This window comes from Amycolatopsis sp. M39, from assembly GCF_001651785.1.
Taxonomy (GTDB): Bacteria; Actinomycetota; Actinomycetes; order Mycobacteriales; family Pseudonocardiaceae; genus Amycolatopsis; species Amycolatopsis rubida.
Window position 1 is genome coordinate 68,050 of the sequence record NZ_LWSF01000009.1, and the last position, 53,747, is coordinate 121,796.

The 53,747-nt window shown below is 67.6% G+C and carries 61 protein-coding genes, 2 tRNA genes and 1 pseudogene (1 of these 64 running past the window's edge); 30 read left to right on the top strand and 34 right to left on the bottom strand.

Annotated features, from left to right (window positions below; all coding sequences use genetic code 11):
• Positions 1-175 precede the first annotated feature (175 nt).
• Positions 176-397, bottom strand: a complete 222-nt coding sequence (locus tag A4R44_RS21835; RefSeq protein WP_037807659.1) for an RNA-binding S4 domain-containing protein — start codon at positions 395-397, stop codon at positions 176-178.
• A gap of 13 nt (positions 398-410) precedes the next feature.
• Positions 411-1,160, bottom strand: coding sequence for a serine protease (locus A4R44_RS21840; protein ID WP_067583698.1), 750 nt, complete (start codon positions 1,158-1,160; stop codon positions 411-413).
• A 66-nt stretch (positions 1,161-1,226) separates the two neighbouring features.
• Between A4R44_RS21840 and A4R44_RS21845 the strand changes: the two genes are divergently transcribed.
• On the top strand, positions 1,227-2,063 hold the full coding sequence (locus tag A4R44_RS21845; RefSeq protein WP_067583701.1) for an SDR family oxidoreductase: 837 nt from the start codon (positions 1,227-1,229) through the stop codon (positions 2,061-2,063).
• 121 nt (positions 2,064-2,184) lie between these two features.
• On the top strand, positions 2,185-2,841 hold the full coding sequence (locus tag A4R44_RS21850) for a hypothetical protein (protein WP_067583704.1): 657 nt from the start codon (positions 2,185-2,187) through the stop codon (positions 2,839-2,841).
• Between the two features lie 59 nt (positions 2,842-2,900).
• Here the strand turns inward: A4R44_RS21850 and A4R44_RS21855 are convergent, their stop codons facing one another.
• Entirely contained in the window at positions 2,901-3,557 is a 657-nt protein-coding gene (locus tag A4R44_RS21855; RefSeq protein WP_067583707.1) for a response regulator, read from the bottom strand.
• Positions 3,554-5,143: a sensor histidine kinase gene (locus A4R44_RS21860; protein ID WP_067584065.1), complete on the bottom strand. Its 1,590-nt coding sequence runs from the start codon at positions 5,141-5,143 to the stop codon at positions 3,554-3,556. Before A4R44_RS21860 ends, A4R44_RS21855 begins: the two co-directional genes overlap by 4 nt.
• Positions 5,144-5,327: 184 nt before the next feature.
• Here A4R44_RS21860 and A4R44_RS21865 point away from each other — a divergent pair, with 184 nt between their 5' ends.
• From A4R44_RS21865 to A4R44_RS21880, 4 genes are all read left to right on the top strand, one after another.
• Positions 5,328-6,131 carry an ABC transporter ATP-binding protein gene (locus A4R44_RS21865; protein ID WP_067583710.1) on the top strand — a complete coding sequence of 268 codons (804 nt, stop codon included), beginning with the start codon at positions 5,328-5,330 and terminating at the stop codon, positions 6,129-6,131.
• Positions 6,121-6,999 (top strand): ABC transporter permease, encoded by an 879-nt coding sequence (locus A4R44_RS21870; RefSeq protein ID WP_067583713.1) that lies wholly within the window; start codon positions 6,121-6,123, stop codon positions 6,997-6,999. Before A4R44_RS21865 ends, A4R44_RS21870 begins: the two co-directional genes overlap by 11 nt.
• A 1-nt stretch (position 7,000) precedes the next feature.
• Complete coding sequence (locus A4R44_RS21875) at positions 7,001-8,056, top strand: ABC transporter substrate-binding protein (protein ID WP_067583716.1); 1,056 nt, start codon at positions 7,001-7,003, stop codon at positions 8,054-8,056.
• A 199-nt stretch (positions 8,057-8,255) separates the two neighbouring features.
• Complete coding sequence (locus tag A4R44_RS21880) at positions 8,256-8,969, top strand: G1 family glutamic endopeptidase (protein ID WP_067583717.1); 714 nt, start codon at positions 8,256-8,258, stop codon at positions 8,967-8,969.
• A gap of 307 nt (positions 8,970-9,276) precedes the next feature.
• Here A4R44_RS21880 and A4R44_RS21885 read toward each other — a convergent pair whose 3' ends face one another.
• Entirely contained in the window at positions 9,277-9,951 is a 675-nt protein-coding gene (locus A4R44_RS21885; protein WP_093572163.1) for a DUF1345 domain-containing protein, read from the bottom strand.
• 26 nt (positions 9,952-9,977) lie between these two features.
• Positions 9,978-12,755, bottom strand: coding sequence for an AAA family ATPase (locus A4R44_RS21890; RefSeq protein WP_338080499.1), 2,778 nt, complete (start codon positions 12,753-12,755; stop codon positions 9,978-9,980).
• Positions 12,756-13,143: 388 nt separating this feature from the next.
• Here A4R44_RS21890 and A4R44_RS21895 point away from each other — a divergent pair, with 388 nt between their 5' ends.
• Positions 13,144-14,241, top strand: a complete 1,098-nt coding sequence (locus tag A4R44_RS21895) for a S1 family peptidase (RefSeq protein ID WP_067583720.1) — start codon at positions 13,144-13,146, stop codon at positions 14,239-14,241.
• A 54-nt stretch (positions 14,242-14,295) separates the two neighbouring features.
• Here the strand turns inward: A4R44_RS21895 and A4R44_RS21900 are convergent, their stop codons facing one another.
• From A4R44_RS21900 to A4R44_RS21910, 3 genes are all read right to left on the bottom strand, one after another.
• Positions 14,296-14,907 carry a DUF4232 domain-containing protein gene (locus A4R44_RS21900; protein ID WP_067583723.1) on the bottom strand — a complete coding sequence of 204 codons (612 nt, stop codon included), beginning with the start codon at positions 14,905-14,907 and terminating at the stop codon, positions 14,296-14,298.
• Positions 14,908-15,107: 200 nt separating this feature from the next.
• Positions 15,108-15,515 carry an SsgA family sporulation/cell division regulator gene (locus A4R44_RS21905; RefSeq protein ID WP_067583726.1) on the bottom strand — a complete coding sequence of 136 codons (408 nt, stop codon included), beginning with the start codon at positions 15,513-15,515 and terminating at the stop codon, positions 15,108-15,110.
• 165 nt (positions 15,516-15,680) lie between these two features.
• A complete protein-coding gene (locus A4R44_RS21910) occupies positions 15,681-16,151 on the bottom strand; it encodes an Lrp/AsnC family transcriptional regulator (RefSeq protein WP_067583728.1) in 471 nt (156 codons plus the stop codon).
• Positions 16,152-16,355: 204 nt separating this feature from the next.
• On the opposite strand from A4R44_RS21910, the gene A4R44_RS21915 reads away from it, so the two are divergent.
• Positions 16,356-17,354 (top strand): beta-ketoacyl-ACP synthase III, encoded by a 999-nt coding sequence (locus A4R44_RS21915; RefSeq protein WP_067583731.1) that lies wholly within the window; start codon positions 16,356-16,358, stop codon positions 17,352-17,354.
• A gap of 39 nt (positions 17,355-17,393) precedes the next feature.
• Here A4R44_RS21915 and A4R44_RS21920 read toward each other — a convergent pair whose 3' ends face one another.
• The gene (locus tag A4R44_RS21920; RefSeq protein WP_067583734.1) at positions 17,394-18,584 is read right to left on the bottom strand and encodes an FAD-dependent monooxygenase; all 1,191 of its coding nucleotides are present in this window, start codon (positions 18,582-18,584) and stop codon (positions 17,394-17,396) included.
• A 73-nt stretch (positions 18,585-18,657) separates the two neighbouring features.
• On the opposite strand from A4R44_RS21920, the gene A4R44_RS21925 reads away from it, so the two are divergent.
• Positions 18,658-19,116, top strand: a complete 459-nt coding sequence (locus tag A4R44_RS21925; RefSeq protein WP_067583737.1) for a MarR family winged helix-turn-helix transcriptional regulator — start codon at positions 18,658-18,660, stop codon at positions 19,114-19,116.
• A 41-nt stretch (positions 19,117-19,157) separates the two neighbouring features.
• Here A4R44_RS21925 and A4R44_RS21930 read toward each other — a convergent pair whose 3' ends face one another.
• On the bottom strand, positions 19,158-20,639 hold the full coding sequence (locus A4R44_RS21930; RefSeq protein ID WP_067583739.1) for an adenylate/guanylate cyclase domain-containing protein: 1,482 nt from the start codon (positions 20,637-20,639) through the stop codon (positions 19,158-19,160).
• Between the two features lie 79 nt (positions 20,640-20,718).
• On the opposite strand from A4R44_RS21930, the gene A4R44_RS21935 reads away from it, so the two are divergent.
• Positions 20,719-21,207, top strand: coding sequence for an FBP domain-containing protein (locus A4R44_RS21935; protein ID WP_067583741.1), 489 nt, complete (start codon positions 20,719-20,721; stop codon positions 21,205-21,207).
• A gap of 40 nt (positions 21,208-21,247) precedes the next feature.
• Here the strand turns inward: A4R44_RS21935 and A4R44_RS21940 are convergent, their stop codons facing one another.
• A complete protein-coding gene (locus A4R44_RS21940) occupies positions 21,248-22,060 on the bottom strand; it encodes a class I SAM-dependent methyltransferase (protein ID WP_067583744.1) in 813 nt (270 codons plus the stop codon).
• Between the two features lie 63 nt (positions 22,061-22,123).
• Between A4R44_RS21940 and A4R44_RS21945 the strand changes: the two genes are divergently transcribed.
• Together A4R44_RS21945 and A4R44_RS51775 are read left to right on the top strand one after the other, a co-directional pair.
• Positions 22,124-22,429, top strand: a complete 306-nt coding sequence (locus A4R44_RS21945) for a VOC family protein (protein ID WP_255366167.1) — start codon at positions 22,124-22,126, stop codon at positions 22,427-22,429.
• 14 nt (positions 22,430-22,443) lie between these two features.
• Positions 22,444-22,527, top strand: a complete 84-nt coding sequence (locus A4R44_RS51775) for a hypothetical protein (protein ID WP_255366171.1) — start codon at positions 22,444-22,446, stop codon at positions 22,525-22,527.
• Position 22,528: 1 nt separating this feature from the next.
• Here A4R44_RS51775 and A4R44_RS21950 read toward each other — a convergent pair whose 3' ends face one another.
• Positions 22,529-23,227 carry a FadR/GntR family transcriptional regulator gene (locus A4R44_RS21950; protein WP_067583747.1) on the bottom strand — a complete coding sequence of 233 codons (699 nt, stop codon included), beginning with the start codon at positions 23,225-23,227 and terminating at the stop codon, positions 22,529-22,531.
• Between the two features lie 77 nt (positions 23,228-23,304).
• Here A4R44_RS21950 and A4R44_RS21955 point away from each other — a divergent pair, with 77 nt between their 5' ends.
• Complete coding sequence (locus tag A4R44_RS21955) at positions 23,305-23,649, top strand: VOC family protein (protein ID WP_067583750.1); 345 nt, start codon at positions 23,305-23,307, stop codon at positions 23,647-23,649.
• A 488-nt stretch (positions 23,650-24,137) separates the two neighbouring features.
• On the top strand, positions 24,138-24,899 hold the full coding sequence (locus A4R44_RS21960) for a sulfite exporter TauE/SafE family protein (RefSeq protein WP_067583752.1): 762 nt from the start codon (positions 24,138-24,140) through the stop codon (positions 24,897-24,899).
• On the opposite strand, the gene hisC is transcribed toward A4R44_RS21960, so the two are convergent.
• On the bottom strand, positions 24,892-25,950 hold the full coding sequence (gene hisC / locus A4R44_RS21965) for a histidinol-phosphate transaminase (protein ID WP_067583755.1): 1,059 nt from the start codon (positions 25,948-25,950) through the stop codon (positions 24,892-24,894). The genes A4R44_RS21960 and hisC overlap by 8 nt on opposite strands.
• Before the next feature lie 104 nt (positions 25,951-26,054).
• On the opposite strand from hisC, the pseudogene A4R44_RS21970 reads away from it, so the two are divergent.
• The 7 genes and pseudogenes from A4R44_RS21970 to A4R44_RS22000 all read left to right on the top strand — a co-directional run bounded on the left by A4R44_RS21970 (position 26,055) and on the right by A4R44_RS22000 (position 32,294).
• Positions 26,055-26,695: pseudogene (locus tag A4R44_RS21970) on the top strand (dienelactone hydrolase family protein).
• Between the two features lie 84 nt (positions 26,696-26,779).
• Positions 26,780-27,670, top strand: coding sequence for a zinc-binding dehydrogenase (locus A4R44_RS21975; RefSeq protein WP_067583758.1), 891 nt, complete (start codon positions 26,780-26,782; stop codon positions 27,668-27,670).
• Positions 27,671-27,681: 11 nt separating this feature from the next.
• Positions 27,682-28,290 (top strand): TetR/AcrR family transcriptional regulator, encoded by a 609-nt coding sequence (locus A4R44_RS21980; protein WP_067583760.1) that lies wholly within the window; start codon positions 27,682-27,684, stop codon positions 28,288-28,290.
• Positions 28,287-30,266 carry an acetoacetate--CoA ligase gene (locus tag A4R44_RS21985; RefSeq protein ID WP_067583762.1) on the top strand — a complete coding sequence of 660 codons (1,980 nt, stop codon included), beginning with the start codon at positions 28,287-28,289 and terminating at the stop codon, positions 30,264-30,266. Before A4R44_RS21980 ends, A4R44_RS21985 begins: the two co-directional genes overlap by 4 nt.
• 46 nt (positions 30,267-30,312) lie before the next feature.
• Positions 30,313-32,022, top strand: a complete 1,710-nt coding sequence (locus A4R44_RS21990) for a phosphatidylglycerol lysyltransferase domain-containing protein (RefSeq protein WP_067583764.1) — start codon at positions 30,313-30,315, stop codon at positions 32,020-32,022.
• 66 nt (positions 32,023-32,088) lie between these two features.
• A tRNA-Ser gene (locus A4R44_RS21995) sits at positions 32,089-32,178 on the top strand.
• A 42-nt stretch (positions 32,179-32,220) separates the two neighbouring features.
• A tRNA-Arg gene (locus tag A4R44_RS22000) sits at positions 32,221-32,294 on the top strand.
• Between the two features lie 88 nt (positions 32,295-32,382).
• Here the strand turns inward: A4R44_RS22000 and A4R44_RS22005 are convergent.
• From A4R44_RS22005 to A4R44_RS48155, 16 genes are all read right to left on the bottom strand, one after another.
• The gene (locus A4R44_RS22005) at positions 32,383-33,579 is read right to left on the bottom strand and encodes a site-specific integrase (protein WP_067583767.1); all 1,197 of its coding nucleotides are present in this window, start codon (positions 33,577-33,579) and stop codon (positions 32,383-32,385) included.
• Complete coding sequence (locus tag A4R44_RS22010; RefSeq protein ID WP_067583769.1) at positions 33,579-33,755, bottom strand: AlpA family transcriptional regulator; 177 nt, start codon at positions 33,753-33,755, stop codon at positions 33,579-33,581. Before A4R44_RS22010 ends, A4R44_RS22005 begins: the two co-directional genes overlap by 1 nt.
• A complete protein-coding gene (locus tag A4R44_RS22015) occupies positions 33,752-35,101 on the bottom strand; it encodes a replication initiator (protein ID WP_067583772.1) in 1,350 nt (449 codons plus the stop codon). Before A4R44_RS22015 ends, A4R44_RS22010 begins: the two co-directional genes overlap by 4 nt.
• 91 nt (positions 35,102-35,192) lie before the next feature.
• Positions 35,193-36,053, bottom strand: coding sequence for a hypothetical protein (locus A4R44_RS48150; protein ID WP_157904956.1), 861 nt, complete (start codon positions 36,051-36,053; stop codon positions 35,193-35,195).
• Positions 36,054-36,084: 31 nt separating this feature from the next.
• On the bottom strand, positions 36,085-36,294 hold the full coding sequence (locus tag A4R44_RS22025; RefSeq protein ID WP_067583778.1) for a hypothetical protein: 210 nt from the start codon (positions 36,292-36,294) through the stop codon (positions 36,085-36,087).
• 83 nt (positions 36,295-36,377) lie between these two features.
• Positions 36,378-37,031, bottom strand: coding sequence for a DNA methylase (locus A4R44_RS22030; RefSeq protein WP_232791711.1), 654 nt, complete (start codon positions 37,029-37,031; stop codon positions 36,378-36,380).
• 110 nt (positions 37,032-37,141) lie between these two features.
• Positions 37,142-37,354: a hypothetical protein gene (locus A4R44_RS22035; protein ID WP_067583784.1), complete on the bottom strand. Its 213-nt coding sequence runs from the start codon at positions 37,352-37,354 to the stop codon at positions 37,142-37,144.
• Positions 37,354-37,665, bottom strand: a complete 312-nt coding sequence (locus A4R44_RS22040) for a hypothetical protein (protein ID WP_202507981.1) — start codon at positions 37,663-37,665, stop codon at positions 37,354-37,356. The genes A4R44_RS22035 and A4R44_RS22040 overlap by 1 nt, the downstream gene beginning before the upstream one ends.
• A gap of 5 nt (positions 37,666-37,670) precedes the next feature.
• Positions 37,671-37,901: a hypothetical protein gene (locus tag A4R44_RS22045; protein ID WP_067583786.1), complete on the bottom strand. Its 231-nt coding sequence runs from the start codon at positions 37,899-37,901 to the stop codon at positions 37,671-37,673.
• Positions 37,898-38,317, bottom strand: coding sequence for a hypothetical protein (locus A4R44_RS22050; RefSeq protein ID WP_095213511.1), 420 nt, complete (start codon positions 38,315-38,317; stop codon positions 37,898-37,900). Before A4R44_RS22050 ends, A4R44_RS22045 begins: the two co-directional genes overlap by 4 nt.
• Positions 38,318-38,340: 23 nt before the next feature.
• A complete protein-coding gene (locus tag A4R44_RS22055) occupies positions 38,341-39,783 on the bottom strand; it encodes an FtsK/SpoIIIE domain-containing protein (protein ID WP_067583789.1) in 1,443 nt (480 codons plus the stop codon).
• A gap of 128 nt (positions 39,784-39,911) precedes the next feature.
• On the bottom strand, positions 39,912-40,130 hold the full coding sequence (locus tag A4R44_RS22060) for a hypothetical protein (protein ID WP_067583792.1): 219 nt from the start codon (positions 40,128-40,130) through the stop codon (positions 39,912-39,914).
• Positions 40,131-40,149: 19 nt separating this feature from the next.
• A complete protein-coding gene (locus tag A4R44_RS22065) occupies positions 40,150-40,323 on the bottom strand; it encodes a hypothetical protein (protein WP_157904957.1) in 174 nt (57 codons plus the stop codon).
• Positions 40,320-40,592, bottom strand: coding sequence for a hypothetical protein (locus A4R44_RS22070; protein ID WP_232791712.1), 273 nt, complete (start codon positions 40,590-40,592; stop codon positions 40,320-40,322). The genes A4R44_RS22065 and A4R44_RS22070 overlap by 4 nt, the downstream gene beginning before the upstream one ends.
• Positions 40,592-40,993 carry a hypothetical protein gene (locus A4R44_RS22075; RefSeq protein ID WP_067583801.1) on the bottom strand — a complete coding sequence of 134 codons (402 nt, stop codon included), beginning with the start codon at positions 40,991-40,993 and terminating at the stop codon, positions 40,592-40,594. The genes A4R44_RS22070 and A4R44_RS22075 overlap by 1 nt, the downstream gene beginning before the upstream one ends.
• A 5-nt stretch (positions 40,994-40,998) precedes the next feature.
• Positions 40,999-41,160, bottom strand: coding sequence for a hypothetical protein (locus A4R44_RS48155; protein WP_157904958.1), 162 nt, complete (start codon positions 41,158-41,160; stop codon positions 40,999-41,001).
• Positions 41,161-42,095: 935 nt separating this feature from the next.
• On the opposite strand from A4R44_RS48155, the gene A4R44_RS46015 reads away from it, so the two are divergent.
• The 3 genes from A4R44_RS46015 to A4R44_RS52485 are packed head-to-tail and all read left to right on the top strand — an operon-like array spanning position 42,096 to position 44,211.
• On the top strand, positions 42,096-42,956 hold the full coding sequence (locus tag A4R44_RS46015; protein WP_095213512.1) for a GntR family transcriptional regulator: 861 nt from the start codon (positions 42,096-42,098) through the stop codon (positions 42,954-42,956).
• Positions 42,957-43,838 (top strand): glycosyltransferase family 2 protein, encoded by an 882-nt coding sequence (locus A4R44_RS46020; protein WP_232791713.1) that lies wholly within the window; start codon positions 42,957-42,959, stop codon positions 43,836-43,838.
• A gap of 13 nt (positions 43,839-43,851) precedes the next feature.
• Positions 43,852-44,211: a winged helix-turn-helix domain-containing protein gene (locus tag A4R44_RS52485; RefSeq protein ID WP_157904959.1), complete on the top strand. Its 360-nt coding sequence runs from the start codon at positions 43,852-43,854 to the stop codon at positions 44,209-44,211.
• A gap of 26 nt (positions 44,212-44,237) precedes the next feature.
• Here A4R44_RS52485 and A4R44_RS50580 read toward each other — a convergent pair whose 3' ends face one another.
• Together A4R44_RS50580 and A4R44_RS22095 are read right to left on the bottom strand one after the other, a co-directional pair.
• Positions 44,238-44,642 (bottom strand): type II toxin-antitoxin system VapC family toxin, encoded by a 405-nt coding sequence (locus tag A4R44_RS50580; protein WP_067583806.1) that lies wholly within the window; start codon positions 44,640-44,642, stop codon positions 44,238-44,240.
• Positions 44,642-44,842 carry a hypothetical protein gene (locus tag A4R44_RS22095; RefSeq protein WP_067583809.1) on the bottom strand — a complete coding sequence of 67 codons (201 nt, stop codon included), beginning with the start codon at positions 44,840-44,842 and terminating at the stop codon, positions 44,642-44,644. Before A4R44_RS22095 ends, A4R44_RS50580 begins: the two co-directional genes overlap by 1 nt.
• 916 nt (positions 44,843-45,758) lie before the next feature.
• On the opposite strand from A4R44_RS22095, the gene A4R44_RS46030 reads away from it, so the two are divergent.
• The 3 genes from A4R44_RS46030 (at position 45,759) to A4R44_RS22110 (ending at position 49,485) form a co-directional block, all read left to right on the top strand.
• Positions 45,759-46,193, top strand: coding sequence for a type II toxin-antitoxin system VapC family toxin (locus tag A4R44_RS46030; protein WP_095213515.1), 435 nt, complete (start codon positions 45,759-45,761; stop codon positions 46,191-46,193).
• A gap of 449 nt (positions 46,194-46,642) precedes the next feature.
• A complete protein-coding gene (locus A4R44_RS22105) occupies positions 46,643-48,037 on the top strand; it encodes an MFS transporter (RefSeq protein ID WP_067583814.1) in 1,395 nt (464 codons plus the stop codon).
• Entirely contained in the window at positions 48,037-49,485 is a 1,449-nt protein-coding gene (locus A4R44_RS22110; RefSeq protein ID WP_067583816.1) for an amidase, read from the top strand. The genes A4R44_RS22105 and A4R44_RS22110 overlap by 1 nt, the downstream gene beginning before the upstream one ends.
• Here the strand turns inward: A4R44_RS22110 and A4R44_RS22115 are convergent.
• Both A4R44_RS22115 and A4R44_RS22120 read right to left on the bottom strand, forming a co-directional pair.
• Positions 49,444-50,235 (bottom strand): hypothetical protein, encoded by a 792-nt coding sequence (locus tag A4R44_RS22115; protein WP_157904961.1) that lies wholly within the window; start codon positions 50,233-50,235, stop codon positions 49,444-49,446. The two genes, A4R44_RS22110 and A4R44_RS22115, sit on opposite strands and share 42 nt — an antisense overlap.
• Entirely contained in the window at positions 50,232-50,945 is a 714-nt protein-coding gene (locus tag A4R44_RS22120) for a hypothetical protein (protein WP_067583822.1), read from the bottom strand. The genes A4R44_RS22115 and A4R44_RS22120 overlap by 4 nt, the downstream gene beginning before the upstream one ends.
• Positions 50,946-51,109: 164 nt before the next feature.
• On the opposite strand from A4R44_RS22120, the gene A4R44_RS22125 reads away from it, so the two are divergent.
• From A4R44_RS22125 to A4R44_RS22135, 3 genes are all read left to right on the top strand, one after another.
• The gene (locus tag A4R44_RS22125) at positions 51,110-51,715 is read left to right on the top strand and encodes an RNA polymerase sigma factor (RefSeq protein WP_067583825.1); all 606 of its coding nucleotides are present in this window, start codon (positions 51,110-51,112) and stop codon (positions 51,713-51,715) included.
• Positions 51,715-52,467 (top strand): hypothetical protein, encoded by a 753-nt coding sequence (locus A4R44_RS22130; RefSeq protein ID WP_067583827.1) that lies wholly within the window; start codon positions 51,715-51,717, stop codon positions 52,465-52,467. The genes A4R44_RS22125 and A4R44_RS22130 overlap by 1 nt, the downstream gene beginning before the upstream one ends.
• A gap of 112 nt (positions 52,468-52,579) precedes the next feature.
• Positions 52,580-53,747, top strand: the 5' portion of a protein-coding gene (locus A4R44_RS22135; RefSeq protein ID WP_232791714.1) for a hypothetical protein. Its footprint extends 281 nt past the window's final position; 1,168 of the gene's 1,449 nt are visible here — the first part of the coding sequence; it begins with the start codon at positions 52,580-52,582; its stop codon lies beyond the right edge, outside the window.

The window sequence follows — 53,747 nt, forward strand, 5'->3', positions numbered from 1 at the left end:
GGGTGCGGGGGAGGGGCTGGGTGCCTCGATGGTCGGGTGCGTCGGCTGCGGTTTGTGGGTGGGGCTTCTTGCGGGAACCCGCGTTCGTGAAAGGCCCCCTCGCGTTGGGGGCGTGAGGGCTGAGGGAATCAGAGTCAATGAGGGTGGCCCTCACGCACGAGTCAGCCGGGGGGAGTCAGTGTTCCAGGGAGACGCGGGCGTTCTCGGTGCCGACTGTTACTACGTCGCCGTCCGCTAGCTGGCGGCCTCGGCGGGTTTCCACCTCGCCGTTGACCGTGACCTCTTCCGCATCGATCAGGTCTTTCGCGTGCGAGCCGTTGTCCGCGAGGTCGGCCAGTTTCAGGAATTGGCCCAGCCGGATCGGTTCTCCGGTGATCGGGACGTCGCGCGTGCTCATGCGTCGCATCATGTCACGGCATCGTGGTCGCTCGGTTGTACAGATCGGTGACCTGCTCGTCGAAGTAGCTTGAGTACGAGACGTCGTCGGTGTAGCCGCCTCCCTCGTAACCGCCGATTACGCCTACTACTGTGCCCGTCTTCGTGTCGGGAGACGGGTCGGCTACCAGGGGGCTGCCGCTCGTGCCGGTGGCGAAGCCTGGGCAGTCGACCCGTACCTGGTGTTCGTCCTGCTGCTGGGTGTGCGTCTCGCAGGTGGCGACCTCGTCGACGCCGTCTGGGTAGCCGGCGACGGTCACCGGGCGAGCGAAGGGGCCGTTCGTGGCTAGCTGGTTGGCTCCGGTCACCGCTTCCAGGGGTTCGGGGGAACCGTCTTGGCGTGCGGTCGCGAAACCGACATCGAGGTTCGGATCGGACGAGTCGATCCAGTTTTGTGCGACCAGCTCGTTCCCGACCTGCCAGTACCCGTACGGGGCGACGCCGTCGTGGAAGCCCGGCGCGAAGGTGACATTGGCCAGGTAGCCGCCGCCTTCGCCGTCGTGGATGCAGTGTGCGGCGGTGAGCAGTTCGTCCCCTCGCGGGCTGTGCACGACGCTCGCGGTGCAGTAATGCGAGCCGTCGACGAACAGTGCGCCGATGGACGCTTGGATCGGCTTCGCCGGGGGCGGCGGCGTGCCCGCTGGTTCCGCTGCGTGCTCAGCACAAGCCACGATGGTCCCGCTCGCACTCATTAGTGCGAACAGCCCGATCACCGTGCGCCGCATGCCACCTCCTGTACTGGTCCTCGTCACTAGTATCAGAGAACGCGGTGAGACCAGGGTGGGGAGACGATGAAGGACTTCTCGAACAAAGTCGCAGTGATCACCGGAGCGGGCTCGGGCATCGGCCGGGCGCTGGCGCTTGAGCTGGCGTTGCACGGCGCGCTCCTCGAACTGTCCGATGTCGATGCCGAAGGTCTCGACGGCACCGTGCGCGAAGCCCGCGAGCGTGGGGCCGAGGTGCGGGGGCATTCCCTCGACGTGGCCGACCGGACCGCGGTTCTCGCTCACGCCGAAGACGTCGTCCACGAGCACGGCCGGGTCAACCTCGTCGTCAACAACGCCGGGGTGGCGCTCGGCGCGACCGTCGAGGACATGACGTTCGAGGATTTCGACTGGCTGCTCGGCGTCAACCTCGGCGGCGTCGTGAACGGCACGAAGGCATTCCTGCCGCACCTCATCGACTCCGGTGACGGCTACGTCGTGAATATCTCCAGCGTGTTCGGATTCGTCGGAGTGCCTACGCAGAGTGCCTACAACGCGGCGAAGTTCGCCGTTCGCGGATTCACCGAGTCGCTGCGCGAAGAAATGCTCGCGGCGCGGCATCCGGTCGGCGTCAGCTGCGTGCACCCGGGCGGGATCAAGACCAACATCGCTCGCAACGCGCGCGGCGGAACCGGCGGCGACCAAGCCAAAGCAGCGGCCGGGTTCGACAAAATCGCTCTTACCACACCGAAGAGAGCGGCCGAGACGATCCTGCGCGGCGTGCGCAGGCGGTCCGCACGGATCCTCATCGGACCGGACGCCTACGTGATCGACGCGATCCCGCGCGTCCTCGGTTCGGCATACCAGCGTCCGCTCGCGGTTTTGGCGCGCCAGGGACTCAAACGCGTCGAGCGGAACGGATAACGCGGCGCGACTGTCCGCATTCTTGATCACCCGATGGAGTTGCATTTTCGCCGAACCCCTCGGGAATGTCGCAGAATGCTGCCAGTCCACTCGTGTGTCCGCACCCCGGAGGTAGCCCTCGATGCTGCGCCTTGCCGAGCGCCGATTGGCCGCGCCCGCTGACCGCGCCTCCGGGGAACTGGTCGACCGCACCGGCATCATCGCCGCGAGCCTGCCGCGCGGGCCCCGGCTGCCGGGAGAAGCCGGGCCGGAGACGAGCTGCGAATCGACCCAGCAGATCCCGGTGATCGCCGGGTGCGCGCCCGCCGAGGAACGCCCGCGCGCGGTCGCGTCGCGGCGGCGGGCCCGGGCGTGGGTCGGCGCCGGGGTGGCTGTGGTCCTGGTCGGACTCGGCTGGCTCGCCGGAGGGTTCTTCACCGGTGCGCTGCCCGGACAGCCCGCGGACGACGCCCTCGTGCAGGCCGAGCAGCGCGTTCCGATCGCGGAGCAGCAGATCCCCGTCCCGTCGGCGATCACGCCGCCGGTGACGCAGACCGCTCCGCCGGTCACTGTGTACGTCCCGGTGCCCTCGCAGCAGACTCCGGTGCGGCGGCACAATCCGGTCCGCCCGACCACGCCGCGCGCGACGGCGGTTCCGGAGTCCTCGGAGCAGGCCGATCCGCGCGCGGACCTCGAGACGCCGACGCCGAGCAAGACCCCGGAGCGGGCGGGCATCGACCAGTTCCTCGACTGGAAGCCGTGGCTCGACACGGCGCAGCGGATGGCTGGCGGGCGCTGACCGCGGGGGCTCGTGAGTGTTTATGCCGGTTAGAACCGGCGCAAATACTCACGACAGCTTCAGCCGATCCAGCCGTACTCGTGTTCCGGCCGCCCGGTCGCGCCGTAGCGAAGCCGCATCTCCACTGCTCCCGACTCCGCCAGCGCGGTGAGATAACGCTGCGCGGTGGCACGGGCCATGCCGAGTTCTCTGGCCACTTCGGCGGCCGAGAGCGGGGTCGGCGAACCGCGCAGCCGCTCCGACACCAGGCGCGCCGTCGCGCTTGACTGGCCCTTCGGCGTCGCCGCGCGATCTTGGTCGTGGAGGGCGCGGAAGGCTCGGTCCACGTCGTCCTGAGACAGTGGACGTTCGGTCGTGACCAGGCCGCGGTACCGAGTGTAGGACGTGAGCCGTTCCGACAACTGCCGCGTCGTGAACGGTTTGATCAGGTAGTTCAACGCCCCCGCGCGGATCGCGGCGGAGATCGACGCGGCGTCGGTGGCCGCGGACAGCACGATGGTGTCCGTCTTCAGGTCGGGCAGGACGGAAAGACCGGGCTCGTCGGGCAGGTAGACGTCCAGCAGCACCAGGTCCGGGGCCAGTTCGCGCACGCGGGCGCGGGCTTCGGCGGCGGTGTGTGCGACCCCGGCGACGGTGAAGCCCGGTACCTCCGACACGAATCCCGCGTGCACGCCGGCGACGCGGAAGTCGTCGTCCACGATCAGGGTGCGGATCATGCGTCGGTCTCCTCGGGTCGGTCCAGCAGGCCGGGAAGTTTGGCGACGAACAACGCGCCGGTCGTCGCGCCGCCGGGGTCGGCGAGCCACACGTCGCCGTCGCGGGCCCGGGCGGCTTGGCGGGCCAACGCCAGTCCGAGGCCGTGTCCGGGACTGAGCTTTGTGGACACTCCCTCGTCGAAAAGGCTCTCCCGCAACGCCGCGTCGATTCCCGGTCCGCTGTCCACAACGGACACGTGCAAAGCGGAGTCATCGGCGAGCAGGCCGACTTCGACCCACGCGGGGCGGCGCGGGCCCATGCGGGCGGCGTGCAGGGCGTTGTCGACCAGGTTGCCGATTACGGTGCCCGCGGCGATCGGGTCGGTCACCGACGCGGGGACCCAGGCGTCGTCGGCCAGTCGCAGTTCCATGCCTTTCTCTTGCGCCTGCTCGGTTTTCGCGACCAGCAAGGCTTGCAGGTACGGATCGGTGACCCGGTCATCGAGCGGTTCCGCGTGCGAGGCAGTGGTTTCGGTGAGGGTTTGCAGGTATTCCTCGGCTTCGGCGTGATGGCCCAGCTGCAGCAGACCGGACAGCGTGTGCAAGCGGTTCGCGAACTCGTGTCGTTGCGCGCGGAGGCCGTCGGACAGGGAGCGGATGCCGTCGAGTTCGCGGGTGAGGGTGTCGAGGTCGGTGCGGTCGCGGAAGGTCAGGACGGTGCCCAGTGCGCGTTCATCTCGTTGCACGGCGCGGGAATTGATCACCAGGACCCGGTTTCCGGCTACCGCCAGTAGGTTGTCCACGGGACGTCCTTCGGCGACGGCTTTGTGCACTCGCGGGGACAGGTCCAGTTCCTCCAGCGGTGCGCCGACGGGGAGCGGGGTGCCGAGAAGGCGTTCGGCTTCGTCATTGCCGACGGTGACCCGGTGTTCCGCGTCTACGGCCAGGACGCCTTCGCCGATGCCGTGCAGGACGGCTTCGTGCTCGTAGAGCAGTTCGGTCAGTTCGTGCGGTTCCAGGCCGTGGGTTACACGGCGCAATCGGCGGTTGAGCAGGGCGGACGCACCCGCGCCGAGCAGCAGTGCTCCTCCGCCGAAGACCAAAGTCAGGGCGAGGAGATCGTTGAAGGCACCGGTGAGGTCGGTGATGTCGAAACCGACGCTCACTTCCCCGACCACCCGCGATCCCTGCCAGATCGGGGTTTTGCTGCGCACCGATACCCCCAACGTGCCCAGCTGGACAGCGCTGACGACGTCCTTGCCCGCGAGCGCTTCCTCCGCGGACGTGCTTACCCGCTGGCCGATCTCGTGCGGGGTCGGATGCGCGAGCCGGATCGCGTGGTCGTCGGTGATGACCACGAACAACACGTCGGTCGCCTTGGTGACCGCTTGCACGCGTTCCTCCAGCGGCCCACCCCGCTGCCGTGCGGCCGCACCCGCGACCACCACCGGGTCGGCGGCCACCGACTTCGCGATTGCCAGCGCGCGTTCGCCGTATTGTCTCGACAGCGTCGTGCGCAGGAGCGAGCTGACCAGCGCGACGCCGAGGCCCACGACGAGGACCACCACGCCGATCTGCAACAGCAGCACCTGACGGGTGAACCGCATCCGCGGAAAGAGCGCCCACTTCGGCATGTCAGGGAACATACCCCCAGCTCAGCGCTGTGCGCTAAACGAGCAAAACGTGGAGAACGCGCAGAGCGCACGCAGAACGTCGACAAGCTTCTCCGCTGCGAAACCCGCTCTTAACCTGCCTCGAGCGAGTCCCCACCGTGACGAAGGAGTCACCTCGATGGCCCCACTCATCGAACTGATCGGCGCCACCAAAAGGTTCCCGAGCGGATCAGGTTCTGTCCACACCGCTGTCCGCGAGCTGACCATGACCGTCGAACCGGGGGAGTTCGTCGCCGTGGTCGGGCCGACCGGGTGCGGCAAATCCACCACATTGTCCCTGGTCTCCGGGTTGCAGCCGCCGTCGGCGGGCCGGGTCGTCGTGCACGGCTCCGACGTCAAGTCGATCCCGGACGGCGTCGGCTACATGTTCCAGACCGACGCGGTGATGCCGTGGCGTTCGGTGCTGGACAACGTCGCGTCCGGGCCGCGATTCCGCGGTGCGTCCAAAGAGGACGCCCGGAAGAAGGCGGCCGACTGGGTCGGCCGGGTCGGACTGGCCGGGTTCGAGAAGTACTACCCGCACCAGCTTTCCGGCGGGATGCGCAAGCGCGTCGCGTTGGCGCAGACCCTGGTCACCGAGCCGAAAATCCTGCTGATGGACGAGCCGTTCTCCGCGCTCGACGTCCAGACTCGCGCGCTGATGCAGGACGAGTTGCTCCGGCTGTGGTCCGGCACCGGTGCCGCGGTGATCTTCGTGACGCACGACCTCGACGAGGCGATCGCGTTGGCGGACAAGGTGGTCGTGCTGACCACGAGCCCGGCGACGGTCAAGGACGTCTTCGAGATTCCGCTGGAGCGGCCGCGCAAGGTGGAAGACCTGCGGCTGACCGAGGAATTCCGCAAGCTCTACTCCGACATCTGGGAATCGCTGCGCGGCGAGGTCGACAAGGCCCGCCAGAAGGGAGCGACCGGTGTCGCTTGAGACTCAGACCGCGCCGACGCCGGTCTTCGAAACCGAACAGGACATTCTCTCCCGCGCGAAGCGCTCCGCCGGACGGCACAAGCGCAACGTCTGGCTGCTGCGGCTGGCGATTCTCGTTGCCTGGCTTGGGTTGTGGGAGCTCGCGGGCCGGTTCTGGATCGACCCGTTCTTCTACTCGATGCCGTCGAAGATCTGGGAACGGCTCACCGAATGGTTCACCACCGGTACCGACTTCGGGACCATTTGGTACCAGATCCTGGTGACCGTCGAGGAGGCCGTGATCGGGTTCGTGCTCGGTGCGGTCGCGGGCGTGATCTGCGGGGTCATTCTCGGCCGCAGCGCGTATCTCGCCGAGGTGCTGGCTCCGTTCATCAAGGCAGCCAACGCAATGCCGCGGATCGTGCTCGCCGCGCTGTTCGTGATCTGGTTCGGTCTCGGGCTGTCCTCGAAGGTCGCGACGGTGTTCGTGCTCGTGTTCTTCGCGGTTTTCTTCAACGCTTTCACCGGTGCCCGCGAGGTGGATCGCAACCTGATCGACAACGCGCGCATCCTCGGTGCGACGCGGTGGCAGGTGCTGCAGTCGATTGTTCTTCCCAGCGCGACGTCGTGGATTCTGTCGTCGCTGCACGTCGCGTTCGGCTTCGCGCTGATCGGTGCGGTCGTTGGCGAGTACACCGGTGCCAAGGCGGGCATGGGCTTCCTGATCGCCAACGCACAGGGCACGTTCGACACCGCCGGGGTTTACGCCGGGATGCTCGTGATCATGGTCGTGGCGCTGTTCGCGGAATGGCTGATCGGTTCGGCCGAGCGCAAACTGCTGCGCTGGCGTCCGCAGATGTCGGCCGACGACGGACGGCGGGACATCTGACATGCGGCTGAAGAGGACACTCGCGGTCGCGGCGGCCGCGCTGGTGACCGTGGCCGGGGTCAGCGCCTGCCGGGATTCCCGGGAGATCGACCTCGGCAACGGCGGACGGCCGCACATCAAGATCATGGTCGGCGGACTGTCCAAAGTGATCTACCTGCCCGGGCAGCTCGCGAAGCAACTTGGCGAGTACGAGAAGCAGGGGCTGGACGTCGAACTGTTCGACCAGCCGTCCGGGGCCAACGCGGAAACCTCACTGCTGGCCGGTGAAGTGCAGGGCGTGGTCGGGTTCTACGACCACACGATCGACTTGCAGGCCAAGGATCAATGCATCACCAGCGTGGTGCAGTTCGCGAATGTGCCGGGCGAAGCGGAGATGGTCGCGACCCCGAAGGCCGGGCACATCAAGTCCGGCGCGGACTTCCGCGGGAAGAACCTCGGCGTGACGTCGCTGGGGTCGTCGACCGACTTCCTCACCAAGGCGCTCGCCAGCCGCGGCGGCGTCGGCAGCAAGGACTACACGCCGGTGAAGGTCGGGGCCGGCCAGACGTTCATCTCCGCCCTGCAACAAGGTTCGATCGACGCGGGCATGACGACCGACCCGACCATCGCGCAGCTGACCAACACCGGACAGGCCAAGGTGCTCTACGACATGCGCACGCCGGAAGGCACGCGTGCGGCGTTGGGCGGGCTGTATCCGGCGAGCTCGCTGTACATGAGCTGCGAAATCGTGAAGCGCTATCCGGACGTCGTGCAGAAACTCGCCAACGCGTATGTGAATTCGCTGAAGTGGCTTTCCACGCACACTGCGGAGCAGGTGGCCGATCTGATGCCGCCGTCGTTCGCGGGCGGGAACAAGGCGTTGTACATCAAGTCCCTCAAGGACAGTCTGCCGATGTTCACCAAGGACGGCCGGATGGACCCGTCCGGCGCGCAGAACGTGCTGCAGGTGCTGGGCGCGTCTTCCAGCAACGTGAAGCCGAAAAAGGACAAGATCGATTTGTCCAAGACGTACACCACCCAGTTCGTGGACGCCGCGCACGCCCGTACGGCGCGGTAGTCCATTTCGGAAGGAGTCCGTGCCTGCCCGCTGCCTCCCCCGGCGGGCGGGCACGGACTTTCGTGTACACAAAGGAGAATCGGGACATTTGGTGAAGATTTCCCGAGATGTGAATACCCTTCGAAAGTAGCTACCAACTCGGGCGGGCGAAATTCAACACTGGTACGCGCAGGCACTCCCGTGACCAGATTGGATGCCCATGAGTTCACGATCTTTCCGTCGTCCCCTCGGATTGCTGGCGGTCGGCGCGTTCGCGGCCGCGACCCTCGTGGCCGGCGCGGGAGCCGGGCCCGTCACGTTCGGCAAGCACTTCCACGGGAACCACTACTCCGGCGGAAACTGGGGCGGCTACGTCAGTTTCGGCAGCTTCACGACCGCGACCGCGGGCTGGACCGAACCGTCGGCGACCTGCAATTCCAGCAACGACCTGTTCGCGCCGTGGGTGGGCATCGACGGCGACGGATCGTCCTCTGTGGAGCAGACCGGCGTCGCGACCGATTGCTCCAGCGGCAGCCCGCAATACCAGGCGTGGTACGAAATGTACCCGGCCGCACCGGTTTACTACTCGGCGAGCGAGGCACCGGTGAAGGCGGGCGACCACATCACCGCGACGGTCACGCGCAGCAACAACAGCTACAAACTCGACCTGAAGAACGACACTCAAGGCTGGACGAAGACGACCACGCAGTCGCTCAACGCGAAGCACTCGTCGGCTGAGGCGATCATCGAATCGCCGTCGGATTCGTACCCGGCGATCAACGGCGGTGTGAAGTTCGACGGGGTCAAGTTCGACGGCAAGAACCTCGCCGACACCAGCCCCCAGGGCCTCAACGCGGACGACGGCGGCAGCGCGACCTGGACCCCCGGCTCGATCGGCTCGGACGGCCAGAGCTTCACCATGACCCGTCAGTAGAAGGTCGTGAAGGGCACCCTGAAGGAATCTGATTCCCTCAGGGTGCCTCGCACGGAGATTGGTGTGGCATCCGGCGATGGATTCCTCGTCCGGCCAGTACGACGCGGTGATGCCGAGTCCGGATTCGTCGCGGGCGGAGTTCATGCCGAGGTAGCCCGGCTGTGTCGCGGCAAGCTCGCCATACAGGCGGCGTCGCTGCGGTCGCCATCGGTGCGCCGGGATGAGAAGGTCACCGCGTAGCACGGCGGGTCGGGAAGCTCCAATGGCCGGAGATATACCGGGCGGACGCGGGCGAGGCCAGCGGGGTTCAGCCCTGAAGGCCGTTGACCGCCCAGGCGAACACCATCAGCGCGAGCAGCAGCGAGATCCCGGCCTGGACCATCATGGTCATCTTCGCCCAGATCCGCAGCGGCATGACGTCGGTCGGGCTGAACGCGGTGGCGTTGGTGAACGAGGTGTAGAGGTAGTCCAGGTACCGCGGTTCCCATTCGGCCTTGGCCATCGACGGATCGCTCATCTGCGGGAATTGCAGGTCGGGGAAGTCCGCCCGGCCCGCCGCGCGCCGGGCGGGGCCGCCGCGGTCGAACTCCCAGTACCAGAGCGAGAAGACGACGATGTTGGTCCAATAGACGACCACGCCGCTGATCAGCACCTGCACCGCGTGCCCGCGTTGCGCGCCCTGCGCGATTCCGATCACCAGCTGTACCGCGGACGCGCCGTTGAGCACGCTGACGACAGCGAGCGCGGTCAACGCGACCATGCGCTCGACGATGTTGAACTCGGTGAGCCGTCCCGGATTCAGCAACAGCAGTGCGACGATCAGCACCGCGGTCAGCGAGGGCAGCAGCCACCACGGGTGCAGCACCATCTCGTCGGGCAAGGCGAGTTGCAGGGCGAGCGTCCCGATGACGACGGCCGCTGCGGGCCACCTGGTCTCGCCTTTGGTCGCCCGCCGCCAGGCAGGCACTGATTCGTCAGCCACCTGAACACGGTAGGGCTAGGTGGCGATTATTGCGCAGCTTTAGGTGACGGCAGTTTCCTCGCGACGTCCGTGCGGCTTCGCGCGTCTAGCTTGCGAAGCACCTTCGCCACGTGCTGCTCCACTGTGCGTGGGGACAGGAACAGACCGTCGGCAATCTGACGGTTTGTCCGACCTTTCGCGAGCATCTCTGCGACTTCGCGCTCTCGCGGCGACAGTTCGCGACCGTACCCACGACGGCCGCGCTGTGACGGTGCCCAAGCACCGTGTTCGCGAAGCACGTGATGACAGCGCCCAGCGTCGCGCGTGGCACCTAGTTGCGCATACGCAGCTGCAGCCTGGCTGAGGGCAGCTGTCGCAGCGTCTTGGCCTGCATCGAGTCGACAGCGTGCCGCGCGTTCACGCATACCGGCGGCAAGGTACGGCATCGGCAGCTCTGCGTACGCGTCGGCTGCGGTGTCGAAGAGCGTCGCGGCCGCTAGGTGTTTCGCGCGGGCGTTTGTCAGGACGGCGCGGCCAGCGTGCAGGGCTGCGGTGGCGAGAGGCGCGTCGCGGTCTTCGATGCCGCGCGCGAATTCTTCGACGAATGCGTCGGCGTCGTGCCAACGGTCTGCGCGTGTGTACGCCTCCGCGGCGGCTGGGACGAGCGACGCCGCCCAGACCCACACGCCTTTCCGGCGCGCGGCGTCGACAGCTACATCAGCGGCTTCGCAGGCTGCGGCGACGTCGTCAGTCGACAGGTGCACGCCGATCAACACCGAAGCCGCGCACAACACAACGGGGATAGGGCCTTCGCCCGGACGGTGTGCCGAGGCGTTGGCCAAGTGTCTTCGTGCTGCCGCGAACTCGCCGCGTACCGCGGCCAGCCCGCCCAGCACCAGCGACGTTTCCATGACGATCGCGCCCAGCGCCGGGTGCCGGGTACGGACGTCTTCGGTCGCTTCGGTCAGGCCGTCCCATTTGCCGCGGAACCAGGCGAGCCGCACCTCGGTGCCTTCGATCAGGCCTTTCGGGTACAGCGCGCCGGCTTCGGACGCCCGGCGCAGGCCCTCGGCGACCAGCTTTTCGGTTCGGCCGAGGTGGCCGGACCACGACTGCGCGTCGGCGAGATTGCACCACAACCGGGCCAGCTGGACGCGCTCGGCGACGCTCGGCGCGGTGTCCGGCATCGCCTGGAATTCCGCCCACGCCGAACCGTCGCCGATGTGCGCGGCGGTCGCGATCCGGTCGCCGGTGAGCGCGAGCCGCAGTTCGGGGTCGGTCAGTCCGGAGTGGACTTCCCGGGCGCGGCGCATCCACTGTTCGTGCCAGGACAGCGGGGTGAGTCCGTCGAACGGCAGCGCGAGCAGGTTGATCCCGCGCGCGGCCAGTTCCGGCCGATCCGCCAATTCGGCGACGGCGCGTTCCACCGCCGCGCGACCCTGCTCCAGCCGTCCGGCGACGCGGACCAGCAGCATGCCCAGCGCGAGCCGGATCGTCTCGTGCACGGCTGGCGGCAGCGGGCGGTCTTCGAGCAGCTTCTCCAGCGTCAGGTGGACATCCGGGCGGAAGACACGCAGCGAGACATCACTGAGCTTCTTCGTCAACCGGCCGACCGCGTCCTCGTCGGCATTCGCGACGATCGCCTGCAGCAAGTCGATCGCACGTGCGGTATCGCCGTGCGCGATCGCTTCGTCGGCCGCTTCTTCCGCGTAGTACCGCCATTCCTCGACGCGTCCGGCGGCGTGCGCATGCTCGGCGAGCAATGACAGCGATTGGCCAGGAAGGTGCATTGCCTTGGTGTGCAACAATTTTCGCTCGGACGCGCTGAGACCAGCATACACGGCCTTGCGTGCGAACGGATGCCTGAAGCCGTAGCGATTGTCGTCGACCTCGTCCACCAGGCCGTCCGGCAAGACGACCTCGTCTTCGGCCAACCCGGTCAGTTCATTCAGGACAGACAGCTCAGCGGGCAGGTCAAGCACGGCGGCGGCTTTGGCGAACTGGACTGCGGTCTTCGGCAGCGCGGACAGCTGCCTGGACACCGATTCCTGAAGCGCGGCAGGGACTTCCAGGCGATCCAATGCCGACTCGGTCAGTTCAACGCCTCGCAACGCACGGAGAGTTTCCTCAGCGACAAAAGGAATCCCCGCGGTGTACTCGTGCAGCTTCGCGGCGAACTCGGCGGTGATCCGGGGTGCCCCGAGGAGGTCGCAAGCCATCGCGGTGACCGCCGCGGCGTCCAATGGCCCGAGCGTCACCTGCGCGCTGGGTACCTCAGGCGCGATGCGAACGCGCGAGTCGCCAGTGTGGCAGGTGGCGACCATGCCCAGCTCCGGCGGCCAGTCGACGGCGAGAAAACGCAGCAGGTCACCGGTTCCCGGGTCGGCGCGGTGCAGATCGTCGATGAGCAGGACGGTCGGACCGCAGGCGATCAGCAGTTCCCGGAACGCGCGGAACACGCGATGCCGCCCGGCACTGGTGTCCGGCAGCGGTTCCGGCGCGGGCGGCAGGACGTCGGCCAGCTCCGGCAGAAGTGGTTGCAGCGCACCGGCAACCGGGCTCAGCGGTCCGAGCCGGTCCCCGGCGGAGCGCAACGCTTCCAGCATCGGCCCGTAGGGAAAGGGCTCGGCCAGTCGCGGGCACGCGCCGCGCAGCACGCGGATCCGCGAAAACTCCGGGTGCACGGCGAGTTCGGCGAGCAGCCGGGTTTTGCCCATTCCCGGCGCACCCTCGACCAGCACCGCGGCGGGCCGGTGGCCGAGAACTTCAGCGACGGCGGCGAGTTCGCGGTCCCGGCCGGCGAAAGCCGCCGGACGCGGACGCACGGATACCAACGTCGGAACGGCCGGCCACATCACGACCTCCCCAGCGAGCATCTTGTCCGTTTCGCCCGAAGCTTAAGCAGTGTGCGGAGCCGGGTAAACCGAGTCCCGGCGGGAGCGTAAGCACGCTCCTCACACGTCTGCCTCCGCATGGTCACCACATGGCAGAAGAAAACCCGGCGTGCGGTCACAAAGAGTGCGAAACCTCGTGGAGTTCGCCGGTTCAGCGGAACAACCCACGGACGCCCGCTGTCGCGGTCAACGCTCGGTAGTCGGACAAGTCCCTACTTAAGGATTGCTCCGCTACCTATTCTCGCGCCCCCCTATTGCAGTGGATTGGACCACCGCCGCACCCTTCGAGGCCGGGGGGAACCGAACGCGAGGGAGAAGCATGAAAGCCATCAGATTCCTCGGCGCCGCAACCGCTGCCGCGGCGGTGACGGCGATCTTCGCCGGCGTCCCGGCCGCCGGCGCCGCTCCGCTCAACCCCGACCTGGTCCCGGCGATGCAGCGCGACCTAGGCCTCACCCACAGCCAGGCACTCACCCGGCTCGCGAACGAGGAGGCCGCGAACAAGGTCGGCGCGGCATTGGAGAAGTCTCTCGGCGAACGCTTCAGCGGCACGAGCTTCAACGCCTCGACCGGCAAAGCTGTGGTCTCGGTGACCGACGCGGCGCTCGTCGACCAGGTACGTGCGGCTGGCGCCGAGGCCCACGTCGTCCAGTTCAGCGCCCGGCAGCTCGACTCGACCGTGCAGGCGCTCAACGCCCACGAGAAGGCCGCGCCGAAGCCGGTCACCGGCTGGGGCATCGACACCACGAGCAACCGGATCAGCCTGACTGTCCTCAAGGGACAGCGCGGTGCGGCCGAGCAGTTCGTCCGCCAGTCCGGTGTGGACAGTGCGGCGGTGACCGTGACGGAAACCTCGGCGGTGCCCAAGGCGCACTACAACGTGCTCGGCGGGGACGCGTACTACATCGGCAGTTCGTCTCGCTGCTCTGTCGGATTCTCGGTGAACGGCGGCTTCCTGACGGCAGGCCACTGCGCCGCGCTCACCGGCGGCGGCGCGCTGTCTGGCTACAACCGGGTCGCGATGGGTCAGTTCACCACCTACCGCTTCCCCGGCGCGGACTACGCGGCCGCACGGGTCAACAGCAACTGGACCCCGGTCGGCCAGATCAACAACGGCACCCGCGTCGCCGGTTCCACCGAGGCCGCCGTCGGCGCTTCGGTGTGCAAGTCCGGTTCCACCACCGGCTGGACCTGCGGCACGATCCGCGCCAAGAACCAGACCGTGCGCTACCAGGAAGGCACTGTGACCGGCATGGTGCTCACCAACGCCCGGTCCGACCACGGCGACTCCGGCGGTTCGTTCATCAGCGGAAACCAGGCGCAGGGCGTGGTTTCCGGCGGCGACACCGTCAACAGCTACTACTACCCGGTGAACGTCGCGCTGTCGGCGACGGGCACGACGCTCGTCCGCGGCTGAGCGGTTTTGACAAGGAGTGCCTGCGTCCGGTCGCGGCAGGCACTCCTTTCCGCGTCAGGACGGGTCGGCGGTGATCCCGTCGACCCAGGTGCCCGGGTGCGTCGCGCCGTCCTGGCGAGTGATCGCGATGTTCGACGGCCACGCGGCCTTCAACGCCTTGGTCTGGCCCGGCGGGATGGTGGCGAGGCTTTCCGCGGTCCAGGCCGGAGACTCCGCGGGCGGGTTCGGATCGGACGGGAGCACGGTGATCTTCGCGGTCGCGGTGCGCCCCGGAGCCAGGACGTTGTGCGCCGGGCCGGTCTCCCGCCGCAGCAGCGAATCCACCGGTCCGTAGACGGGGTGGTCCGGCCCGTGCAGGTCGACACCGGGGGTTCCGTGGAGGTCGCAGGTGTGCGACGAAGTGTTCTTGAACGTCAGCGGCAGCTCTAGCTGGCTGCCAGCCGGTTTCGCCGTGCCCAGCGACACCGAGAGGTCGTCGGTGGTGCAGCGCGGCGTCGGCGCGTCAGGCTGCTTCTCCTTGGCGGTGCTCGCCGGAGCACTGGAAGCCGCGGCGGGCGAGGAAGCCGCCGGTGCGGCGGAATTGGCCGGGGAACCGCAGGCCGCGAGGGCGAAGGCGCTCGCGAAGACTGCTGCTCCGACGGTCGCTCGGGTGAGCTTGGTGGACATCCGGGGTCTCTCCTAGGGTGACCGCTCGCGCGGTTCGCGGGCATCGGGTTGATGCCCAAGATCACCAGGATTATGCGTCAGCCGGGGTTCGCTTTCCCGGAGCTCGGCGTTCTGGGTCACCTGCGACAAGGGCGGTTCGAGTGCCTCCAGCGCACTCGAACCGCCCTTGCCCGCATTGCCGCGGGATCGGCAGGTCTAGGTCACACGTTGCTGATCTCCTCGATCAGCCCGTCGATGTCGAAGTGCTCGCTCTCGGCTCCGAGCGGCACCAGTTCGTAGGAGGATTCGAGGAACGCCTCGAGGTCGGCGCGCTCCAGCTCGAACGACGCGTAGCCGTCGGGCGACTCGATTTCCAGCGTCAGCAAGGCCTCGTCCTCGGACAGGTCCGGCCGGATCCGCACGTCGCCGATCCCGGTCGGCTCGTCCAGCCCGGTCACGAGCAGGTCGCGGGCGAAGGTCCACTCGATCCACCGGCCGCGTTCGGTCCGGAACGCCACGGTCACCGCGTAGGGCTCCGCCGCGTGGAAGGAGAGGCGGGACAGCACCGGCGTAGTGCTCTCGTTCAGCAGTACGAACTGGGTCTGGTGTACGGCGTCGGTGGTGTGCACGGCTGCTCCTGGAGTCCTCCGGTCGTTCGCGCCTCGCGAACTGGTCGGCAGGGAGATGATCGGCCCGGGAGCACATGACGTGGTTCCGCCGACGTTCACGCGATCGGTTGCATCGGACCAGATGCGCGTAACGCCGGACACAGAACCCTCGCGGTTCCGCGCAGGTCAGGAAAGCGGCAGCGTGAGGCCCACTTTGACCCGGTCCATCGCCACGCTCGTGGTGAAATGCCGGACGTGGGGGTTGTCGAAGAACATCCGCCGCGCGAAATTCTCGAACGCCGCCATGTCCGGGCAGGTGACCACGAGGACGAAGTCGGCGGTGCCGGTGACGTAGTAGCACTGCTGCACGCAGTCGTCGGCGAGGACCTGGGCGCGGAAGCCGTCGAGCACCGCCATGCTCTCGCGCTCCATCTCGACCATGACGACGAACGTCATGTCCAGCCCGAGCGCGGCCGGGGACAGCACCGCGACCTCTTTCTCGATCACTCCGGCTTCGCGCAGCCGCTTGATCCGCCGTTGCACGGCCGCGGCGGACAGACCGACTTTGGACCCGATGACCTCGGCGATCGTGCGGGCGTCGGTCTGCAGGCAGGAGAGGATGGCGAGGTCAAGCTGGTCCAGGTCGGGAGTGCGCACGCTTCAGGCTAACCGGGCGGACCGACAAAAAGCGCCGGGTTTACCACGCCGCCGAGGCGCGGATCGCAATACCTCCTATCGAGCGAATGTGGAAGAGGTCTCTTAGTGACGTGGAACACAACTGACCGGTTTACCCAGGGGTAGGCCATACAAGGGGAGGCAACCGGCGACGTCCGCCAACAAGCCGGTCTGGGAGGTTCCGCCATGAGCGCTGTCCGGTCGCGCCACCGTGCCGCCGTCGTCGCCGGGATCGGCGGCGCGCTGCCCGAGCGCGTGGTGACGAACCACGAGATCGCGGCCCGGCTGGACACGAGCGACGAGTGGATCCGCACCCGCACCGGAATCAGGGAGCGCCGCCGCGTCGCGCCCGGCCAGTCCACAGTGGACCTCGCAGAGGAGGCGGGACGGGCGGCGCTCGGGCCGGACGGGCACGCGGACGCCGTCGTGCTCGCCACCTCCACCGCCGACCAGCTGTGCCCGGCCACCGCGCCGCAGGTGGCGGCCCGGCTCGGCCTCGGCACGGTGCTGGCCTTCGACGTCAACGCGGTGTGCAGCGGCTTCATCTACGCGCTCGCGACCGCCGCCGGATTCATCGCCGGCGGGATGGCCGAGCGGGTGCTGGTGATCGGCGCGGACGTCTTCACCTCGCTGGTCGACCCGGACGACCGCACCACGGTGCCGATCTTCGGCGACGGCGGCGGAGCGGTGCTGCTGCGCGCGGGGGAGCCCGGCGAACGCGGCGCGCTCGGCCCGTTCGACCTGCACAGCGAGGGAGAACTGGCCAAGCTGCTGTGGGTCGAGGCGGGCGGTGCGGCGCAGCGGGTGCCGGAGAACCCGAAGGACCGGTTCATGGTCATGCAGGGCACGGCCGTGTTCCGGCAGGCGTGCGCGCGGATGGCGGAATCCTCGCGCGCGGTGCTGGAAGAAGCCGGCTGGATGGTCGGCGACATCGACCGGTTCGTCGGGCACCAGGCGAACATCCGCATCCTTCAGGCGACCGCGAAACAGCTCGGCATGCCGGCGGACGCGGTGGTGTCGAACATCGATCGGGTGGGCAACACCAGCGCGGCGTCGATCCCGCTGGCGCTCGCGGACGCGGTCGCCGACGGGACGCTGACGCCGGGCCACCGGGTGCTGCTTACCGCGTTCGGGGCCGGGCTGACCTGGGGGTCGACGGTGCTGACCTGGCCTGAACTGTCGTGAGTGGCGATCGCGGTTAGAGCCGGGATCGCCACGCACGAGCTACGCGTACTCCGGCAGCGCGATCGCCTCCGACCGCGTCTTCCCCACCTTCCCCGCGGCCTTGGCCAACCGCCGCGCCAACGGCGTGCTCGCCATTCGCAGCGCGGCGTGGATCGCGATCCGATGTGCCTGCGACCGCGGCATCGTCACCTGCGGCGCGCCGGGGAAAAGCCGCTGCGCCTCGGTGACCAGCGGCCGCATCCGGTGTTCGTACTGACCGAACGCCGTCCGTGGGTCTTCGTTCGCCATGAGCTCTCCGGCAAGGATGTACGCCCCGGTGAGGGCGAGCGTCGTGCCCATGCCGCTGATCGGTGAAGCGCAGTAGGCGGCGTCGCCGAGCAACGCGACCCGGCCTTGGTGCCACGTCGGCAGTTTCGCCTGGCCGACGTCCTCCAGATACAGCGAGCCGTTGTCCATCTCGGCCAGCACGCGCGGTCCTTCCCAGCCGACGTCGGCGTACGTCTTGCGCAGCACGGACACGGTGTCTTCGGGGGTGAGCCGGTCCAGTCCGCGTACGTCGGACAGGAAGAACAGCCCGGCGCGCGTCGTGCCGATGTTGTCCGGACGCAGGAACAACATCCGGCCGCGGCCGCAGAACATCGTGCGCCACCAAGCGTTATCGGCGGTGCTGCGCGGGATCGCGAGGTGTGCGGTGTAGAGGCCGAGTTCGTGCGGACGCGCGTCCGGCATCAGCATCGCGCGGGTGCGGGAGCGCAGGCCTTCGGCGATGACCACGGCGTCGAAGCGCTGGGTCCGGCCGCTCTGGAAGCCGACGTCCACGCCGGTGCCGTCGTCGTGCAGCGCCTGGATCTGGTCGCCGAATCGGTACGTCGTCTCGTCGGCTGACTGCTCGTACAGCAGTCTCGACAGCTGGCCGCGCAGGATTTCGATCTCGGCCGTCCCGCCGCCGGAATCGCCCTCGCCGGCGCGGAACTCGGCGACCACCCGGCCGTGTCCGTCCACGAACCGCGTGCCGACCTCGCCGGTGTGCGCCGCGCGGACCGCCTCTTCGAGCCCCATTTTGCGCAGCACCTGGCGGCCGACACCGCGGATGTCGACGTTCTGGCCCTCCTCGCGCAGATGATCGAACCGTTCGACGATGGTGACGTCCCAGCCGGAGCGCGCGAGCCGGGAAGCGAGCGCGGGACCGGCGATGCTGGCTCCGGAGACGAGAAGACTGCGCCGGGTCATGGTGCTCCTCCTTGCCGTTGCTCAGGTACGTAGCTAATCTAGCTATTAGCTTACCTACTGACAAGGGGGTCGTGTGGACGAGAACCAGGCAGTGCTCGCGAACGTGGACGAGACGACCTTCGCGGTGCGTGGGGTCATCGAGGCCAGCCGCGACCTGATGGCGCGCATGGCGAAGAGCGTCGAGATGAACGCGAACGACCTCACCGCGATCGCGATCCTCAACCACCACGGGCCGATGGGACCGGTGGAATTGGGCCGCCGCCTCGGGATCAGCGGTCCGTCGGCGACCACACTGGTGGACCGGATGGAAGAGGCCGGTTACCTGGCACGCGTCCGCAGCGACACCGACCGGCGGCGGGTGGCGGTCACGGTCACCGATTCCGCGCGGGAGATCGCGGCGGCGGTGTGGCGGCCGCCGATCGAGAAGCTGGACGCGGTGTCGCGCACGCTCAGCGCGGCGGAAAGCGCTGTGGTGCGGGACTTTCTGGCCCGGATCACGGAGGCGATGAACGAGGGGCGGGAGATCTCGTGAGTGGCGATCGCGGGGAGAACCGGGATTGCCGCTGACGAGCGCTAGGTCGTCCAGGTCCGGGTCTCGCGGTGGCGGCCGCGGAGGTGGAGTTCGCCGTGCAGCCGCCAGTGTTCCCGTTCGCCGCCCAGCGCGGCTTTCACCGTCGTTTCGCTGGCGAGCACCCGCGACGGAACCGCTTTCGCGTGTTCGGTGAGCCGCGCGGCCTCGTTCACCGCGTCGCCGATCACCGTGTATTCCAGGCGGCTCGACGCACCGAGCTGTCCGGCGAACACCTGTCCGGTCGCGACGCCGATCCCCAGGTCGAGCTCGCCTTCCGACAGCACCGCGTCGCGGATCGCGCGGGCCGCGGCGAGCGCCATCGTCGGGCCGTCGGACAGCCGCGTAGGCGCGCCGAAAACGCACAGCGCGGCGTCGCCCTGGAACTTGTTGACCAGCCCGCCCCGAGCGTCCACTGCGGACACCACGCTCGCGAAAAACCGGTTCAGTTTCTCGACCAGTTCCTGCGGCGGAGTGCGCGACGCGAGCGCGGTCGAGTCCACGACGTCCACGAAGAGTGCGGTGACCTCGCGGACGTCGCCGGAAAGCGAAGCACCGTATTCGAGCGCGTGCCGGGCGACATCGGCCCCGACGTGCCTGCCGAAAAGGTCGCGCATCCGGTCCTGTTCGCGCAGACCGGCGACGAGGTCGTTGACCGACGTCTGCACCATCCCGATCTCGCTCGAATCGTCCACGTCGACGCGCACATCCGTGCGTCCGCGCGCGATTCCGTCCAGCGCGATCCGCAGCCGGTGCAGCGGCGCGGCGACGGCTCGGGACAGGAGCGCGGTGCCGATCGCGCCGGTCGTCAGGCCGGTCACGGAAAGCACGATCAGGCTCGCCGTCGGGTTCCCGTTGCGGCCGAGATCAGGAGGCGTGGTCACCAGCAGCACACCGATCAGCGGCACGCCGCTCGCCAGCACCCAGGTGACGACCAGCCGGGTCAGCACGGTGACCGGCAGCGCGCCGCGCGGCGGCAGCACGTCGAGCGCCATCGTCATCACCGGCCGCGCGACCCATTCCGCGGCCAAGTAGGTGAGGCCGACCGTGGTCAGCCCGCCGAGCCCGATGGTGAGCGCGATGCCCGCCGCGTCGCTGAGCGAACCGAGAGCGCCGGCCAGAATGCCCAGCGCGAGCGAGCCGATCAGCCAGAGGGTGCCGCTCACCACAGCCATGTCGAACGGGAGCCGCAGCGCGCGTTTCGCCTCGTCCGCGGTCGGCGGGCGGCCGATCGTGAACCACACCACGGTGCGGCGCTGCAGGTAGGCGGTCCACAGCGTGCCGACGATCAGGGCGAGCGCGACCACTCCGGCCGCGGTGACGCCGAGCACCCAGCCGCGGTCGTCGACGTCCTCCGGCAAACCTTGCAGGAGCAGCAGCAACGCGACGACGCCCGCACCAGCGACACTCGACCCGACGCCGAGCGCGGCGAAGCCCAGACTGGTGCGCAGAACCAGCCGGAACCTCCCCGCGATCACCTTGCGCACCCGCAGATCGTATGGGGTGACGGGTCCGGGAGCGAAAAAGCCGTCGCCGTCGCGGTGCGGCGATGGTTAGCGTGGCGGTATGCAACCGCTCGACCCCGCCGAGATCCGCGCCTCGTTCATCAACTGTTCTCGTGGTGAAGCCAAGTCCGTCACGCTGCCGGCGGAAGTCCCGTGGGAGAAGCGCGACTTCCTCGGCTGGCGCGACGTGAAGGCACCCGGCCGGGCGTACCTCGTCGTGTCGCACGGCGACGAGCTGATCGGCCTGTCGCTGCGCGCCGCGCCGCCGCCGAAATCCCGGCTGCGCAGCAACATCTGCGCGTTCTGCACCACGACGCATCCGCTGGCCGACATCACGCTGTTCACCGCGCGGCTCGCCGGAAAAGCCGGTCGCGACGGCAACACGGTCGGCACGTATTTGTGCTCCGACCTGGCGTGCAGCGCGTACCTGCGCGGCGAACTCCGGCCCGCGGTGCCGCAGCCGAAGGAGACGATCTCCCAGGAGGAAGCCGTCGAGCGGATGAACGAGAAGATCAGCCGGTTCGTGGCGCGGGTGCTGGAAACCCGGTAACCGCGTGCGGGTGCGGTGTTGCGCCGGGCCGGTCAGGGATTCAGAAATCCCACTCGGCGATCCGGCCCATCTTGCGGATCATCGGGAACAGCGCCGACGCGCGCAAGGCCAGCCGGGAAGCGGTCGGGATCTTCGCGAGGGTTTCGTCGTTCGCCCAGTCGGTCGCGTCCAAACAGGACACCAGGCGGAGGCCGTAGCGCTCCAGTTCGTGCGGATCGTCGATGCCCCAGTGCAAAGTCGCGCCCGAACGGCGGACCACCGGGTTGACCACCTGCGCCCTGACGCCGAGCGAACTGAAGAAATCGGCCACGACCCGGCCGGACCGGAACTTGCCGACGAGCCTGCGGACCAGTTCGGTCCCGGACTCCGCGGTGAGGTACATGGTGAGCCCCTCGGCCACGACCAGCGCCTCGCGGTCGCCGGGCACCTGGTCGAGCCAGCCGAAATCGGTGACCGACGAGCCGATCGCCGTGTACCCGGGCCGTTCCGGGTAAATCCGGCCGCGGATGTCGATGACCTCGGGATAGTCCACGTCGAACCAAGCGACCGAGGGCGGCGGGTCGAGCCGGTACACGCGGGTGTCCATCCCGCAGCCGAGGTGCACGACGATCGCGTCCGGGTGCTCGGCGAGCCACTTGGCGGCCATCTCGTCGATCGCGCGCGCCCGGATTGCGACGGAGACGGCGGAGTTCTCGTTCACGCCGAGCTTGCGGAAGTCGTAGTCGATCTTTTTGACCGCTTCGTCGGCGGCGGTGTCACCGAGGATCGGGTCTTCGCGGCGAGCGTCGAGCGCCCGGCCGTAGAGCGTGCCCAGGTTGGTCGCCTTCTCCTCGGTGAAGTGCACTTTCTCCACGGGCGAGCCCCCTTGATGTCAGAGTTTTCATAAACTTGTGAAGACTGTAGCGCTGATCGCTGGATGGGGCATCATCCGTACGCGTGCGCCTTGCAGATCGCGATCGATTGTGCGGAACCGGAGCGGCTGGCGGCCTTGTGGGCTGATGCACTGGGATACGCCGTCGAGAAACCGTCTGCCGGGGCGGCGGGCTGGGCCGAGTTCTCCCGCTCGGCCGGGGACGGCGCGGAGGCGGGTTCGCGGCAGCCGACCCGGCGGCTCGGCCCGCGATTGCTGTTCCACCGCGTGCCTGAGCCGGAACACGGTAAGAACCGGCTGCACCTGGACGTGCGCACCGGTGCGCACGTCCAGCCGGGACCGCCAGGCTGATCGCGCGCGGCGCCGTGCACTTGCGCACGATCGAGGACGAGAGCGGGTGTTTCGCCGTACTGCAAGATCCGGAAGGCAACGAGGTCTGCGTGTGCTGATTCAGGAAGACGCGTAGTCGTGGGCGTAGGTTTTCGCGTCCACCAGGTGTTTGAGCGTGATCTCGCGGGCCGCGGCCGCGTCCGACCGGCTGATGGCGTCGAGGATCGCGCGGTGCTCGGCCACGGCCTTGCGGATCTGCCCGGGCAGCCGCAACGCGGCCCGGCGCTCCTCGCCCACCAGGGCGAGTACCGAACGGAGCAGGTCAGCGACGTCGTCGTTGCCCGCGTTGCCCGCGATCACCCGATGGAACTCGGCGTCCGTCGCGATGACGCGCAACATGTCGCCAGCCGCCGCGGCCGCCTCCATCTCCGCGACGTTGTCCGCGAGCCGCTGCACGACGCGCGGCGTGTGCTGCGTCGCGAGCCGCTCGGCCAGCGTCGGCTCGACGGTCGCGCGGAGGTCGAACAGCTTCTCCACCAGTTGCTCGTGTTCGGAAAACCAGCTGCTCAGCGGGCTTTCCGCAGTGCCCTGCTCGCGGACATAGGTCCCTGAGCCAGCGCGGATCTGGACGTAACCGATCGAATCCAGCACGCGCAACGCCTGCCGCAACGATCCGCGGCTGATGCCGAGCTGCTCGCACAGCGCGCGTTCCGCGGGCAGGCGCGAGCCCGGCGGGAGCTCGCCCGAGTCGATCATCGTGCGCAGATGGTCGACCGTGGCGCTCCAGACCTGGTCGGATTCGTGGGCCACGCCGCCCATCCTGGCAGCTGGCGACCCGAGACGCGCGAAATTGTCGGTGGCGGGTGTCACGATCTTCGGCGGGAAAGGGAGGGTTCATGACCGCGAAGTTCAAGGATCTGGCACTGGACGCACTCGACCACCAGGCACAGGCCGACTGGTGGTGTTCGACGCTCGGTTACGTCCGCCGGAGTCCGCCTGGAGAGAGTCCGCCGGACTGGCCGGTCGCCATCGTGGACCCGGCCGGCGAGGGGCCGTTGATCTGGCTGAACCCGGTGCCGGAGCGCAAGACGGTGAAGAACCGGATGCACCTGGACGTGTGGGGAGATCCGGCCGAGCTGGGCGCCGCCGGGGCGCGGATGGTGGCGGAGCGGGGCGAGGACCGGGAGTGGCACGTGATGGCGGATCCGGAGGGGAATGAGTTTTGCGTTTTCGAGCGATGAGGTGCTGACCAGCCGCTGAGGCGGAACTTGGACGGAAGGAGTGCTGACGGAGAAGCGGTTGCGGACGGACGGCGCGGGTGAAGCGCGGACCCGGCAGCCGAAGCGGGGCGCGCACTGGCGGACGTGTCGGCTCGCGGGCGATGCGGTCGGGTGTGTGTGCACGGCGGGCGGCGGGTGCGTGTGCACGGCGGACAGCGGGTGCGTGTGCACGGCGGGCAGCCAGTGGGCGTGCACGGGGGCGGCGGGTGTGTGCACGGCGGGCAGCCGGTGTGTGTGCACGATGGACCGCCAGTGTGTGTGCGATGGGCGGCGGGTGTGTGTGCACGGCGGGCAGCGGGTGCGTGTGCACGGCGGGCAGCCAGTGAGCTGACACCGGGTCCATCACCAGGCTTCGCCGCGCCCCGGGGAGATGCCTTCGAGTGTCTGACCGGACACATCGCGTCGCCGGGTGCCGAGGGTCCTGCTTAGGGTCAGCGGGTGAGTGCTTTATGACCTGGTGGCATGCCGTCGTCATCTTCATTGCCGGGATGTGGGCCGGGACCATCAACACCGTCGTCGGTTCCGGGACGCTCGTGACCTTTCCGGTGCTCGTCGCGCTGGGCTATCCGCCGGTGACCGCTACGACGTCGAACGCGGTCGGGCTCGCGCCGGGGACGATCAGCGGTGCGTACGGCTACCGGCATGAGCTGGTCGGCTATTGGCCGCAGGTGGTGCGGTTCGCGGTCGCCTCGTTCTTCGGGGCTATCGGTGGCACCATTCTCCTTCTGACGCTGCCCAAGGACGCCTTCGAGAAGATCGTTCCGGTGCTCGTCGGGCTCGCCGTCGTGCTCGTGATCGTTCAGCCGAAGGTGTCGAAGTGGGTGCAGAAGCGCCGCGAGGTCAACGGGCGCGAGCATCACGCCGGGCCGTTGCTGTTCGGGCTGCTTTTCGTCATCGGCATCTACGGCGGCTACTTCACCGCCGCGCAGGGCGTGATGATGATGGCCGTCATGGGAATGCTGCTGTCCGAACCGCTGCAGCGGCTCAACGGCGTCAAAAACGTGCTGTCCGCGGTCGTGAACATCGTCGCGGGCACGATTTACGCGTTCGTCGCCCCGGTGAGCTGGCCGGTGATCGGGCTGCTCGCGCTCGGGTCCACGATCGGCGGGCAGCTCGGGGCCAAGATCGGCCGCAAGCTGCCGCCCACCGTGTTGCGCGGCGTGATCGTCGTGATCGGGCTCGCCGCGGTCGTGCAGCTGGTGCTCAAATAGCCTGGAATTCCTTGGCCGCGGCCAGCATCAGGTCGTTCTCCTCCGGCGTCCCGATCGTCACGCGCGCGCCCTCGCCGGGGAACGGGCGCACGATCAGCTTCCGGTCCAGCATGTGCTCGGCGAAGGCCGCGGTGGCGTCGCCGAGCGGGAACCACACGAAGTTCGCCTGGGACGGCGGGATCTCGTAGCCCATCTCCAGCAACGCGTCCCGCACGCGGGTGCGTTCGGAGATGATTTCCCGGCATCGGGCCAGCAGTTCGTCCTCCGCGTCGAGCGACGCGATCGCGGCGACCTGCGCGATGCTGCTCACCGAGAACGCCACGTACACCTGCTGCAGTGCCTGCGCGATCGGCTCCGGCGCCACTGCGTACCCGACGCGCAGCCCGGCGAGCCCGTACGCTTTCGAGAACGTGCGCAGCACCGCGACATTGCTGTGCGTCCGCGTGAAGTCGACGCCGTCCGGCACCTCGGGGTCGGTGACGAATTCCTTGTACGCCTCGTCCAGCACCACGAGCACGTGCGGCGGCACCGCTTCGAGGAACCGCTCGATCTCGTCCCGGTGCAGCACGGTGCCGGTCGGGTTGTTGGGGTTGCAGACGAACACCAGCTTGGTGCGGTCGGTGATCCGCGCCAGCATCGCGTCAAGGTCCAGCCCGTGCTCCGGCGTCAGCGGAACCTTCACGCCCGTCGCGAGCGCCACCTGGACCACGATCGGGTAGGCCTCGAACGACCGCCAGCCGAACAGCACCTCGTCGCCGGGACCGCACAGCGCCTGGATCATCTGCTGGCACAGCGAAACCGAACCGCAGCCGATCGCGAGGCGTTCGGCCGGGACGTCCAGCCGCCGCGAAAGCCGCTCGCGCAAAGCCTGGGAACCGTTGTCCGGGTAGCGGTTGACTCCGGTTACCGCAGCCGTGATCGCCGCCTGGACACTCGGCAGCGGACCGCCGGGCACCTCATTGCTCGCGAGCTTGACGGCCCCTTCGATCGTCCGGCCAGGGACGTACTTCGGCAACGAATCGAGGTCAGGGCGGGGGGCGAGGGACGGCATCGTCGGAACTCCTCGGTTTTCACGGGACGACGGGGTCACCGTATCTCGCCCCGGCGGATCCGGAAAGGTTCCCAATGTTCACCCAGAGGTGATTGCATGAGGCGATGACGTCGACGACCACCGTGGATCACCAGCGTACCGACGGCAGCATGCTGCGCCTCACCTTCGCCGAACCCGACGGCGCGCTTCGCGGCGGCCTGGTGGTCCTGCACGAGGGCAACGGGGTCACCGACGGCGTCCTGCTGCTGGTAAAAAGCCTTGCCGGCGAAGGCTGGCTCACCGTTACGCCGCACATCGAGTCCGGCGAACGGCTCACCCAGCGCGACCTGCTCGACGCCACCGACCGCACACTCGAATGGCTCACCGACCGCGGCGTCGACGCGGACCTGCGCGGCGTCGTCGGCTTCGACCTCGGCGGCACGGCGGCGCTGGTAGTCGCCTCGCACCGCAAGTTCGGCGCGGCGGTGAGCGTCGGCGGCCAGGCGGTCGCGGAACTGCCGAAGCTGCTGGAAATCGCCGGTCGCGTGACCAGCCCGTGGCTCGGCATGNCGGCATGTACGGCGACGCCGGGGACGAGGCGGGCGAGGCCGAGGTGGAGCAGCTGCGCGACGCCGCGGCGTCGGCGAAAGTCGCGACGAACGTCGTGCACTATCCGGGTGCCAACCACCGCTTCGACGCCGACCCCGGAGCGGCGGAAGAGGCTTGGCAGCGCACCCTCGACTGGTTCAACGCGCACCTCCGCTGATCCTCGGCAGCAGCCTTGACGGGCTGCTGCGCCCTCGAATAACGTTCCGATCCAGATCGGAATGTTAACTGAGAGGAATCACCCGTGAAAGCGGTGCTGGTCGAACCCCGGCAGCGGCTCGTCCTGGCTGAAACAGCTGACCCGGCCCCAGGTCCAGGGCAAGCCGTCGTCGAGGCCGAGGCGATCGGCGTGGGCTACTTCGACGTCATGAATCTGCGGAACGGCACCACTTCGGTGCCTGGCGTCGAGGTCGTCGGCCGGGTACGGGACGGGCGGAGAGTGCTGGCTCTGGTCCTTTCCGGCGGCTACGCCGAGCAGGTCGTCGCCGATGCGGACCAGCTGTACTCCGTCCCCGAAAACCTCGATCCGGCCGACGTGGTCGCCCTGGGCGTGAACGCGATGGTCGCCGAGGGCGCGGTGCATCGGGCCGCGGTGGCCCCCGGCGAGCGGGTGCTCGTCCGCGGCGCGAGCGGCGGGATCGGCGTGCTCGCGACCCAGATCGCTCACGCTCGCGGTGCCGAGGTCACCGCAGTGACGTCCTCGGCGGAGTACGGCGAACGGCTTCTGGCTCTGGGTGCCGCGAAAACCATCGACCGCACTCGCGAGCGTCCGGAGGAGACCTACGACGTCATCATCGACACCGCGGCTGGCCCGCAGGTCCGAGAGCATCTGGAACTGTTGCGCCCCAACGGTCGCTACGTCCTTTGTGGAGGAACTGCGGGAGTCCCGGAACCGGAAGCGTTCGGGCCGCTGATGCGCGATTTCCACAAGTCGCCGACGTTGTTCGCGTTCAGCCTGACCTCGGTGTCGCCGGAAGAACGCCGGAAGTCGTGGGACCGCGTCCTTGAGCTGGTCGTGGCCGGTCAGCTTGCCGCCGTGCGCGACCAGACGTTCCCGCTCGCCGGGGCCGCGGCCGCCCTCCAGCACGTGGAGCACGGGAAATCGTTCGGTAAGGTCGTGCTGCTCAACGGATAGCGGGAGAACTGATGGCGCGCCAACGCGACGAGCGGATCGACCACGCCGTGCTGGTCGCGGTGTGCGAGCTGGTCCGGGAATCCGGCTATTCGGCGCTGACCATGGAGGCCATCGCCCAGCGCGCGGGCACCACCAAACCCGCCATCCGGCGCCGGTGGAAAAGCCAGAAACACGTGGTGGTCGCCGCGCTGGCGGAGGCGCGCACCGGGGTCGCGGAGATCGACACCGGGTGCACCTGCTGCGATCTCGCCGGCCACCTCGACGCCCTCCGGGCCGGCCTGGAGGACCCGGTTTTCGGTCGCGTCCTCCCCGCGCTGGCCGTCGATCTGGCGGACGACCCGGAGCTGCGGGAAGACTTCCTGACCTCGTTCTGGGCCCCGCGCCGGGAGGCCTGCGCCGGGTCCCTGCGCAAGGCGCGGGAGCGCGGGGACCTCCGGCCCGGCCAGGACGTCGACCTGCTGCTGGACCTGTTCGCCGCCCCCGTCGTGTTCCGCGCGCTGTTCGGGCACCAGGAACTGACCCGCGAGTTCGTCCTGGACGTCGTCCGCGCGCTGCTGTCCGGAGTGGGCACGGTCGAAAAAGGACTTTGCGCGCACGCCGGGGTTAGCATCGGCGAGTGACCGAGAACGCCGCTGTTCCCGAGGTGCTCTGGCGACCCGACCCGAACCGGGTCGCTGACTCGAAGATCGAGGCCTTCCGCCGATGGCTGCGCGAGCAGCGCGGCGTCGACCTCGCCGATTACGACGACCTGTGGCACTACTCGGTCGAGCAAGTTCCGGAGTTCTGGACCGCGGTGGCGGAGTTCTTCGGCGTGCGCTGGCATGAGCAGCCGCGAGAGATCCTGTCCGGCTCGATGCCGGACGCGAAATGGTTCGACGGCGGCACGCTCAACTACCCCGAACACTCGCTGAGCCCGGATACCGGCGGCGCCACGAAGGCCGACGACGAACTCGCGGTGATTTTCCACCGCGAGGACGGGCTTGCCGAGCAGTTCACCTACGGCGACCTCCGCGCGCACGTCGCCGCCGCACGGGCCGCGTTACGTGCTTTCGGTGTCGGCAAAGGAGATCGCGTCGTCGCGCTCGCGCCGAACTGCCCGCAAACGCTCATCGCTTTCCTCGCCGCCGCCAGTCTCGGCGCGATCTGGTCGTCGTGTTCCCCGGACTTCGGGATCCGCGCGATCGCCGACCGGTTCACCCAGATCGAGCCGAAGGTGCTCATCGCGGTGAACGGATACGCTTACGGCGGCCGGGAATTCGACATCCGCGACACCGTCCAGCGGCTGCGCGAACAGATTCCGTCGCTGGAAGCCACCGTTTTGGTGAAATACCTGGGAGACGGGACGCTGGACGGCGTCATCGACTGGAACGCGATGCTCGCCGAGCACGCGGGCAGCGAGCTGGCCTACGAGCCGGTGGACTTCGCGCATCCGTTGTGGATCCTGTATTCCTCGGGCACGACCGGGCTCCCGAAGGGGATCGTGCAGGGACACGGCGGCATCGTCGTCGAACACTTCAAGGCGCTGGGACTGCAGAGCGGGCTCGAACCGGGCGACCGGTTCTTCTGGTTCACCACCACCGGCTGGATGATGTGGAACCTTATCGTCTCCGGGCTCCTCGTCGGCACCACGATCGTGCTGTACGACGGCAGTCCCGGCCATCCGGACCTGAACGCGCTGTGGCATCTGGCGGAGCAGCACCGCGTCACCTACTTCGGCACGTCCGCCCCCTTCGTCCAAAGCTGCCTCAAGGCAGGCCTCGCCCCGGCCGAAAGCTACGACCTCAGCGCGCTGCGCGTGGTCGGCTCGACCGGTTCGCCGTTGTCTTCCGAGGGTTTCCGCTGGATCGCCGACGCGATCGGCCGGGACGTGCAGATCTGCTCGGTCTCCGGCGGCACCGACCTGTGTGCGGCGATCGTCGCGGCCGCACCGGACGTGCCGGTGTGGCTCGGCGAACTGTCCTGCCGCGCGCTCGGTGTGGCCGCGGCGGCGTTCGACGACCACGGCGAGCCGGTGGTCGAGGAGGTCGGCGAGCTGGTGATCACCGAACCGATGCCGTCGATGCCGGTCTCGTTCTGGAACGACCCGGACGGCTCCCGGCTGCGCGAGGCGTACTTCGACACGTACCCGGGTATCTGGCGGCACGGCGACTGGGTCAAGATCACCCGCCGCGGTTCGGCGGTGGTCTACGGCCGCAGCGATTCGACGCTCAACCGCGGCGGCGTCCGGATGGGCACCGCCGAGTTCTACCGGGTCGCGGAAGAGTTCGCCGAGGTCGCCGACTCGCTGGTCATCGACACGTCGGCGGCGGGCAACGACGACGGGCAGCTGCTGTGTTTTCTCGTACTCTCGGCTGGTGCGAGGCTCGAAGAAGTAGAGCCTGACCTGCGGAGAGAGATTCGCAACGTGCTGTCGCCACGACACGTACCCGATCGGTTCCTGGTCGTTTCCGAGATTCCCCGTACGTTGAACGGTAAGAAGTGCGAAGTACCAGTGAAGCGGATTCTCTCCGGAGTCGCGCCGGAGAGGGCGGTGAGCAGGGACGCGCTGGCCAACCCGGCCGCGCTGGCTCCCTTTGTGAAACTCGCCGCGGATTGAACGCGCCGACGGGGGGAAGCATGGCAGGGCCGTGCGTGTTGCACGCGTGGTGACGGGGACGCGCGCGCAGCACACTTGGCAGGCGGCAGGCGTCACGTCGGTCGTCGCGATCACGTGGGTGACCAGGCTGGCCGGCCTGGTCGCCATCGTGTCCACCGTCGTACCAGTGGGCCGCGACGTGCGCGGGCACGTGGCCAAATGGCTGGAACTGCCGAGCGAAGCGACCACTGCGGCGGCCGCTGTGGCGCTGGTCACCGGTGTGTTGCTGATCATGCTCGCCGCCGGACTCCGGCGCCGCAAACGCCGCGCCTGGCAGCTGGCGGTCGGCTTCGCCGCGCTGCTGGCGTTGTCGCATCTCGGGCTGCGGCACGTTTTCGGTGCCGGGGTGGTGTCGATGGTGCTGCTGGCCGGACTCATCGGTACCCGGCGGTACTTCATCGCCCGCCCGGACCCGACGGTCGGCCGCTGGCGCGCGCTGCGGGTGTTGCTGCAACTGGTGCTGGCCGGGTTCGTGCTCAACTTCGCGCTGCTGTCGGTCGCGCCCGCCCGGATGCTCGACCCGCTGAGCTTCGCCGACCGGCTGTCCCAGTCCGCGCTCGCGCTCACCGGCGTCAGCGGGCCCGCGGTGTTCCACGAGATGTGGTTCGAGGACCTGTCCGCGTCGATCGGGCTGATCTTCAGCATCACCGGTGTGCTGGTGTCGGCGTACTTCCTGCTGCGCTCGGCCGAACCCGCGCCGGAGCTGTCCGACGACGAACTCGCGCGGCTGCACGAGTTGCTGAAGCAGCACGGGGAACGAGACTCGCTGGGCTACTTCGCGCTGCGCCGCGACAAGTTCGCGGTCTTCTCCAAGACCGGCAAGGCGGCCGTCACCTTCCGCGTGATCGCCGGCGTCGCGTTGACCTCAGCCGACCCGCTCGGCGATCACGAGGCCTGGCCCGGCGCGATCGAGGAGTACCTGGACATCTGCCAGCGCAACGCCTGGGTGCCCGCCGCGATGGGTGCGTCCGAGCTGGGCGCGACGGTGTGGGCCCGGTTCGGCCTGGAGGTACTGGAAATCGGCGACGAGGCGGTCGTCGACACCAAGACGTTCACCCTCGATGGCCGCGTGATGCGCGGCGTACGGCAGGCGGCGTCGCGGACGAAGCGGGCCGGCTACAAGGTCCTGGTGCGCCGGGCCGAGGACCTGCGTCCGGGCGAACTGCCCGAGCTGGTGCACCTGGCCGCCACCTGGCGCGGCACCGAAACCGAACGCGGGTTCTCGATGGCGCTGGGCCGCATGGGCGATCCCGGTTCGGTGATCGTCACCGCGGAACAGGGCGGTCGCGTCCGAGGCGTGCTGCAGTTCGTGCCGTGGGGCGAGCGAGGCCTGTCGCTGGACGTGATGCGCCGGGACCGCACCGTCGACAACGGCGTGAACGAGCTGATGATCTCGGAGCTGCTGCTGTACTCCCGGGAACACGGCATCGACCACGTGTCGCTGAACTTCGCCGCCTTCCGCGCCCTGATGGAACAGGGCCAGCGCATCGGCGCGGGCCCGGTCGCGCGGCTTTCGGCGAAAGTCCTGCACTTCTTCTCGCGCTGGATCCAGATCGAAAGCCTCTACCGGTTCAATGCCAAGTTCCAGCCCCGGTGGGTCCCGCGGTATCTCGTCTACCCAGGCGTCGGATCCCTCCCGCGCGTCGGCATCGCGACCTTCGAAGCCGAAGGCCTCGGCGGCCGTTCTCCCTGGTTGCGCCGGGTGCTGCACCGTTGAGGGGGGTGCCTTCCGGAGGGACTGGAGGGGTGTGTAACCTATCTGAGCAGTGGTCGTTGGGACCCAGGAGGCTTCGCCTAGTCTGGTCTATGGCGCCGCACTGCTAATGCGGTTGGGGGTAACCCCCCCTCCCGGGTTCAAATCCCGGAGCCTCCGCTGGTGCCTGTTTCGGCAGGTGCTAGGTTAATAACTGAACACGCGCCCGTAGCTCAGCTGGATAGAGCATCTGACTACGGATCAGAAGGTCAGGGGTTCGAATCCCTTCGGGCGCACTGTCTGGTCGAGACAGTAAAGCAGAAAACCCCCTGGTGACAGGGGGTTTTCTGCTGTCTGGCTTCCGGTTTCCGGGAAGTAGGCAGGTCAGCCGGTTGCCGGTTTATTGCCAGTTTTCCCGAGGGCCATCGACCCGAGTGCTTCCGCGCCGGCGCGGGATTTCTGCCCTCGGCCCATGTAGACGTCCTGCGTCATCGACGGGTGCGCGTGCCCGAGGATGTCGGCGATCTGGCGCGCTGTGAGACCCGCTTCGTCCAGGATGGTCGCGAGTGTCTTTCGGAGCGTCTTGAACGTGACCCACTCGTATCCAGCCCGCCGGCGGAACGGCAGCCAATGCCGGTTGGTCAGGTTCTGGAAGTTCAGGTACCCGCCTCGGCTGTTTCGGTAGATCGGCCCGGTCGGGTTCGGCACTCCGAGCTTCTCCCGCCGCTCGACCAGCATTGCCACGCACCAGTCAGGCAGTGCGATCGGCCGTTTCGCATTGTCGGTCTTCCCGTCGTTCTTGACAGTTCCCTTGCCGCGGGCCTGGATGAGGCCGCCGCTGACCCGGATTTCCTTTGCCTTTTCATCGAAGTCCGGCCAGTCGGCTCCGAGCAGTTCGCCCCTTCGCTCCCCGGTGGCGAGGAAGCCTCGGACGAGATCCGGCAGGTCCGCAGCGACCGCCTCTTCGTCTGCGTCGAGCTTTGCGAGGAAGTCGAACAGCTCCTCGGCTGTCAGGGCGCGCGGGGCCGCCTTCTTCGTCTTCGCTCGGCGCTCTAGCAGCGGAGCAACTTCCCGGACCGGGTTGGTGTCGATCAGCCCCTCATTGACCGCCCACGTCATCACGTTGGTGATCACCGCGCGGACCTGATGCGCCAGGCTTCGGCTGTGCGCCTTGAGCTTCGCTTGCAGGAGCCGGTTGATGACAGGGGTGGTGACCTCCATCAGCTCGTGCTTGCCGAACGCCGGAAGCACGTGATTCTTGAGGTTGTAGGAGTGGTTGTCCACCGAGGTGTGCGAGAACACGCCGTCGTCTGCGTCCTTGCTGTACTCCGCAAGCCACGCCGTTGCCACCTCAGGGAACAGGCTGTGCGCGGTGAGTTCAGCGCCCGGCGTGCGCTTGACCCGGTTTTTCACTGCTTCTCGGACAGCATCGCGAGCGTCTTCCTTCGTGCGCCGGGTCCGGCGGATGTCGTAGTACTCCCCGTCGTGGTCGCGGTACTGGCACCGAGCAATCCACCCGCGACCGGACTTCCTGACCTTGATCTCGCCGGCCGTGCCGAGCGGAAGTCGGTGCCGGCCCATCAGGCGAGGCCCTGTGCTTCGATCCAGGCTTCGACGTCGGCGGGGCGGTAGCGGACGTACTTGCCGACGCGGCGGCCAGTGGGGCCATAGCCCTTGGTCCGCCACTTGTAGAGGGTGTTGACGGGGACTCCGAGGTGTTCGGAGAGGTCTTCGATGGTCATCAGCTTCGCGCTCATGGTTGTGCCTCCTTGTCGAGTTTTTCTTTGCGTTGTTGGCGTTTTCCTTCGTAGATGGCGGCGGCGATGTCGCGGTCTTCGTGGTGGCGGTAGCCGTTGCCGGTGTGTTTCCAGTGGTTGACCACCAGCACGGTGCCGGCGTCTGCGCCGGCGGCTTCGAGGGTGGCGAGGTGCTGGTGGGTGCGGCGGTCGCCGCGGATGGCGGTGAAGGTGATCGAGTAGGCGATCGATTTGGTGAGGAAGTGGCCGCGGAAACCGAGCATGTGCGCCCATTTCCGCAGGAAGGCGAGGTCGGTGTTGGCTCCGAGCGCCCACGCGGTGGTGATCATGCGCCGGTGGTGGGGGTGGACGTCGAGCGCGTCGATGGCTTTCTCGGACCGGATGGGGCGGTCGGGGACCTCGCTGGTGGAGGTGCCTTTGGTGGCGTACTTGGCGATGTAGCCGGCGAGCGCCCGGTCGGTGATCTCGCCGTCGTCGGGCTCAGCGGCGTGGGCGGGGCGGATGGGGCGGATGTCGGCTTGCTGGCCCCAGGTGAACACGTGCTTCGCGGTGTTCCCGTCGATCGTGAGGGTGCGGGTGACGCGGGTGTTCTCCACCGCGGCCCGGGTCGCGTGCTCCAGGAGCGCGTTGTCGGCCCACGCGGGCGCGGGGTCTTCCGGTCCGGCGGGGCCGTCCAGGCGGATGACGGCGTGGAAGTGGACGAGTCCGCGGCGCTGGTATTCGGCGACTTTGGCGTAGGAGAGTCGGGCGTGGTCGGCGAAGTCTTTGGCGCGGATGCCGGCGGCGACGGCGATTTCCCGGCGCAGACGGACGGTGAAGGCGTGCCAGAGTTCCCCGGCGTGCCCCTGCCACAGCACCGAACCTTGGTAGTCGTAGTGCTCGGGATCGGTCGCGGTGCCCAGGCGGGTGTCCGCGTCGTGGTGGTATTCGCCGCAGCGGCAGGGAAGCCGGCGGCCGGTGCGGGTGGCGGGTCGGTTGTGGACGGTGCCGAAGCTGGGGGCGGTGACGGTGAGGAACAGGCGGGGTTTGTCGGCGACGGTTTCGGGGACGGTTTTGCCGCCGGTCATCCCGGCGCGGATGAGGTGGAAGGCATCGGCGGCGTAGCGGTCGGAGCAGGCGGGGCAGACGCTTTCGCGGCGGTTGCCGCACGGGGCGTAGACGACGCCGGCGGTGTGGTCGAGAACGCGGCCGGCGCGGTCGGTGACGGTGCGGAAGCCGGTGAGGTGGACCGGTTGCAGGCATCCGCCGGTGGCTTCGGCGCGGGCGCGCACGGCTTGGATGACGGCGGGGGTCATGCGGTGGGCGATGCGGGTAGCCAGTGAGGACCCGTCGTGCTCGGTGATCATGCTGGCCTCTTTCGTGCGGGTGCACGCAGGGGCCGGGACGTCGCACCGCGGTCGGGTGGGGTCCCGACCGCGGTGCGTTGAGCGGTTCCGGTCAGGTGGTGACCGGGTGGTGGTTCACGGTGGCGTTCAGCTCGTCCGCGAGCGCGGTAAGCATCCCGCCGGGAAGGGTGACGCGGGCGGCGAGGTCATCGGCGGTGACCGGCCGGCCGGTCTCGTGGACGTCGGCGGTCACGCCGGTGACGGTGGTGCGGATGCTCGCCGGGAGTTTCCCGAGGACGCTGCCACTGGCCGGTGCGATGGGGTTCGGTGCGGGAGCGGGTGCGGGAACAGGTTGGGGTGCAACGGTTTCCGGTGCCGATGGTGCGGCGGCGGGCGGCGAGGCGGAGAGTGCGTCGTCGCGGGCGCGGATGCAGCGTTGCTGGATGATCGGCATGACTTCGGCGAGCAGGTAGACCACGAGCGGGATGACGACGTGGAAGAACACGCTGCCTTGTGAGATCCCGCCGGTGGCGGGGGTGAAGGCGGCCCAGACGTTCGCGGCGAACGTGGCGGCGAGCAGGACTCGTTTCAGGTGCTTGACGGGCCTGTCGGTGACGGGGATGCCGGCGGCGAGCATGGCGGCTTCCCAGCGGAGCAGGGTGACGAGGATGCCGGCGAGGGCGGGTTCGGCCAGCCATGCGCCCCACCACAGCGGGTCGGTGGTGGGCAGGTGTCCGGCGAGGAAGTCGTGGACGCCGGTGGTGGTGAACCCGAGCCCTACGGCGAGGAAGAACCACATGGTGCGGGTGATCGAGGTGCGGAAGCGGTCCGCGGCGACCGCCCCGAGGAGCGGGTCTGCGGCGAGGCGGTGCACGTCGCGGGCTTCGGCCAGTTGGTCGGTGAGGGTGCGGACCCGGCGCGACACCGGGCGGCCCTCGCTCTTCGAGGCGGACTTGCGGAACACGTCAGGCACCTCCTTTCCGGTGAGGTGTTGCGAGGCGAGGTCAGTTGCGGCCGGAGCGGAACAGCCCGGCGTTGCGGCGGAACACGACCGCGAAGTAGTCCATCCACTTGGCGATCTCTTCGGCGAGGTCGGCGAGGTCGTCGTGGACGAACCACTCTTGACCGTCGCGCTTGGCCATTTCGCGTTTGTGGAGGTCGAAGTACTCGTTCATCAGCGGACGCATGACCTTGGTGACTTCATCGAAGTTCATCTGGGACACGCTCACTCCTATCTGCTCAGGCTTCTTGGATCTCTTGGACCGCTTGCGGGGCATCGGTTTTCCTTCCTTGGTTGTCAGGCCGCGGCCAGGATCGGGGCAGCGAGGCGGTTGAGAAGCTGCGTACCGATGTGGCGGGTGTACGCGGGCGGGATGGCTTCGGCGAGCTCGTTGCGGGTCATCCAGCCGATGCCCATGGCGGTGCGCGCTTGGCGGACGCCGGAGAAGTTGCCGACGACGTGCATGCGTTCGCCGGGCTGGGGCGGGCGGCCCATTTTGGTAAGGGGTTCACGGTGGACAGGTTCCGGCGGCGCGGTGACCGGGAAGCTGGTTTCGAACAGGCGATGCCGGTAGACGTTGAGTTCGGGGAACATCGCCCCGCACAGGGTGATCGGGTTGCGCAGCGGTGCGCCTTCGACGTTCTCGATCACCCACGGGCGGCCGATAGCAGTCAGCGCGGCACGGACCGGCCCGACCAGATCGGGGTGGCGGCGGTTCTGGATGCGCTGGGCGAGGGTGAATGCCTGGCATGGCGGCGAGGCGTGGATCGCGTCGAAGTCGTGGCCGTGCGCGGTGAGGAAGTCGAGTGCGTCGGCCTGGTAGAACGCGTAGGGGTAGTGCGGCTGGGGTTCGATGTCCACGCCGATGACGTCGAAACCGGCATCGTGGTACCCCTTTGCCGCGCCGCCGGCTTTGCAGAACAGATCGAGCAGGAGCGCACGCGAGGACACCGGAGGCACCTCCTTTCACAGAGTCGGAGTGGATACGGCGTATCCACTGGCACGCCGTGAGATCTCGTGCGGCAAGCGTCACGAGGACTCAGGACATGCCGGAGGACGGATTACTTGCCGGTGGCCAGGTCATACGCCTGGTTGGCCGCTCGGCAGGCCAGTGCGGCTTCTTCCTCGTAGACGGCGACCATGCGGGCAGCGAGTTCGGCCAGGCGAAGCAGGGCTACGCGGTTGCGGGTGCCGTCCGGGTTGATCGCCTGCCGGTATTCGGCGTCGAATGCGCCTTGCAAGCGGGCGAGTTTGACCACATTGGACGCGCGCATTACGGGGTTCCTTCCGGTCTGGTCTGGACGTAGCGGGCGGTGGAATCGAGCAGGGCGGCGAGGTAGCGGGCGAACGCGGGCGGCATTTCCACTTCGCTCACCTCGGGGCGGCCGTGGCGGTGGCGGGTGATCCGCAGCAGCACGGTGGAAGAGGTCGCGGCGACGGCGGTGTTGTCGACGCTCGCGCCCTCGTAGCGCACGCCGTCGATCGAGCGGAGCGGGTAGATCCCGAGCCCGTCTTCGAGCGTGGCCACCGCGCTGTGCCACACCTTCGCATCCGCCGGTGGCACCGGGTCGGGGGCTGCGGTCACGGCCGTTACTCCTGTTCGTAGCGGATGTAGGAGTAGCTGTAGGCACCGTCGCCGCGGCGGACCGAGCGCCATTCCCGCCACATCGCCGCGGACAGGCCGAGGAACAGCAGCACGGTCGGGACGATGACCAGGAGACCCAGCCACAGCGAGGAGATGAGCGCGACTTCGATCACGAACGCGACCGCCGCGACCGCCGTGAGTTTCAGCCAGGCGGCGAGGAACTTGAGGGTGATCATTTCGTCTGTCCTTTGCGGAGTTCGAGGGCGAGCCGGTACAGCTCGTCCGGGGTGACGGATTCGCGTGCGCCCTTGGCGAGCACGACGTGACGGCGGACGGCCTGGTAGGCGATGCCGCTGTAGATGCGGAATTCGATGCCGCACGGGCCGCGGCCGGTGAGGAGGATGTGCAAGCGGCCGCCGCTGGTGTGCCACCACTCGCCGGTGATCCCGGTGAGCCGGTGCGTCCAGATCAGCAGCGCCCCGAGGATCGCGACGGGATCGCCGAAATCCACGCTCGGCTGGATCTCGATCCGGCGTTGCCCCGGCAGGAGCATGATCGACGCCGGGTCGGGTGCGGGGGTGTCCCGGACGTATCGGGCGGCGACGGTGGCCAGCCGGGCGGTATCAGACGCGGTAACGAGAGCTGTGGTCATGACGGACAGTCCTTTCCGGACGGTCAGGCGGCGAGGTGGTAGACGTTGGTGTCGGCGGGCGGATCGTCGTGCGGGGTGCACAGGCGGACAAGTTCGTCAATGTCGTCGTCGGTGCTGTAACCGGCGCGGACGCGGACGGGCTGGCGGGAGGTTTCGGTGGTGCGGAAGCCGATGCCCTCGGCTCCGGTTTCCGGGATCTCGTCGGCGAGCGCGCCGCGGTCGCGGGCTCCTTCCCCGAGCACCATGTCCACGAAGGACGCGGCACCGGTGCGCAGCGAGATCCGGCGGGTGAACAGGTCCCGCACGGGAACGATGTCCTTGGTGGGTTCCTGCACGTAGGCGATCACCGCGTAGCCCGCGGCGCGGCCCTGGGTGAGGATTTCCGCGAGGACCTTGTTGACCTCGCTGATGACACGGCGGCCGGCGAGCGCGGTGAGCATCATCAGTTCATCGATCATCAGGACTTCGAACGGGGTCTCGGCAGATGGCGTGAACTTCCGCTTCCCTTCCCGGCGCAGGCGGTCCTGGCGTTCGCGCATCCGGTCGCGGAACTCGTAGAGGAGCGCGAGCATCGGGTCGATGTCCTCGGGGCCGTCGCCGTCGTCGTACTCGACTTCCTCGTCGGCGGGGCTGGCGTGCCGGTGGAACAGCGGCTTGCCTCGTTCGGTCTCCATCCCGCCCTTGGGGTCGATCACCCAGACCCGGACGATGCGGTCGCGGATCATCGGCCCCATGGCGCGCAGCGGGTTCCACAACAGCGACCCTTTGCCGGAGCCGGTGCCGCCGGAGATCAGCCAGTGCTGTCCGAGCAGGGGTTCGGTCCAGACCTCGCCGTATTCGGTGTCCCCGAGTTCCAGCGCGGTGAGATCGACCTCGCTGGGGTCGCCGGGGATGTCGGCGGGCGGCACGATGTCGTCGAACGGGTTGCCGAACACCAGCGTGATCCGCAGGACCCGCGGCTTCTCCTTCTCGATCGAGATGGCGTCGGCACCGAGGGCGGACGCCAGCTCTTCCTGAGCGTCGCGGAAGGTCGTGACCGACTGGCCTTTCCGGATCGCGACCCGGAGCACGTCGATCGACGGGGTGGGGCTGGCGACCTTGAGCAGTCGGGGCACGAGGATTTCCCCGGTGCGCCGGTCGTCCACAGTGAGGTTGCAGAAGTCCAGCGACGTTTTCCAGGACCGGCCGATGTAGCGGGTCCAGCGGCGGCGGGTCGCGCGCAGACGGGGCGCGGCGATGCGGCTGAACGAGCCCGGGTGCGCCCGGTACCAGCCGAGACCGGCGGCCAGCGTGCCGGCGGCGAGGCTGCCGGTGGTGGTCGGCCCCAGCTCGATCACGCTGGCGGCCAGGGCGCTGGGGGCGGCGAGGAAGCCGGGGTGGCGGGCCAGCCACAGCGCGCAGCGGGCTTCCGGGCGGGTCTTGTGGGCGTTGCGGCGGACAGGGGCGGTTTTGTTCTTGCGGCTCATGGCGGTAGTGCTCCCTGGTCAGGAGCGACACCAGGGCCGCGACCCGCATCGACATCGACGGGCAGCGGCCCTGACGTCGCCCATCGAGATGGGTCATGCGGTCGGTATTCGGTTGTCGCCTCGCGAGGTCAGCGGCGGCGGCCCCGGGGACGGCGCTTGCCGCCGCCGGTGCTGAACAGCGGCTTCGCGGCTTCCACCGTGGTGATCGCGGTGGCGACCTTGCGGGCGGCTTCGTCGTGTTCCTTCTTGAAACCGCCCACCCGGTTGGGCAGCGATCCCATGGCGGTGCGGAGCTTGATCATGGCCTTGTCGAGGTCGGCGACCTTGCTTTCGAGCTGGCTCGTCATCGATCTCTCTCTTTCGCGGTCAGGTGTCGCGTTCGGACAGTCGTTTGCAGTCGGGGCACTTCGGGCTGAACGAGAAGAAGTGAACGATCTCGTACTCGCCGTATTCCGCGGTCGCTCCGCACAGGGCGATGATCCGGCCGGACCAGAAGAACCGTTCGTCCGTCACGTGCTGGAGGCCCGGGTCGTCGCTCACACCCGCCACCCCCGCGAGATCAGTTCCGCCTTGCGCTTTGTTGCCGCGGAGCGCAAGTCGTCAAGCGCAGCGGACGCGCCCCGGAGGTCGGACTGGACCTCGCCCTTGCTCGGGACCTGCCAGCCCTCGAACCGGTCTGCCGTGCCGTTGTCGTCCAAGGACTTGCCCAGCTTCGCGAGTTCATCGAACGCGGTCCGCACAGCGTCCAGGGCGAACTCGAACTCGCCGAACTTGACCTTGTTGTAATTGTTGATCTTCTGCGACGTCATCAGCTTGCCTTTCGCTCTCGTTCACGAGTGGTGCTCGGACGGCCGGCCAGCGCGCGCCAGTGCCGGGCCTTCTCCTTCGTCGCACGCGGCACCAGCACCGAACTGCCGGGACCGCTGTGCCCGTGGCAGGTGTAGTAGTGGCTCCCTCCCTTCGTCAGCCATTTGGCGTCCAGCAGTTGATGCACCGCGTCCGCTTCGTTCGCGGGGGCGCTCTCGATCGCCAGCCGGGCATACAGGCGGTAGACCCGCTCCGCCGGGCCGACCAGCACATACCCCGTGTTCTCCGCGACATCCAGTACCTTCTCGATCAGATTCATGTCGTTCACCGGCATCCGGTCGCGCTCCGTCGACACGGGATCGCCAACCGGGTTGCCGAACAGGTCCAGAGATTCGTCCGCCATCGCGGTCACCTGCCCGTGGCGCGGCGGGAACGGCCGAGAACCAGGCCCACCACCACGATCGCCAGGACAGTACCGGCAGCGGCCGGGAAGGCGAACGCCAGCGCGACCAGCGCCATCGCCCACACCAGCATCGGAATTGCGCCGTGTATCAAGAAATCGGATCCCATTACATCCTCCATTGGCGACCGCACACATTGCAGGTCGCGACACGAGTCGGGGAAAGCCAGAAATTCGCCGAACACACGTGACCGCCCATTACGAACCCCGTTTCGGGCCGTCCGGGTCGAACGTCGACAAGCCGCCAGCCAGGCGGACCAGGTGTCGGTTCATGCCGCCGCCTCCTCGGACTCGCTCAGGTGAAGCCACGGCCATGCGCTCAACTGAGCCGCGTAAAAGTCGAACTCGTCCATTTCTGCACTCCTGTTTCACTAGGTACGGACACTCCCGAAGACTCCCGAAGAAATGAGTTCGGGAATCAACGCGAACAGCCGTAACAGGCTTGTTTTTGGGCGCAGTCAGGCACACTCTGAATTTGTCAATGAACGCGAAGCGCCCTCGCCCGACTCGAAACGGGCCGCTAACCGGGAATAGGGAGGGCTGGAATTGCCGGATTAAAAGGAGGCACCGACCGGCTTCAGGCCGACCGCGGCGAACGACACGCCCGACACCGTCTCTCCGTTGCCGTTCTTNGCCGTTCTTGAACGAGTACGGCGACATCCGCGGGGCGACCAGCTCGACCACCATGCCCTCCTCAAAGCCCTCGCCCGGGTCAGCGTCCAGCGTGAACCGGACCTCCTCGCCCTTCTCGCCCCGGATCTTCGACTTCAGGAACAGCGACGCGACGAACTTCTTCTCGCCCGTCTGACGGTCGGTCACCTCGAACTCACGGCCCTGCTCGTCCTTGCCCATCTTCACGCCCGGCACCTCCGCGACACGGGCGGTGTAGTTGCTCAGGTCGCACGGGATGTTCCGCATGGTCTTCCTCCTGCTAGGACTACTGTTGGCTAGTTCGCTAGCGAACTGATGCCAAGCTACCACCGGCGACGACGGGTGCGCAAGGGGTTCGCTAGCGAACTTTCGAGGCGTATGTCAGGATGGCGGCATGCAGGCAGAACACGCGGTCGGCGCAGTACCGATCCATCAGAGGATTGCCGACGAGATCCGTGATCGGATCATCTCGGGTGCACTTCCCGTGGGAGCGCGCCTACCGAGCGTCCGTGAGCTGCAGGAGCAGTGGTCTTGCACGAGTATCACTGTCCGCTCGGCCCTCGACGTCCTGCGTCAGGAGGGGCGGATCACTGGCGGTCGGGGTAAGCCGGCAACTGTTCGTCCGCCTATGCAGCGTCATCCGATCCACCTTTCGAACAACTGGACAAACGAGCAAAAGGCGCTTGTCTTAAAGCCGCGACAAGAGAGAGAAAAGCGCGGTGCTATTGAAATGGTGGCCGGAATCCCCATTGACAACATCATCTCTACGCATAAATACGCCACCGTGGATGCTTCCGATGAACTTGCGGCAGAATTTTCCGTGGCCGTGGGTGAAAAGCTGCAGCGACGCGTGTATGAAATGACTGACCCAAAAAGTGGACTCAGGATTGCATTTAGCGTGTCCTATATTCCACTTAAGCTCATTGAAGGAAACCCAGAACTACTGGATGACAAGAATGAGCCGTGGCCGGGTGGGCATCAACATCAATTATACACGGTCGGCATCGAGTTGGCTCGTATTGATAGGTCAATTATCGCCGTGGCCCCCACTCCTGGAGAGCGCGAAAAGTGGGGGATGGACCTCGGGACGCCAATAATTCGCATCCGATCGCGATCCGTTGACACAAACGACCGAACGGTAGAACTGTCTGACGCTTCCTATCCGGCTGACCGAACTGAAATTGAGCTTAGCGAGCACTTGACCCCATGGCCGGAAGACTACTCTCGCTTTGACCTAACGAAAGGTGACCGCTAAATGGCTCTTATTAAACCTCGACGTCGAATGATTCGCGCGGAAGAACTGACGCGGCTATCGGTCGTAATACCCGCCTATAATGAGGAGTCTTCGATATCGCAAGCCGTTCGCGCTGCTCAGAACGGAATTGACAGTCTTGGTATCGATGGCGAAGTAATCGTAAGTGCGAGCGGTTGCACTGACCGTACGGCCGAAGTGGCGAAGACTGCTGGTGCGAGCGTTGTGCTGGCGCAACGCGGAAAAGGCGAAGCTATTACGACGGGAGTAGCTAGCAGTACTGGCGATGTTATCTGCCTAATGGACGCAGACTTGGAGTACTATGGAGAGACTCCCTTAGTTGAGGTTTTGACTGAGCCCGTACTGCGCGGGATTGCGGACGCGACAATTGCTAATCTCTATTGGCGTCCAATATATCCCGATCACTGGCTAAATGGCCTTTTTGCGCCTTTGGCGGGATTGCTTTTTCCTGAAATGTTACCCAAGGTCGGCTCTACGCCATGGTCTGGGCAACGTGCCGCAACCCGGAAGCTATGGCCTGAAACGTTGCCGACCGGTTTTACATCTGATCTAGCGATTACGCTGCACTGGAATGAGCATGCGAGCCTCCTTCGTCCGGTCCTCACGGATGATTGGTTCAACCCTATCCGCCCTAAGCCTGAGCTTTTAGAGCAAGATTTCAACCTCCTGGTTGGACGCGCTATTCAAGACGGACGCGTGGGCGCAGAGTTTCAAGAAAAAATAACCCCTTGGTTCCGTATGGTGCACAGTTTGACTAATGATTATGATGAGAATCATCCTGATCCGATGGAGTATCAGCGCAAACTTTTCGAACGTTCGCATAGTGAATTAATGAGGGCTATGATCGAAACCCCAACAAATTAGAGGGCAAGAACAGTTGTCAGACACCAGTGCATACAAGCGAATCGCCGAGCATATCCGGCGGCAGATCGCCAATGGTGAGCTACTGCCGGGCGACCGCATACCTTCGCAGGAAGACCTCTCAGCCCGTCACGGTGTCTCTCGAACGACGGTGCGTCAAGCTCTCTCAATGCTCGAACATGACGGGCTCATCCAGGGGGGTAAGGGTGCACCAGCCATCGTGCGAGCGCTTCCGGCGGCAGAGGACATACCCGAGTCTCGGCAGGAGTCCGAGTACGTCGACTTGGGCACCTTGCGGGCAGAGATTGCCGAGATCCATGACGTCGTCCGCGACCTAAACACCCGGTTGACGGAACTTCGCAGGCTTCTGAGCTGACAACCCCGAAGAGGGCAGTGCACACGTTACGGTTCGAGCAGCACGAGACCTTCGTACTCCACGAAGTCCGCGAAGTCCTTCACGTTCAGCGTCGCGAGCGGCATTTCGAACGCCAGGCAGCACGCCGCGATCCAAGTGTCGTTCTGCGGGCGGGGACGACCGCGGCGCTGGGCGTAAGCGGAGATCTCGCCCCACACGCGTGCCACCTTCGGCGTGCCCGGCAGGACCGGCAACGGTTGCACCCACTGCTCCAGTCGCTCCCGACGAGGAAGCGCCCACGCGCGCAGATGCATCCACTTGTTCAGCTCAGCCAGCGTCACGAACGTGATCGCCGGGCGACAGCCCACGAGCTGACTGGCGAGCCACGGCGGGAGATCCCGCTTAAACAAGCCCGACGCGACATCTGTGTCGAGCACGACTTCCAAAGCCACTAGGCCAGGTTAGCCTTCCGCTCCGCGGCCACCCAGTCGCGAAACTCGTGCAGCTCATCAACAGACTCGAAGATGTCCTCGCGCGCCCATTCGTCCACAGACCTGATCGGCTGGACGTCCTTGCCCGCGAACAGCGCATCCCGCAGGGCAGGGCCATCCAGCCCCTCATGCGCCGGCTGCTCCGCATTGCTGGTCGTCATGGTCCACCTCCCTAGGGCTCGCTCCACCTACGGAGACTACCTTGGTTATGACGGTTATGACCAAGCCCTGCCTGAGCGTGACCAGCGCGAAGCTCTCGTGTTCAGAGTTTCCTTACTTGTTCAAGGCGGCCCCTCCGGGGCCGCTGGGCACGGTGTTTGACCCGCGGGCAAGATCGGCGGGGCGTGCGGGCTGGCGCCCGGTCCCCGCCGATCGCCCGCGGAAAAACCAGCCCAGCGACCACCCGCCGGAGGAGCCGCGAGCAGGCGCACTGAAAAGAGATGTCCTCGCCGGACGGGCAGGCCACCAGGATGGCCGAGCCGGGCGCATCGGTTGCGTCCGTGTGTGCCTCACGCCCATCCCGACGACCTCCCAGGGGCTATCAAGCCTGTCAAGGGGGCAGTCCCGCGGTACGCTCGCCGGCAGTGGAAGGTGCCCCCTTGACAGGCTTGATAGGGCTGAAGCCAGGTCGCCGGGATGGACGAAGAGGCCCCCACTTGTAGGTATTAAGAGATCTATGGGGGCGTTTAAACGGCCTGTAGACTAAGTGCCATGGTCAGGATGCGAGCGGCACGAAAGGTGGTTCCGCGGGTTCCCGCTGGGGCTGCGCGCGGGCTGCCTGGCGTCGTGCGAGGCTTACTTAAAGTTACAAGCGCTGTGCAGCACGTATCCTCGGGGCTCCATGGTGACGTCTACCGGACAACGGTTCGGGGGCGGGGCTCCCGAACCGGCATCCGGCGGGTTCCAGCCAACGCGCCGCGTGACCCCGCGAAATTACCGTCTGCGGAGCAGGAGAAGGTCGCTCCTTATCCGGCATCTGGACTGATCGGCTTGGTCTCAGGCAGCAAGGACCTCGCTCAGCGCGCCGCAGAGACCCGACGGGGATCCAGCAAAGCATCGGAACGGTAGTCATCGCCTGTGCCGTCACCCATTGTCGTTGACACGGGCGTCCTGCTTGCCGTCTTGAACGCCAACGATCAATATCATGAGCAGTGCACCATTTGGCTACTTTCTGTGACGAGTCGAACGCTGGTTGTTTCTACTCTGGTTGTTGCCGAGACGTGCTATTGGCTTCACAAAGACCTAGGCAACGATGCTGAAGTTGCCTTCCTCGAACAGCTTGCTCGGGAGCAGCAGTTCGAGCTTTACGCTCCCGACCGGCCCGGGCTTGCGCGAATGGCGGCCCTTGTCGCGCGGTACCCAAGACTTGGTGGGTCGGACGCTTCGGTGATCGTTGCAGCTGAGCAACTCGGAACGATCGACGTTGCGACCGTGGACAGGCGCGACTTCCCTCCCGTGAAGCCAGCTCACGCCGAGTATCTCAACCTGCTGCCAGCTGGTTTCGTCCCGTGACCGACAACGGTCCAAGCGAGTAGAAGTGCCAGTTTTTTGCCAGTAATCGACGCTTGCCCAGGCTGAGTAGTGGCAGATGACGCCAGGTGATCTGCGCCCTTTCGCGCTGGTCACGGCTACTTTCGACCACTGAGGGCAGACGACGCCAGCGGTGGACGCCAGACCAGAAGGTCAGGGGTTCGAATCCCTTCGGGCGCACGTCTGGTCGAGACAGTAAAGCAAGAAACCCTCTGGAAACAGGGGGTTTCTTGCTTTTTCGGCTCCCGGATTGTTTCCGGTCGCAGCCCCTCCGATGCCCGCCGCCGCGGATCTCCCTTGCCGCTTGCCGCCGAACCGAGCGCGTCGTCATCTGGCACCACGTCCGCTGCGGGCAACTGGTACTTGCGAGCCCTGGCGAGCCGGTGATATCAATCACGGCACTAAGTGTCTTAGAGGTAAGGAACTTTTCCGTGACTTCGGACCATGAGCTTCGGGCCGCGCCGTCGGCGACAGCCCGTGATCGGACCTTCCCGGAGGTTTCCGCGCGCATCGACCGGCTGCCGAGCTCCCGGTGGCATGCCGCGCGGCGGCTGCTGCTGGGTTCGGTGACCTTCATCGCGGGCTTCGACCAGCTGCTGATCGCCTACGCGTTGCCGCTGATGCGGGCGGAATGGCAGCTGGGGCCGGGCGAACTCACCGCCTGCGTCATGTCCGGGGCGATCGGCGGACTGATCGGCGGTCCGTTGATCGGGATGCTCGCCGACCGCTTCGGCCGGACGAGGCTGGTGCTGGTCACGACGACGCTGACCGGCCTGTCGAGCCTGCTGATCGCGTTGTCGCCGGGCGTCGGCGTGTTCTGCGCCCTGCGCGCGATCCAGGGGATCGGCATCGGCGGCGAGATCCGTTCGGCCGCGATTCTGATGGCCGAACTGGCCGGACGGGGCAAGCGCGGCCGGGCCGTCCTGCTCTACGAACTCGCGTTCCCCGCCGGGCTCACGTTCGCCGCCGTCGCGTCGATCGCGCTCCCGGTGATCGGCTGGCGGCCGCTGTACCTGATCGGCGCCATTCCGCTGTTCCTGATCTATCCGATCTACCGGCTGATGCCCGAGTCGCCGCGGTGGCTGGCCGTGCACGGCCAGTCCGAGCGGGCGCTGGCGGTCGTCGAACGCATCGAGCGGGCTGTCGCCGAATCGACCGGCCGTCCGCTCGACCCTCCCCAGTTCGACGGCACGGCCGCGCCGACCGGGCGGGCCCGCGCACGCGATCTCTTCAGCCGCCGGTACCTCCGCCGATCGGTGACGACCTCGGTGATGTGGTTCGGCGGATTCTTCGTCAATTACGGGCTGACGACGTGGCTGCCGACCATCTACCTCAACGTCTACCACCTGAGCCTGTCCCAGGCACTCTGGTACACCTTGATCACGAGCGCGGCCGGGCTGTGCGGATCCTTCGCGGCCGCGGCGTACGTCGATCGGATCGGCCGGAAGAAAACATTGCTCGCCGGATTCGCCATCGGCGGGGCGCTTCTGATCCCGCTCGCGCTCATCGCCGGTTCGGGCGCGGTGCAGGTCTTGATCTGGTCCACGCTCTCCGCGGCGTTCATCTTCGCGGCCAACATCACGATGTACGTCTATTCGGCCGAAGTCTTTCCCGCTCGGTTCCGGGCCGCGGCGTCCTCGGTGGTGGGCACCTGGTCGGCGGTCGGGATCCTGCTCGGCCCGGTCGTGGTGTCGGGACTGCTCGGGCTGGGAGCGACCACAGCTGTGGTGTTCGGTGTGCTGGCGCTGGTCGGCCTGGGCACGGCCGCGATTGCCTTGCTGTGCGAGGAGACCGCGGGCAGGCCGCTGGAAGAGGCGGCCGGCTGATGACTGACGACGAGCTGATCTACCTGACCGCGAGCGATGCGCTGGAGCAGTTCTCCTCGGGCGCGCTCTCGCCCGTCGAGTTGATGCGCGCGGTGCTCGCCCGGGCCGATGCGGCCGAACCGCGGATCAACGCGTTCGCCGCCAGGTTCGACGAACAGGCGCTGGCGCGAGCGAAAGCGGCAGAGCACGCCTACCGAGACGGGACCGTGCCGTCGCTGGCCGGACTGCCGATCGCGGCGAAACTGGACCTGCGCATCGCCGGACACCCCGCCGATCAGGCCAGCCTGCACTTCAAAGGAGCCCTCGCCGAGGAAACCGACGTTGTCCCGCGGCGGATCGCGCAGGCAGGCGGCATCGTGCACGCTCGCACGACGATGCCCGAGTTCGGCGTCGCCAGTTTCACCCACAGCGCCCTCTACGGCACGACCCGGAATCCGTGGAACACGGAGTTTTCTCCCGGCGGTTCCTCCGGCGGGTCCGCCGCCAGCCTCGCGGCAGGCACCAGCGTGCTGGCGACCGGAAGCGATTCCGCCGGGTCGATCAGGATGCCTGCCGGATATTGCGGAGTCGTCGGCTACAAACCGACCAGGGGGCGGATTCCCAGTCCCCCGGCCAAATGGGCCAACCCGCTTTACTCGCAGGGCGTCCTGGCCCGCACGGTCGCCGACTGCGCGTTGTTCGCCAATGTGCTTTCCGGACCGGACCCGGCCGACCCCTCGTCCTTGCCCGCCGCGCCGCTGCTTCGCGCCGCGCCGGAGGTCGACGGTCTTCGCGTCGCGGTCAGCGAGACTCTGGGCGGGTTCGCGGTCGAGCCGGCGATCCGGCGGGCGACCGCGGCCGCCGCGATGTCGCTCCGGAGCGCGGGTGCCGAGGTCGGCTTGACCGAGCCGGCCTGGGACGCGGCCAGCGTGCAGTGGGCGGCCCGAGTACTGCTCGAAATGCACGCGGGCCCGGCCGAGCAGCTGGATCGGCAGCTCATGATGCCTTACGCGGCCGTTGTGCTCGACGGATTCCGCGAACGGACCGCGGCCGACTACGCCGAGGCGGTCAAGCACCAAGCGGCCGCGTGGCATGCGCTCCGGGATGTGCTGACGGAGGCGGACGTGCTCATCTGCCCAACGCAAGGACTGTTCGGCTTCCTCGCGGGGGAGGACTACGTCACCACCCAGCCGGTCATCGACGGCAAGGAAGTCAAGTACCCCTACGACACTCATCTGTGCCTGCCGTTCAACCTGCTCAACAGTTGCCCGGTGCTGTCCGTGCCGTCGGGTTTCGGGCCTGGCAACGTGCCGCTCAGCGTGCAGATAGTCGGCAAACCGCATTGCGACAGCGATGTTTTCGCGGTCGGCGCGGCGATCGAGCGGTACCACCGCGGCTATCCGGGGTTTGCCTCCGTCCGTCCGGAGCTAGGGCTTCCGGAGCCGGTCCAGCACAGCCCGGGCCTGTGATCGCGCGATCGACGACAGCTCATCCATCTTCAGCGGCGTCTCGCCGGGTGCGCGGTGGACGGCGACCTGGATCTCCACCGTCACGTTGCTGTCCTCCACTCCCACGATGTAACTCGCGCCCGGGCCCGGTTCCGTGGTGCTGCCCGCGCGCCAGTAGTTGCGAGTGCCGAGACCGGGGGTTGTGCCGGAGGTCCAGCCCGGCGACGGCTTGGTGTTCCACTGCTCGTAAGCCGGTGGCCGGTCCGCGGAGGCGAACTCGGCGCGGACGGCGATCCCCGCCTCGTTGGTGGCGACGCCGTCGGTCGCGGAGGTGCTGGTGTAGCGGAGGCTGCAGCTCAGGTCGCCGCCGTAGCCCTCGCTTGGCCCGCCTTCCCGGTGGACCGGCGGGATCGGGGTGGCGGACCATTTCGCCAGCGGTTTCGGGTCCAGCAGGGCACAGGCATCGGAGATCCCGCTCATCGAGTACTTGCCCGGCGGCGCGGCGGGAGAGGCCGTGGTGGACGGGGCCGGGCTCGGGGCGGCCGGGGCCGGCTTGGCTTCCGGAGCGGACGAGCCGCCGCTGAGGGACAGGCCGATCGCGATCCCGACGCCGAGAATCACGACCAGTCCGATCGCGCCCGCCACGATCAGTCCCGTCCTGGGGCCGGGCGGTTTCGCGGGCGGGGGATAGCCGAAACCCTGGCCGGGCGGCGGATATGGTTGCCCGGCAACGGGATAGGGATGCCGGCCGTCGCCAGGCGAGTCAGTCATCGAATCCCTTTCAGCCCGTTCAACGCCTTCCGGGCCTGTGCTTCGGCGATCGGCTGGACCTCGGTGCGGTGCATCTGCGCGACCTCGCGGGTACGGCTGAAGTTGAGCCGGACCCGGACCGAGACGTTCTCGTCCACCGCGCAGAGGACGTAGCGGGTGTCCGCGACCAGCTCGCCGAAGACCTCGGAGTGCCAGAAGCCCTCGGTGCCGACTCCGGTGATGGGCCCGGACGCCTTGCCCTCGCCGGTTTTCGCGAGGGTGCCGCGTTTCCAGCTCGCGTAGGAGGACGGCGCGGTGCCCTCGGTGAAATCGACGTCGAGGAGGATTTCGGCGGTGTTCAGGGTATCGCTGCCGGTGTAGCGCAGCTGGCAGCTCAGACTGCCGGCGTCGTGCTCGCTCGGGCGGACTTCCTCGTGCTTGGGCGGGCCCTTGGGCGTGGGCGACCACTTCTGCAACGGAGCGGGATCGACGAGATCGCAGGCGTTGCCGACGTGGTCCATCGAATAACCCGGCACGGCGGCCCGTTCTGGCGGACGCTCGGCAGGCTGCCCGGCCACAACGCCGACGGCGATCCCGATCCCCAGCACGACGACCAGCGCGACGGCTCCGCCGATGATCCAGCCGGTCCGCCGGGGTTTCGCGGGCGGCTGTGCGTAACCGGCCGCGGGGAAGGGGTTCGTCGGCGGCTCATCGCGCCTGTAGTCGGTCATCCCCCACAGCCCTCCACGTGACCTGGCTCCGCCTGACTATATCTTTCCGCTTCCGCCGAGGCGAGACACTGATCACCCTGGACCCGGGACTGATGCAACGCTGTCGAGGCGACCGGGGACATGGGGTTGTGACGATAGTTTCGGATCAGGGGCGGGGGTGGGGGATGCCGGCCGAGCACGACGCCGACGTCCCGGATGTCCCCGGTGGCGACCAGGAGCTGTGGGCGAGGGCCGCGGCGGGCGAGGTCGCGGCGTTCGGCGAGCTGTTCGACCGGCATGCCAGCGCCGTGTGGAATTACGCCTACCGGCTGACGGGTTCCTGGGCCACCGCCGAGGACCTGGCCTCGCTGACCTTCCTCACCGCGTGGCGGCGGCTCGGCGAGGTGACGCTGGTGAACGACAGCGCCCGGCCGTGGCTCTACACCGTGACCGCCAATCTGGCCCGCCGGGAACAGCGCCGCCTCGGCCGTTTCGCGGCCGTGCTGACCCGGTTGCCGCGCAATCCCGTGGTCCGCGATCACGCCGAGGAGGTGGCCGGCCAGATCGACGCGGACCGACAGCTGAAGGTCGTGCTGAGCGCGGTCGCGAAGCTGCCTCGGGCCGAACGGCGGGCTGTTGAGCTTTGTCTGCTGGGCGGTTTGTCGACCGCGGAGGCGTCCGCGGTGCTCGGGATCGCCGAACCGAGCGTGCGCGCGCGGATTTCGCGCGCGCGAACCCGGTTGCGCGAGCTGCTGCGGGACATCGGCGCACGCGTCGGAGAGGAGTTCTGATGGCCGACGATCTCAACCTGCCGCCTGACCGGCCGATGCCTGATCTCCTGAAGGAATCCCTGTGGAACCGGCTCGTTCCGGAACTGCGCGCACGGCGGCACCGGAAGCTGGGCTTGCCGCTGGCGGTCGCCGCGGGAGTCGGTGCGCTGGCCTTGGGCGCGACGCTGGTGTTCTCCCCGGTGTACGACGCCAGTCCGGACTCGACGCGGGTTCCGGCCGGTGCCAGGCCGGACTCCGGGGACACGCAACTGCTCAAGGCCTGCCTCGACAGCGCCCCCTCTTTCGGAGCCGTGTTGCCTGATCGGGGAAGTTGGCGCTCGACGCTGAAGATCGATCAGGACGAGAAGCGGAGTTACCTCGTCATCCGCAACGCCTCGCTCGCGGCGGTCTGCGTTCTCGATCACGGCCAGGGTTCCGGCCCTGACGACCAGAACGCCGGGCTGATGGTCACCGACGCCAGGGACTGGATCCACGGGCGAGAGGGCTACGCCTGCCTCAACGCGACCCGCCCGATCTGCGGTTTCGCCAGCGTCGTCAATCCCGGCCAGCCGAGCGTCGTGTTCGGGGTTGTCAGCCCCGACGTGGCCGAAGTGGAGCTGTACGGGCCGGACGACTCGGTGACTCCCGCCGTGCTGAACGACGGCACTTTCGTCGTGAAATTCGTCGAGGGCGATTCTCCGCATGACGAATACAACCGAAAATTCCGAGTTACCATGCGCGACGGGCAGGTCCACGACTTTCCGGGGAGATAGCACCGGACCGATCGGTCTTCCGAAGACTGCTGCTGGGGGAAACGTAATAATGGCACTGGGTTTGACGACGCCTCGATCGGGTTGTGAACAGCCGGTTTCCGTCCGAAGACGGGTGGATTGGCTGTTGCTCGGAGCGGCGGCCGCGTCGGCATTGTTCTTTGTGGCGGCGCACGGTCATCTGATCGACGACACCTACATCACCTTGAGCTACGCGCGCAATCTCGCGTTTCACGGAAATTGGGGATTGCTGGCCGGCAGCACCTCGAATACGGCGACCTCGCCGTTGAACGTGCTTTCCCTGGCGGCGTTGACATTCGTGCTGCGGGACGCGGTTCTCGCCGCGGGCGTGCTGTACGTGGCCTGCCAGGTGCTGCTGGTGCTGGCGCTGCGGAGGGTGGGCGCGGTCGCCGGGCTGCCACGCTGGTTCCCGGTTCTCGCGACCGCCGCGTTGACGGTGAACCCGCTGCTGGTGTCGTCGATCGGCATGGAGGTCGAACTCGGCGCGGCCGGACTTGGCTGGCTGCTGGTCTTTTCGGTGGAGCGACGGCCGTTCGCGTTCGGACTGGCGGCCGGTGCGCTGACCTTGGTCCGGGTCGATCTGCTGCTCTTCGCGGGCGTGGTTTTCCTGGTGCGGAACCGATTCTGGGTTGAGGGCCTGCGCAGCGTGCAAGGCGCGGCGCTGGTCGCGGTGCCGTGGTTCGCGTTCAGCTGGGTCGTATTGGGCGCCGCCGTTCCGGACACTCTTGTCATCAAGACCTTGCAGGGCGCGCGACAGGCTTGGGGGAAGTGGGAATTCGGCAACGGCGTCGGACTGTACTGGCAGAACATGCCGGGGCAGACGGTGCTCGCGTTCTTGTGCGCCGGTTTGGCGGCGTTGGCCGGGTTGCGCTGGCTAGTCCTGGCGTTGCGCGGCGACGCGGCCTGCCGCAGGCTGCTCCCGTTCGCGGCGCTCGCGGTGGCCGGAGCGGGACACAGCCTGGCCTACGTTCAGCTGAAAGTTCCGCCGTACCACTGGTATTACGGCCCCGGAATCGTCGCGGCGACGCTGTTCGGCTGCGCGGTAGCGGCCGGTTCCGCGCACCGAATCGAGCGTGCGGCCGGGACGGCTGTCATCGCGGCTTTGGTCGGTGCCAGTGTGGTCGGTTATGCCGGGACCGGTCTGCCACGCGACTTCGCGCCGTTCACATCGAACTACACCACGAGTGCGCAGTACGCCGAAATCGGCCGGGAGGTGGGAAGACTGGCTGCGGGACGCACGGTCGCCAGCGCCGAGGAGATCG

Coding starts and splice junctions, on each gene's coding strand:
- A4R44_RS46015 (WP_095213512.1), top strand. CDS start 42,096: ATGCAGGCAGAACACGCGGTCGGCGCAGTACCGATCCATCAGAGGATT.
- A4R44_RS22070 (WP_232791712.1), bottom strand. CDS start 40,592: ATGACGTCGCAGAAGATCAACAATTACAACAAGGTCAAGTTCGGCGAG.
- A4R44_RS21920 (WP_067583734.1), bottom strand. CDS start 18,584: ATGACCCGGCGCAGTCTTCTCGTCTCCGGAGCCAGCATCGCCGGTCCC.
- A4R44_RS22015 (WP_067583772.1), bottom strand. CDS start 35,101: ATGATCACCGAGCACGACGGGTCCTCACTGGCTACCCGCATCGCCCAC.
- A4R44_RS21855 (WP_067583707.1), bottom strand. CDS start 3,557: ATGATCCGCACCCTGATCGTGGACGACGACTTCCGCGTCGCCGGCGTG.
- A4R44_RS21850 (WP_067583704.1), top strand. CDS start 2,185: ATGCTGCGCCTTGCCGAGCGCCGATTGGCCGCGCCCGCTGACCGCGCC.
- A4R44_RS22110 (WP_067583816.1), top strand. CDS start 48,037: ATGACTGACGACGAGCTGATCTACCTGACCGCGAGCGATGCGCTGGAG.
- A4R44_RS22055 (WP_067583789.1), bottom strand. CDS start 39,783: ATGAGCCGCAAGAACAAAACCGCCCCTGTCCGCCGCAACGCCCACAAG.
- A4R44_RS21860 (WP_067584065.1), bottom strand. CDS start 5,143: ATGCGGTTCACCCGTCAGGTGCTGCTGTTGCAGATCGGCGTGGTGGTC.
- hisC (WP_067583755.1), bottom strand. CDS start 25,950: ATGCCGTCCCTCGCCCCCCGCCCTGACCTCGATTCGTTGCCGAAGTAC.
- A4R44_RS22120 (WP_067583822.1), bottom strand. CDS start 50,945: ATGACCGACTACAGGCGCGATGAGCCGCCGACGAACCCCTTCCCCGCG.
- A4R44_RS22095 (WP_067583809.1), bottom strand. CDS start 44,842: ATGACGACCAGCAATGCGGAGCAGCCGGCGCATGAGGGGCTGGATGGC.
- A4R44_RS21980 (WP_067583760.1), top strand. CDS start 27,682: ATGGCGCGCCAACGCGACGAGCGGATCGACCACGCCGTGCTGGTCGCG.
- A4R44_RS22010 (WP_067583769.1), bottom strand. CDS start 33,755: ATGAGCGCGAAGCTGATGACCATCGAAGACCTCTCCGAACACCTCGGA.
- A4R44_RS22005 (WP_067583767.1), bottom strand. CDS start 33,579: ATGGGCCGGCACCGACTTCCGCTCGGCACGGCCGGCGAGATCAAGGTC.
- A4R44_RS21880 (WP_067583717.1), top strand. CDS start 8,256: ATGAGTTCACGATCTTTCCGTCGTCCCCTCGGATTGCTGGCGGTCGGC.
- A4R44_RS22115 (WP_157904961.1), bottom strand. CDS start 50,235: ATGACTGACTCGCCTGGCGACGGCCGGCATCCCTATCCCGTTGCCGGG.
- A4R44_RS21840 (WP_067583698.1), bottom strand. CDS start 1,160: ATGCGGCGCACGGTGATCGGGCTGTTCGCACTAATGAGTGCGAGCGGG.
- A4R44_RS21835 (WP_037807659.1), bottom strand. CDS start 397: ATGAGCACGCGCGACGTCCCGATCACCGGAGAACCGATCCGGCTGGGC.
- A4R44_RS22060 (WP_067583792.1), bottom strand. CDS start 40,130: ATGACGAGCCAGCTCGAAAGCAAGGTCGCCGACCTCGACAAGGCCATG.
- A4R44_RS21915 (WP_067583731.1), top strand. CDS start 16,356: ATGAGCGCTGTCCGGTCGCGCCACCGTGCCGCCGTCGTCGCCGGGATC.
- A4R44_RS22125 (WP_067583825.1), top strand. CDS start 51,110: ATGCCGGCCGAGCACGACGCCGACGTCCCGGATGTCCCCGGTGGCGAC.
- A4R44_RS22025 (WP_067583778.1), bottom strand. CDS start 36,294: ATGAACTTCGATGAAGTCACCAAGGTCATGCGTCCGCTGATGAACGAG.
- A4R44_RS22075 (WP_067583801.1), bottom strand. CDS start 40,993: ATGGCGGACGAATCTCTGGACCTGTTCGGCAACCCGGTTGGCGATCCC.
- A4R44_RS21945 (WP_255366167.1), top strand. CDS start 22,124: ATGGGGCATCATCCGTACGCGTGCGCCTTGCAGATCGCGATCGATTGT.
- A4R44_RS46020 (WP_232791713.1), top strand. CDS start 42,957: ATGGCTCTTATTAAACCTCGACGTCGAATGATTCGCGCGGAAGAACTG.
- A4R44_RS21865 (WP_067583710.1), top strand. CDS start 5,328: ATGGCCCCACTCATCGAACTGATCGGCGCCACCAAAAGGTTCCCGAGC.
- A4R44_RS21950 (WP_067583747.1), bottom strand. CDS start 23,227: ATGGGCGGCGTGGCCCACGAATCCGACCAGGTCTGGAGCGCCACGGTC.
- A4R44_RS22130 (WP_067583827.1), top strand. CDS start 51,715: ATGGCCGACGATCTCAACCTGCCGCCTGACCGGCCGATGCCTGATCTC.
- A4R44_RS21960 (WP_067583752.1), top strand. CDS start 24,138: ATGACCTGGTGGCATGCCGTCGTCATCTTCATTGCCGGGATGTGGGCC.
- A4R44_RS22045 (WP_067583786.1), bottom strand. CDS start 37,901: ATGATCACCCTCAAGTTCCTCGCCGCCTGGCTGAAACTCACGGCGGTC.
- A4R44_RS21845 (WP_067583701.1), top strand. CDS start 1,227: ATGAAGGACTTCTCGAACAAAGTCGCAGTGATCACCGGAGCGGGCTCG.
- A4R44_RS21935 (WP_067583741.1), top strand. CDS start 20,719: ATGCAACCGCTCGACCCCGCCGAGATCCGCGCCTCGTTCATCAACTGT.
- A4R44_RS21900 (WP_067583723.1), bottom strand. CDS start 14,907: ATGTCCACCAAGCTCACCCGAGCGACCGTCGGAGCAGCAGTCTTCGCG.
- A4R44_RS21895 (WP_067583720.1), top strand. CDS start 13,144: ATGAAAGCCATCAGATTCCTCGGCGCCGCAACCGCTGCCGCGGCGGTG.
- A4R44_RS21875 (WP_067583716.1), top strand. CDS start 7,001: ATGCGGCTGAAGAGGACACTCGCGGTCGCGGCGGCCGCGCTGGTGACC.
- A4R44_RS48155 (WP_157904958.1), bottom strand. CDS start 41,160: ATGGGATCCGATTTCTTGATACACGGCGCAATTCCGATGCTGGTGTGG.
- A4R44_RS22035 (WP_067583784.1), bottom strand. CDS start 37,354: ATGCGCGCGTCCAATGTGGTCAAACTCGCCCGCTTGCAAGGCGCATTC.
- A4R44_RS21955 (WP_067583750.1), top strand. CDS start 23,305: ATGACCGCGAAGTTCAAGGATCTGGCACTGGACGCACTCGACCACCAG.
- A4R44_RS22050 (WP_095213511.1), bottom strand. CDS start 38,317: ATGACCACAGCTCTCGTTACCGCGTCTGATACCGCCCGGCTGGCCACC.